The organism is Pseudoalteromonas sp. ND6B, from assembly GCF_000764215.1.
Taxonomy (GTDB): Bacteria; Pseudomonadota; Gammaproteobacteria; order Enterobacterales; family Alteromonadaceae; genus Pseudoalteromonas; species Pseudoalteromonas tetraodonis.
In genome coordinates this window covers 1-57,671 of the sequence record NZ_JQFL01000040.1, presented here as the reverse complement: position 1 = coordinate 57,671, position 57,671 = coordinate 1, and the positions used below count along the sequence as shown (strand labels likewise).

42 protein-coding genes and 3 pseudogenes (1 of these 45 running past the window's edge) are annotated in these 57,671 nt (G+C 40.7%); 26 read left to right on the top strand and 19 right to left on the bottom strand.

Annotated elements, in window-relative coordinates:
- From recR to adk, 12 genes and pseudogenes are all read left to right on the top strand, one after another.
- Window positions 1-5 carry the 3' portion of a recombination mediator RecR gene (gene recR / locus ND6B_RS08430; RefSeq protein ID WP_028835061.1) on the top strand. It extends 604 nt beyond the left edge of the window, so 5 of the gene's 609 nt are visible here — the last part of the coding sequence; the start codon falls outside the window, past its left edge; its stop codon occupies window positions 3-5.
- Between the two features lie 290 nt (window positions 6-295).
- Window positions 296-430, top strand: coding sequence for a hypothetical protein (locus tag ND6B_RS20490; protein WP_268746942.1), 135 nt, complete (start codon window positions 296-298; stop codon window positions 428-430).
- 355 nt (window positions 431-785) lie between these two features.
- Window positions 786-1,724, top strand: a complete 939-nt coding sequence (gene hflK, locus ND6B_RS08435) for an FtsH protease activity modulator HflK (protein ID WP_442960095.1) — start codon at window positions 786-788, stop codon at window positions 1,722-1,724.
- Window positions 1,721-2,704 (top strand): annotated as a pseudogene (gene hflC, locus ND6B_RS19640) (protease modulator HflC). Before hflK ends, hflC begins: the two are co-directional and overlap by 4 nt.
- 109 nt (window positions 2,705-2,813) lie before the next feature.
- Window positions 2,814-5,462: a cation-translocating P-type ATPase gene (locus ND6B_RS08440; protein WP_081844681.1), complete on the top strand. Its 2,649-nt coding sequence runs from the start codon at window positions 2,814-2,816 to the stop codon at window positions 5,460-5,462.
- A 102-nt stretch (window positions 5,463-5,564) separates the two neighbouring features.
- Window positions 5,565-5,768, top strand: coding sequence for a YgaP family membrane protein (locus ND6B_RS08445; protein ID WP_028835065.1), 204 nt, complete (start codon window positions 5,565-5,567; stop codon window positions 5,766-5,768).
- A 183-nt stretch (window positions 5,769-5,951) separates the two neighbouring features.
- Entirely contained in the window at window positions 5,952-8,390 is a 2,439-nt protein-coding gene (gene ppsA / locus ND6B_RS08450; protein ID WP_033103625.1) for a phosphoenolpyruvate synthase, read from the top strand.
- Window positions 8,391-8,784: 394 nt separating this feature from the next.
- On the top strand, window positions 8,785-10,005 hold the full coding sequence (gene corA, locus ND6B_RS08455) for a magnesium/cobalt transporter CorA (protein ID WP_231485819.1): 1,221 nt from the start codon (window positions 8,785-8,787) through the stop codon (window positions 10,003-10,005).
- Window positions 10,006-10,096: 91 nt separating this feature from the next.
- The gene (locus ND6B_RS08460; protein WP_033103624.1) at window positions 10,097-10,531 is read left to right on the top strand and encodes a hypothetical protein; all 435 of its coding nucleotides are present in this window, start codon (window positions 10,097-10,099) and stop codon (window positions 10,529-10,531) included.
- A gap of 180 nt (window positions 10,532-10,711) precedes the next feature.
- Window positions 10,712-11,433 (top strand): annotated as a pseudogene (locus ND6B_RS19635) (RluA family pseudouridine synthase).
- A 130-nt stretch (window positions 11,434-11,563) separates the two neighbouring features.
- The gene (htpG, locus tag ND6B_RS08465; RefSeq protein ID WP_033103623.1) at window positions 11,564-13,477 is read left to right on the top strand and encodes a molecular chaperone HtpG; all 1,914 of its coding nucleotides are present in this window, start codon (window positions 11,564-11,566) and stop codon (window positions 13,475-13,477) included.
- A gap of 362 nt (window positions 13,478-13,839) precedes the next feature.
- The gene (gene adk / locus ND6B_RS08470; RefSeq protein WP_013465187.1) at window positions 13,840-14,484 is read left to right on the top strand and encodes an adenylate kinase; all 645 of its coding nucleotides are present in this window, start codon (window positions 13,840-13,842) and stop codon (window positions 14,482-14,484) included.
- A gap of 73 nt (window positions 14,485-14,557) precedes the next feature.
- On the opposite strand, the gene tpx is transcribed toward adk, so the two are convergent.
- The gene (gene tpx / locus ND6B_RS08475) at window positions 14,558-15,139 is read right to left on the bottom strand and encodes a thiol peroxidase (RefSeq protein WP_013465186.1); all 582 of its coding nucleotides are present in this window, start codon (window positions 15,137-15,139) and stop codon (window positions 14,558-14,560) included.
- A 220-nt stretch (window positions 15,140-15,359) separates the two neighbouring features.
- Between tpx and ND6B_RS08480 the strand changes: the two genes are divergently transcribed.
- Together ND6B_RS08480 and ND6B_RS08485 are read left to right on the top strand one after the other, a co-directional pair.
- Entirely contained in the window at window positions 15,360-16,364 is a 1,005-nt protein-coding gene (locus ND6B_RS08480) for a response regulator (RefSeq protein ID WP_033103622.1), read from the top strand.
- Window positions 16,365-16,370: 6 nt separating this feature from the next.
- The gene (locus ND6B_RS08485) at window positions 16,371-17,342 is read left to right on the top strand and encodes a sensor domain-containing diguanylate cyclase (protein WP_033103621.1); all 972 of its coding nucleotides are present in this window, start codon (window positions 16,371-16,373) and stop codon (window positions 17,340-17,342) included.
- Window positions 17,343-17,352: 10 nt separating this feature from the next.
- Here the strand turns inward: ND6B_RS08485 and ND6B_RS08490 are convergent, their stop codons facing one another.
- The 5 genes from ND6B_RS08490 to ND6B_RS08510 all read right to left on the bottom strand — a co-directional run bounded on the left by ND6B_RS08490 (window position 17,353) and on the right by ND6B_RS08510 (window position 23,800).
- A complete protein-coding gene (locus tag ND6B_RS08490) occupies window positions 17,353-18,234 on the bottom strand; it encodes a universal stress protein (RefSeq protein WP_033103620.1) in 882 nt (293 codons plus the stop codon).
- A gap of 5 nt (window positions 18,235-18,239) precedes the next feature.
- Entirely contained in the window at window positions 18,240-19,754 is a 1,515-nt protein-coding gene (locus tag ND6B_RS08495) for a SpoVR family protein (RefSeq protein WP_033103619.1), read from the bottom strand.
- A gap of 18 nt (window positions 19,755-19,772) precedes the next feature.
- Window positions 19,773-21,056 (bottom strand): YeaH/YhbH family protein, encoded by a 1,284-nt coding sequence (locus ND6B_RS08500; protein WP_033103618.1) that lies wholly within the window; start codon window positions 21,054-21,056, stop codon window positions 19,773-19,775.
- Window positions 21,057-21,087: 31 nt separating this feature from the next.
- Window positions 21,088-23,010 (bottom strand): PrkA family serine protein kinase, encoded by a 1,923-nt coding sequence (locus tag ND6B_RS08505; protein WP_033103617.1) that lies wholly within the window; start codon window positions 23,008-23,010, stop codon window positions 21,088-21,090.
- 208 nt (window positions 23,011-23,218) lie between these two features.
- Window positions 23,219-23,800 (bottom strand): superoxide dismutase, encoded by a 582-nt coding sequence (locus tag ND6B_RS08510; protein WP_010388603.1) that lies wholly within the window; start codon window positions 23,798-23,800, stop codon window positions 23,219-23,221.
- A gap of 264 nt (window positions 23,801-24,064) precedes the next feature.
- Here ND6B_RS08510 and ND6B_RS08515 point away from each other — a divergent pair, with 264 nt between their 5' ends.
- The 3 genes from ND6B_RS08515 (at window position 24,065) to ND6B_RS08525 (ending at window position 31,520) form a co-directional block, all read left to right on the top strand.
- Window positions 24,065-24,403: a Grx4 family monothiol glutaredoxin gene (locus ND6B_RS08515; protein ID WP_008113155.1), complete on the top strand. Its 339-nt coding sequence runs from the start codon at window positions 24,065-24,067 to the stop codon at window positions 24,401-24,403.
- A gap of 1,234 nt (window positions 24,404-25,637) precedes the next feature.
- Window positions 25,638-30,095: a glutamate synthase large subunit gene (gene gltB / locus ND6B_RS08520; protein ID WP_033103615.1), complete on the top strand. Its 4,458-nt coding sequence runs from the start codon at window positions 25,638-25,640 to the stop codon at window positions 30,093-30,095.
- 9 nt (window positions 30,096-30,104) lie between these two features.
- The gene (locus ND6B_RS08525) at window positions 30,105-31,520 is read left to right on the top strand and encodes an FAD-dependent oxidoreductase (protein WP_033103614.1); all 1,416 of its coding nucleotides are present in this window, start codon (window positions 30,105-30,107) and stop codon (window positions 31,518-31,520) included.
- Window positions 31,521-31,742: 222 nt separating this feature from the next.
- On the opposite strand, the gene ND6B_RS08530 is transcribed toward ND6B_RS08525, so the two are convergent.
- From ND6B_RS08530 to nadK, 4 genes are all read right to left on the bottom strand, one after another.
- On the bottom strand, window positions 31,743-32,060 hold the full coding sequence (locus ND6B_RS08530; protein ID WP_033103613.1) for a hypothetical protein: 318 nt from the start codon (window positions 32,058-32,060) through the stop codon (window positions 31,743-31,745).
- Between the two features lie 48 nt (window positions 32,061-32,108).
- A complete protein-coding gene (recN, locus tag ND6B_RS08535; protein ID WP_033103631.1) occupies window positions 32,109-33,782 on the bottom strand; it encodes a DNA repair protein RecN in 1,674 nt (557 codons plus the stop codon).
- 75 nt (window positions 33,783-33,857) lie between these two features.
- A complete protein-coding gene (locus ND6B_RS08540) occupies window positions 33,858-34,415 on the bottom strand; it encodes a hypothetical protein (RefSeq protein ID WP_013465168.1) in 558 nt (185 codons plus the stop codon).
- Between the two features lie 275 nt (window positions 34,416-34,690).
- Entirely contained in the window at window positions 34,691-35,575 is an 885-nt protein-coding gene (gene nadK / locus ND6B_RS08545) for an NAD(+) kinase (RefSeq protein WP_024602951.1), read from the bottom strand.
- Between the two features lie 339 nt (window positions 35,576-35,914).
- On the opposite strand from nadK, the gene ND6B_RS08550 reads away from it, so the two are divergent.
- Window positions 35,915-36,880, top strand: coding sequence for an HrcA family transcriptional regulator (locus tag ND6B_RS08550; protein ID WP_016900402.1), 966 nt, complete (start codon window positions 35,915-35,917; stop codon window positions 36,878-36,880).
- Window positions 36,881-36,938: 58 nt separating this feature from the next.
- The gene (gene grpE / locus ND6B_RS08555) at window positions 36,939-37,550 is read left to right on the top strand and encodes a nucleotide exchange factor GrpE (protein ID WP_033103612.1); all 612 of its coding nucleotides are present in this window, start codon (window positions 36,939-36,941) and stop codon (window positions 37,548-37,550) included.
- A gap of 27 nt (window positions 37,551-37,577) precedes the next feature.
- Here grpE and ND6B_RS08560 read toward each other — a convergent pair whose 3' ends face one another.
- The gene (locus ND6B_RS08560; protein WP_033103611.1) at window positions 37,578-38,777 is read right to left on the bottom strand and encodes a Bcr/CflA family efflux MFS transporter; all 1,200 of its coding nucleotides are present in this window, start codon (window positions 38,775-38,777) and stop codon (window positions 37,578-37,580) included.
- Between the two features lie 170 nt (window positions 38,778-38,947).
- Here ND6B_RS08560 and ND6B_RS08565 point away from each other — a divergent pair, with 170 nt between their 5' ends.
- Window positions 38,948-39,745: a M48 family metallopeptidase gene (locus ND6B_RS08565; protein ID WP_033103610.1), complete on the top strand. Its 798-nt coding sequence runs from the start codon at window positions 38,948-38,950 to the stop codon at window positions 39,743-39,745.
- Between the two features lie 65 nt (window positions 39,746-39,810).
- Here ND6B_RS08565 and ND6B_RS08570 read toward each other — a convergent pair whose 3' ends face one another.
- Together ND6B_RS08570 and ND6B_RS08575 are read right to left on the bottom strand one after the other, a co-directional pair.
- On the bottom strand, window positions 39,811-40,599 hold the full coding sequence (locus ND6B_RS08570; RefSeq protein WP_024602952.1) for a nucleoside-binding outer membrane protein: 789 nt from the start codon (window positions 40,597-40,599) through the stop codon (window positions 39,811-39,813).
- A gap of 118 nt (window positions 40,600-40,717) precedes the next feature.
- The gene (locus ND6B_RS08575; RefSeq protein WP_033103609.1) at window positions 40,718-42,031 is read right to left on the bottom strand and encodes a Na+/H+ antiporter NhaC family protein; all 1,314 of its coding nucleotides are present in this window, start codon (window positions 42,029-42,031) and stop codon (window positions 40,718-40,720) included.
- Between the two features lie 617 nt (window positions 42,032-42,648).
- Between ND6B_RS08575 and dapB the strand changes: the two genes are divergently transcribed.
- The 5 genes from dapB to ND6B_RS08600 all read left to right on the top strand — a co-directional run bounded on the left by dapB (window position 42,649) and on the right by ND6B_RS08600 (window position 49,936).
- Window positions 42,649-43,446 carry a 4-hydroxy-tetrahydrodipicolinate reductase gene (dapB, locus tag ND6B_RS08580; protein WP_033103608.1) on the top strand — a complete coding sequence of 266 codons (798 nt, stop codon included), beginning with the start codon at window positions 42,649-42,651 and terminating at the stop codon, window positions 43,444-43,446.
- Window positions 43,447-43,808: 362 nt separating this feature from the next.
- Entirely contained in the window at window positions 43,809-44,945 is a 1,137-nt protein-coding gene (gene carA, locus ND6B_RS08585; RefSeq protein ID WP_016900401.1) for a glutamine-hydrolyzing carbamoyl-phosphate synthase small subunit, read from the top strand.
- A 16-nt stretch (window positions 44,946-44,961) separates the two neighbouring features.
- Window positions 44,962-48,180: a carbamoyl-phosphate synthase large subunit gene (carB, locus tag ND6B_RS08590; RefSeq protein ID WP_016900400.1), complete on the top strand. Its 3,219-nt coding sequence runs from the start codon at window positions 44,962-44,964 to the stop codon at window positions 48,178-48,180.
- Window positions 48,181-48,230: 50 nt separating this feature from the next.
- Complete coding sequence (gene greA, locus ND6B_RS08595) at window positions 48,231-48,707, top strand: transcription elongation factor GreA (protein WP_010388635.1); 477 nt, start codon at window positions 48,231-48,233, stop codon at window positions 48,705-48,707.
- Window positions 48,708-48,877: 170 nt separating this feature from the next.
- Window positions 48,878-49,936, top strand: a complete 1,059-nt coding sequence (locus tag ND6B_RS08600) for a S66 family peptidase (RefSeq protein ID WP_013465157.1) — start codon at window positions 48,878-48,880, stop codon at window positions 49,934-49,936.
- Between the two features lie 44 nt (window positions 49,937-49,980).
- Here the strand turns inward: ND6B_RS08600 and ND6B_RS08605 are convergent, their stop codons facing one another.
- Complete coding sequence (locus tag ND6B_RS08605; protein ID WP_033103607.1) at window positions 49,981-50,637, bottom strand: nitroreductase family protein; 657 nt, start codon at window positions 50,635-50,637, stop codon at window positions 49,981-49,983.
- 127 nt (window positions 50,638-50,764) lie between these two features.
- Between ND6B_RS08605 and ND6B_RS08610 the strand changes: the two genes are divergently transcribed.
- Window positions 50,765-51,706, top strand: coding sequence for a LysR family transcriptional regulator (locus ND6B_RS08610; protein ID WP_033103630.1), 942 nt, complete (start codon window positions 50,765-50,767; stop codon window positions 51,704-51,706).
- Between the two features lie 20 nt (window positions 51,707-51,726).
- On the opposite strand, the gene ND6B_RS08615 is transcribed toward ND6B_RS08610, so the two are convergent.
- The 5 genes and pseudogenes from ND6B_RS08615 to ND6B_RS08630 all read right to left on the bottom strand — a co-directional run.
- Window positions 51,727-52,617 (bottom strand): dienelactone hydrolase family protein, encoded by an 891-nt coding sequence (locus tag ND6B_RS08615; RefSeq protein WP_033103606.1) that lies wholly within the window; start codon window positions 52,615-52,617, stop codon window positions 51,727-51,729.
- 94 nt (window positions 52,618-52,711) lie between these two features.
- Entirely contained in the window at window positions 52,712-53,665 is a 954-nt protein-coding gene (locus ND6B_RS08620; protein WP_013465153.1) for a hypothetical protein, read from the bottom strand.
- Between the two features lie 129 nt (window positions 53,666-53,794).
- A complete protein-coding gene (locus tag ND6B_RS20295) occupies window positions 53,795-53,971 on the bottom strand; it encodes a hypothetical protein (protein ID WP_200882083.1) in 177 nt (58 codons plus the stop codon).
- Between the two features lie 141 nt (window positions 53,972-54,112).
- Window positions 54,113-56,827: pseudogene (locus ND6B_RS08625) on the bottom strand (efflux RND transporter permease subunit); the annotation flags it as partial.
- Between the two features lie 34 nt (window positions 56,828-56,861).
- Window positions 56,862-57,671 (bottom strand): IS3 family transposase (locus ND6B_RS08630; protein WP_033103605.1); only part of this gene is annotated, 810 nt, incomplete at its 5' end.

Genomic DNA, 57,671 nt, shown 5'->3' with positions numbered 1-57,671 from the left:
AATAAAGCTATTTGTTAGTTATTAAATAAACCTGCATTTACTTATGTTGTGCAGGTTTTTTTGTAGCTTAAAAAGCGCAAAATTCCCGTTTTAAGCTGTTGAATATAAAATCAATACTCACTAAATTAGATATAAATACCACGCTACGCCTTCCTGATTTAAATTAAATAACCGCTTTTTAAACTAAAAAAGTAGCCTTAAGTGCTGTAACGAACAGAGCCTATGCTTTTTTTACAGTAAGTTATAAGTCTCGGCTTTTTACATGCACGTAATTGGCGAGAATTCAGAGGTTATTATGCAAAATCCAACTCATGATAAAAACGCGGGCGATAAAAAGTCTGCTGAAACACTCAAAAAAGAAGCGGCAAATAAGCACCCGGCTCAAAAGTCTGATAAGCAAAAATCGACGATCAAACCAGAGAAAAAGTAATTGAGTCTGAACAATTTAATATTGAGCTAACACTGTCTTATTTTTCTTTGTGTGTTAAAAACGACAGTCATTATTGTCGCAAATTAAAGGAGTATAAGGTTTAAACAAGGACGTCGGCGACAATAATACCTCATACTAATAGGGCCTGATGATGTTTTGTTAGACCCTATTTCTCAATCATTATGAGAACGCTATGCCTCCTATCAGCGAAAATAACGACAAGCATCATGCCATCAAGCGCGGCCCCAGCGACTTTGCTAACGTAATAAATCGTTTTATAAATCAGTATCAACAGCTATTCGCTAACGCAAAATATAAAGCCATACTCAGCGTATTGTTTATATTATTTTTAATTATGAGTATATATACCGCTTTATTTACTGTGCCGAGTGACTCGGTTGCCGTGATACTCAGATTTGGTAAATTTTCTACTGTTTTACCATCAGGTTTACACTTCAAATTGCCCCTAGGGATTGACAGGGTAACTATCGTGCCCACTAAACGGCAGCTCAAACAGGAGTTTGGCTTTTCTACCCCAGGCGCCACCGATCCAAATCAAAATATGGCGATTGGTAACCAGAGTGGTTTTTTCCGTCAGCGTCAATCGGTAATACTACGAAACCAAATTGGGGAAACCCAAATGGTAACCGGTGACTTAAATACGGCGCTAGTTGAGTGGGTTATTCAGTACCGGATAGCCGATCCTAATAAATATTTATTTGAAGTGCGCGATCCGGCGGGCACGTTACGTTATGTGTCGGAATCCGTAATGCGAGAAGTGGTGGGCGATCGCACTGTGGATGAAGTCATTACTATTGGTCGCCAAGAAATCGAAGTTGAAGCGCTTCGCAAAATGCAAGCACTGGCAAGTAAGTACGTTATGGGCATTAGTATTGACCAAGTACAATTAAAAAATATTAATCCGCCTAAAGCCGTTCAAGCGTCATTTAACGAAGTAAATCAGGCGCAACAAGAAAAAGAAAAACTGATCAACGAAGCGCGTCGTGACTATAACCGCATTATTCCTTTGGCTGAAGGAGAGCGAGATCAGCGAATACGCGAAGCCGATGGTTATCGAATTAAACGAATTAACGAGGCAAAAGGCGACACACTGCGTTTTAATGCATTATTTGCAGAGTTTATGCAGGCTCCCGAAGTGACTCGTCGGCGAATTTATCTAGAGACTATGCAACACGTTCTGCCAACAGTTAATAATAAAATTATTATTGATAGTAATGCTATCTACGTATTACCGCTGTTAAACCTGACGCCATTAAAAGGTGAACAACCATGAGACATTTTTTATTGTTTATTCTTGGTATTGTAATCGCTTTTTTATTAGCGGCGTTAAATAATGCGTTATATACGGTGAATGAGGTTGAGCAAGTGATCATCACTCAGTTTGGTCGCCCTGTTGGCGAGCCGGTAACTGATGCGGGAATTAAAATTAAACTGCCTTTTATTCAGCAAGTTAATATTATTGATAAACGGGTATTAGAGTGGGAGGGAACACCCTCTGATATGCCTACCAAAGACAAGCTCTATATTTCAGTTAGCTTGTTTGCTCGTTGGCAGGTAACAGATGCACTGCAATATTTTTTGCGTTTGGGGGATGAGCGCAGTGCGCAATAGAGACTTGATGATATTTTTGGCAGTGAAACGCGTAATGCAGTTGCTAAGCATGAATTAATTGAGATTATTCGTACGACTAAAAATCGCCAACCGCTGCGAGATAAATTGCTTACAGAGGCTGAAAAAGCACAAAACATTGGCAGCTTAGTGCCTATAAAAATAGGCCGCTTACTCATCGAAGAAGATATATTTAATGCAGCGGCTAAAAAGGTCAAAGTATTTGGCATTGCGCTTTTAGATATTCGTTTTAAACGAATTAATTACAATGAAAGTGTGAGGCCTAAAATTTATGAGCGGATGATCAGCGAACGTCGCCAAATAGCCGAACGCTTTTTGTCAGAAGGAAAAGGAGAAGCCGCGCGAATACGCGGCAACCGTGAGCGCGATTTAAATAAAATTCAATCAGAAGCATACCGTCAAGTTGAAGAAATTCGCGGGTTAGCTGATGCCAAAGCAGCTGCTATTTACGCATCGGCTTATAATCAAAGTGATCAAGCGGTGGCATTTTATGCATTTACTCGTTCCTTGCAGGCCTATGAGCTTGCTCTTAGCAAAAATACGACACTGGTTTTATCAAGCCAAAGCGAATTATTTAGGTATTTACAAAACACACAAGTAAGTGAAGCACCCGTAAAAAAGTAAGGTTATTAAGCACTTTTAAGCTAATTTATATACTTAACCAGCGTTTTTGTTATTTACAATAAATAAAGTTGCAGTGAATGTATCGTCACTAGCAACAAGGCGACGGGCCATGAAGCAAGCAAAGCAAATACATTCAGCAACTAAAAATAAAGCATATGTCAGCACGCCACAAAATGACAAAACGTCACAGCAAGGTTTAACAGCGAAGCAAGCGGCTGAGCGTCTCGCAGCCAATGGCCCTAATGTATTACCTGGCAGTGAACCTGAATCTAGTTTGGCTATGATTGTTAAAATACTCATAGAGCCAATGTTTTTAATGCTGTTAATTGCAGGGGGCATTTACCTTACCCTTGGAGATAGAACCGAAGCTTTGTTATTACTGGGGTTTGTGTTTGTCATTATTGCCATCACATTAATAGAACAGCGTAAGACTCAGCGTGCACTTGAATCTTTAAAAGATTTATCAGCTCCGCGAGCACTGGTTATTCGTGATGGTCAACAGCAACGAATTGCTGCAAATGAGTTAGTGTGTGGCGATCTGATCATACTCAAAGAGGGTGATAGGATAGGGGCCGATGTCATGCTGGTTGAAGGGCGTTTAGCGGTTAATGAATCATTGCTCACTGGCGAAGCGGTACCAGTACAAAAAACGCCGCAAGCAAAAAGTAAGCACAGTGATGTGTGTCTCGAACCCAACAAAGACCACCCCAGCGCGCTATTTGCCAGTACCATAGTAACCAGCGGCATTGGGCAGGCTGAAGTAATAGCCACCGGTGCAAAAACTGCGGTGGGGCGCATTGGTAACGATTTAGCCGCAACCAAAGAGTCACCTTCTGCATTGCAACAAGCATCAAGTAAACTGGTGCGATGGTTAGGGGCTTTGGCCTTATTAATTGCATGTGGGCAAATATTTTTGCTTTGGTGGTGGAATAATCAACCTATTCTAACAAGTTTGTTATCTGGTGTGGCCTTGGCTATGGCAACCTTGCCAGAAGAAATACCGGTGATCTTAACGGTATTTTTGGCTATGGGCGCTTGGCGTATTGCACAGCAAAAAGTACTTACCCGAAAAGTGTCCGCCGTTGAATCCTTAGGGGCTATTACCGTTTTAGCCGTAGATAAAACAGGCACATTAACACTTAACCGTATGCAAGTTGTTGAGCTGGCGACCTCGTCTTTAAATGGTGATGGGGATGTTTTCAATCCCGAGGGAGCCGAGCAGCTTCCCGAGACTTTTCATCAGTTGAGTGAATTTGCCATGTTAGCAACACCAGGCGACCCCTTTGATCCAATGGAAGAAGCGATAAAAGAGTTTAGTCAACGCTGGTTAGCTGGCACTGAACATGAACGAGATGGACGCCAACCTGAATTTGAATACCCGCTCACCGCTGATATTTTAGCGATGACTAAAGTGTTTCAAAGTACACAAAAGCATTCGCATATATTAGCCACCAAGGGGGCGCCCGAAGCCATAGCTGATTTATGCCACTTAAACTCAGCGCAACGAGCCATAATTTCACAGCAAATAAAAACCATGGCGAAACGTGGCTTACGGGTATTAGGAGTCGCGCGAGGAAATTGGCATTCAACCAATGATAATGAACCGAATTGGCCAAGCACGCAGCATGATTTTAATTTTACTTTTTTAGGACTGGTTGCATTGGCGGATCCGCCGCGCCTCGAAGTTCCAGATGCAATTGCACAGTGTCGACGTGCAGGTATTCGAGTCATGATGATGACTGGCGATCACTCAGATACGGCCAAAGCGATTGCTAAACAAGTTGGCCTATCAGCGCGGGCAGAGGTTATTAGTGGCAATGAAATTAATAGCTTAGATGATGCCGCTTTGCTGAAGCGATTAAACAACGTGGATATATGCGCGCGGTTACAGCCACAGCATAAATTGCGTTTAGTGAATATACTCAAAGCCCATGGTGATGTTGTGGCAATGACCGGCGATGGGGTCAATGATGGGCCTGCACTTAAAGCCGCCGATATTGGTATTGCCATGGGTGAGCGTGGAACTGATGTGGCACGTGAAGCGGCTGCTTTAGTGTTACTTGATGACAGTTTTACTCGCATTGTGAGTGCGATAGGCCAAGGTCGTCGTATTTATGAAAATATTCGTAAAGCGATTCGGTTTACTTTTGCAGTGCATGTGCCGATTATAGCTTTAGCGTTGTTACCAGGGGTAATGCATTGGCCTGCACTTTTATTGCCCGTACATATTGTTTTACTTGAACTGATTATTAACCCTGCCTGCTCCATCATATTTGAGGCCGAGCCACAATCAAGTCGATTAATGGATTGCCCACCACGTAAAACGACAGACTCGCCTTTTGGTTTTAAACACCTACTAACCGCAATTGTGCAAGGGCTTGGTATCGCGGCTTTGTTACTAAGCGCGTATGTTTGGATGAATGCACAGAGCTGGGATACCAACCGTAGCGCCAGTCTTATTGTGATCATGCTGATCTTAAGTGTGTATTTATTGATTCTCGCTAACCGTGATTTAACTCGACCCGCCATTATGGGGCTGTTTAGTGCGAACCCTTGGGTTTTAAAAACAGCGGGCGCTATTATATTGTTGCTGTTAGCATTTTTGTTTATCCCCTGGTTACGCTCGTTAATGGGCTTAGTTTACCCCATTGCTGAAGACTATGTAGTAGCAGTGAGTGTATTGCTTTTAATGGCCTTATGGCTTGAAGCTGCTCGTCGTATTAGCCTGCGCTGGAATAAGGCACACATCATCGATTAACCTTATGTTAGTTAGCGCACGGAAGCTAATTGATAACTCTCCTACACTCATAGGGTATTGCATACTGGATAATGAAATTAGCTTATTAAGGAGATATTACTGATGAATATTGATCGCTGGGTACTGCGAATTGCCGGATTTGTCGTGTTACTAAGTTTATTGTTATCACTACTCAGTAGTGTTTATTGGTTATGGTTAACTGCATTTGTTGGCTTTAACCTGCTGCAGTCATCATTTACTGGTTTTTGCCCTTTGGCTATTGCCTTGAAAAAAATGGGGGGTCACGCCAAGCCCGCCTTTGAGTAATTATCTTACCATTCGTTTGTCATTTTTCTGGTTTAAACCCTTTTTATTGTTGCAATTTATAGCCGCCTATTTTTGCTCTGTTACCTCTTATTTAGCTATTAAAAAGAGAGTTTCGTATCGTTGAAAAAACAATAGCTGTAGTTGCAAAAACGATGAAGTTAATTTTTTAATAGGGAATTCGTTATGAGTAATATCACATCAAACAAATACATTCGCTGGTTTGAAGAAATTGCTATGGGCGATGTTGCTCATGTGGGAGGTAAAAATGCGTCTCTTGGCGAAATGTATCAACAATTGACCGCTCAAGGGGTGAGAGTGCCTAACGGTTTTGCTGTAACTGCAGAGGCTTATCGTTATGTGCTTGACGATAACAACGCGTGGCAAGCTTTGCATAGCGCACTAGATGACCTTAAACCAGACGACGTTCAAGACCTGCAACAGCGCGGCGCAAAAGCTCGCGCCATCATTGCTGCGTGTACATTACCCAATGATCTTAAATTAGAAATACTTGGTCACTATAAAAAACTTAAACAACAATATGGGGATGACCTATCACTTGCTGTGCGCTCATCGGCGACTGCAGAAGATTCTCCTGAGGCATCATTTGCAGGGCAAAATGATAGTTATTTAAATATCAGTGGTGAGCAGACCCTACTAGATGCTTATTTACGCTGCTTAGTCTCAAATTTTACAGATCGCTCAATTCACTATAAATATGATAATCAATTTGACTACTTTAAAGTCGACTTGTGTGTCGTAATAATGAAAATGGTGCGCAGTGATATGAGTGCCAGTGGGGTGATGTTTTCTCTTGATACAGAGACAGGCTTTAAGGATGTTGTATTTATTAATGCGGCACTCGGTTTAGGCGAAAATATAGTACAAGGCACCATTGATCCAGATAGTTTTTATGTCCACAAACCGACCTATAATAAAGGCTATAGGGCTGTTTTAAAGCGCCGATTAGGTAAAAAAGAGCAAAAAATGATTTTTACCGATACGCTCAATAAGGACAATATTGCCGTTGAATATACCCGCAACATTAATACCAATGAGAGTGAGCAACGCCATTTTTGTATAACGGATGACGATGTCATGATCCTTGCTGACTACGCTATTAAGGTAGAAAACCATTATTCCAAACAACAAGGGCAGTACAAGCCTATGGATATGGAGTGGGCAAAAGATGGACTCGATGGTCATATTTATATGGTACAGGCAAGGCCTGAAACTGTTGAATCCCGCAAAACCGATCATGTTTTAAAAATATATCACCTTAAAAATCAATCCTCTATTATTACTAAAGGGCAGGCAGTGGGCACCCGCATTGGCGCAGGGACTGTGCGTATTATTAATGATGTCAAAAACTTAAGTGAATTTAAACCAGGAGAAATACTGGTTACCGAAACCACCACTCCCGACTGGGAGCCGGTAATGAAAACCGCTGCCGCTATTGTGACTAACCATGGCGGACGTACTTGTCATGCAGCTATTGTTTCTCGTGAACTGGGGATCCCTGCAATTGTGGGTACAGATAACGGTGCAGATGTACTCACCAATGGCCAAGCAATCACAGTAAGCTGTGCACAAGGTGAAATTGGCTACGTATATGAGGGCATTTTACAGTTTAACGTAGAGGAAACCGATCTAAGTCATTTAGCCTCACCTAAAACCAAAATAATGATGAACTTAGGTAATCCAGATCAGGCTTTTGCGCTCGCCTCTTTACCTGTCGCAGGGATAGGGTTAGCGCGGATGGAATTTATTATTACTGAATTTATAAAAGCGCACCCCATGGCGCTTATTCACCCACAAAAAGTAGATGAGCAGGCTCGTCAAGCCATCAATACACTCAGTGGTGCCTTTAAAACCCCCGTTGATTTTTTCATTAAAACGCTTTCAGAGGGGGTTGCTACCCTTGCTGCATCGGTGTATCCAAAGCCATGTGTGGTAAGAATGAGTGATTTTAAAACCAATGAGTACGCCACATTGTTAGGCGGCAAACCTTTCGAACCGGTCGAATCAAATCCGATGATAGGTTTTCGAGGAGCGTCTCGTTATAGTCATCCGGATTATGCAGAAGGTTTCGCTTTAGAATGCGCCGCAATGAAACGAGTGCGTGACGAAATGGGGTTCACTAATGTGATTTTAATGATCCCATTTTGTCGACGAATAGCAGAAGGGGAGAAGGTCTTAGCGACAATGGCAAAACAAGGTCTTGTTCGTGGGGAAAATGATCTGGCCATTTATGTAATGTGCGAAATACCTAATAACGTCATTTTAATTGACGAGTTTGCCAAGTTATTTGACGGTTTCTCGATTGGCTCAAATGACTTAACGCAGCTTACTTTAGGGGTCGACAGAGATTCAGAAGTGGTTGCTTTTGATTTTGATGAACGCGACGCAGGTGTAAAGCAAATGATTAAGTTAGCCGTTGAAGGAGCAAAGCGTAATGGCAAACATTCAGGAATTTGTGGCCAAGCGCCATCTGACTTCCCTGAAATTACCGAGTTTTTAGTAACGTTAGGCATAGACTCAATTAGCCTTACTCCAGATAGTGTTCTTAGTACGATTGAGCGCGTTCTAAAAATAGAGCAACAGATGAATAAAAGTAAAGCATAAGGCTTTTATTGCTGAGCTTTTGCGGGCGCAATTGCTTGCTGTTCTCAGCTTATAAACATGGCTCAGCTAAAAACGATAAATACAGTTAGCCAATATTCAAAATTAAAAATAAATAATACCTCGTGAGCGTGTTAGCGCACCGACCAAGTAAATGAACGGCTGTAAGTTAAAGCATTGCCTTTTGAATATAACGTAATAACTAAGCGACTTATTTTAACTGATGAGCTTTAATCGACAGGGATTTTATCATGAACAGTGATATACCGTATTTAGCTTTATACACCGTAAACGTGTTGAAGGCACTAAGATTTCGCAGATAAACCGCTAAATTAAGTGCTTAATAACTTAATTAAGGTGCGTATCGGCATCTAACAATGTAAAAACTGAGCTGATTATGAAAGTACTTAACGATGTTATGCAAGCCATAAAGCGTGTCAGGGTACTCAATGGTTCGGTATCAAAGCAAAGCGCTAAACACCAAAGAGCAACCACGGGTATATCTCATGTTACTGCATCAAAAAAGCATAAGCGCAAGGTTGTTCCCGGGCAATTAGCAGGCATTGAGCATATTGGCGATATTATGACACCGCCAGCAATAGGCAGTGTTGATATTACCTATACTGACTACAGTGAAGCCCAAATAAAAACCGGCGACATTAGTGATATCGAAGCATTTTTAAAAGTGCCTCAGCCTGACTGGGTTAAAGTAAGGTGGCTGAATGTAAGTAACACACATCCTTATGTTGTAAGGCTATTTCAGCAACACTTTGGTTTTCATACCCTAACAGCCGAAGACGTATTGCACGTTCCTCAGCGTCCCCGCATTGAGTTTTTTGATGATCATTTATTTGTAGTGTTGCGGATGTTAACACTGGGAAATGACACAAAAGAAGATGATCTAATTAACCCTACTCTTAACATTGAGCAGGTGAGTTTGTTTTTATACGACGGCGTAGTGCTTACCTTTCAAGAAGAGCCAGGGGATGTATGGCAACCGATTCGAGAGCGTTTAAAAACACAAAGTCGGCGTATCCGAAAAAATAATACGGGGTACCTACTGTATGCGTTGCTTGATGCTGTTGTTGATCACTGCTTTCCGGTGTTGGAACAATATGGTGAGCGACTTGAAGACTTAGAGCTTGTCACGCTTGAAAAGCCCACACCGCAAGTGTTGCACCAAATTCATCGGATCAAACGTGAACTTGCCTTGTTACGACGTATTGTATGGCCGATGCGAGAAGTTATCGATCAATTATATCGTGAAGAGGGAGGCAGAATTGATGATGCTACACGTCCTTATTTAAGGGATGTGTATGAACATAATATTCAGATAGTTGAAATTATCGAGTCATATCGTGAAATGGCCAGTGGTTTAACAGACTTATACATGTCTGCAATGTCTAACCGAATGAATGAAATTATGAAGCTACTTACCATTATGTCATCGGTTTTTATTCCATTAACTTTTATTGCGGGTATTTACGGTATGAACTTTAAATATATGCCGGAGTTAACGTGGTATTGGGCTTATCCCGCTATTTGGGGGATTTTTGTTTTGTTAACTATCGTCATGGTGTTTTATTTTTGGCGAAAAGGATGGTTAAGCAAGGCGTAACTTAATAAATAACCTGAACAAATACACAGCGTTGGTAGAGCTAAAAATTACCAATAGCGCTACACCTTAAATATGTAAAGAGGAAATAATCATGAAAACGTATTTTGCACTAATACTTATAATTACCTTGAGTTCTTTTACGGTTATGGCACATGAAAATGAAAACCGAGAAAGTAATCGTCAGATGATGATGGGTGAGATGATGAAACACCGTGGCCACGTTAATATGGAGCCTAGAATGCAAGAAATGATGTTAGTGATGAAACAAATTGGCAGTGAAAATAATCAGCAATCACGTGATTTACTGATGCAAAAGCACATGAAATTAATGCGTGAAAATATGCAACTGATTAACGATACCAGCCAATACAGTGACGATATTGAAGATATGTCATCAGCCCAGATAAGTGAGCGAATGCAAATGATGGAAGAACGTACTAAGGTGATGCAGTTGATGATGGAGCAAATGCTACACCATAGTAATTACAGCAATGTGCGAGCTCAAACAACAGACAACCCGAAATGAACAGGTGCCTAGATAAGGTTATATTGCTGTGCTGAGCAACGTTGCCTTATATGGGCTAGAGAATTACCATGACGTATTCTTAAAAAATGATTAAAATGATCATCAGGCAAGGCTAGAAAGTTTTTCCTAGTAAAAAAATGGTTAATTTAATCATTTTGAGTGTTTATCAAGGAATAGTGTATGTCTGATTTTAGCCCATCGGCTAATGCCATTATTGATGATTTTGTTGCGCCTGCTTGTCAGGGCGAAGTGGAAATAATCTATCAAGATGAGGCGCTTTTAGTGATCAATAAACCTAGCGGTTTATTGAGTTTGTCGGGTAAAAACCCACTAAATTGGGATTCCGTTCATTATAGGCTTGTTAATGGTCAACAGGGTAAAACAGCCGCCTTTGCAGAAGCAAAGTTACCTCATCGATTAGATTTTGGAACCTCAGGGATCATGCTGGTGGCACTCAATAGTGAGTCGGCAAAAAACCTCAATCAACAATTTCAAAGTCACACCATAAGCAAACGCTATGTCGCTATGTCGCTATGTTGCAAGGAAAAGTGTGTGATAACCACGGACAAATAAATTACCCGATTGCTAAAGACAAACTCCATTTTCCTCGTGTTAAATTATGTAACACCACAGGCAAAGCGGCCTTAACACACTACACAGTACTTAAGCGTTTTATACAACCAATCAAGACGTTAGTGCAATTTACCCCCGTTACTGGTCGAACGCATCAATTACGTATTCATAGTCATGCAATTGGGCATCCTATTTTAGGCTGCGATTTGTATAAAAGTGAACAGAGTGAGCAGATGGCGTCGCGTTTGCAGTTACATGCCAGCGATATATACTTTCATCATCCAAGCACTCAAAAGCCGATGCATTTACACTGTGCTAGCCCATTTTGAACAGATATTGTTTTTTATAATATTGTTGTTTTTTGCGGGCAGCTTTTTTTACTTTTTTCCCTTGAAGTTCTCACACCTCCCCCCATATTAAGTGCATAACGCAGACACTTTGCAAATTGGAGATACATAAATGACTGCAGCACAAAAAGAAACATTAGGCTTTCAAACAGAAGTAAAACAATTACTAAACTTAATGATTCACTCGCTTTATTCTAATAAAGAAATATTTTTACGTGAGCTTGTATCAAACGCATCTGATGCAGCCGATAAATTACGCTTTTTAGCGTTATCAAACGGCGACCTATATCAAGGTGATGCTGATTTACGTGTACGTATTAGTGCTGATAAAGAAGCCAATACGATAACCATTTCTGATAATGGTATTGGTATGACACGTGATGAAGTGATCAGCTCTTTAGGTACAATTGCAAAGTCTGGTACTGCAGAGTTTTTCAAAAACTTAACGGGCGACCAAAGCAAAGATTCACAACTTATTGGTCAATTTGGTGTGGGCTTTTATTCAGCGTTTATTGTTGCTGATGAAGTGACAGTGCGTACCCGTAAAGCAGGCGAGACAACAGCTGTAGAGTGGCAATCAAAAGGTGAAGGTGAATACACGCTGCAAGAAATTGAAAAAGAAGGCCGCGGTACAGACATTATTCTACACCTACGTGAAGAAGAAAAAGAGTACGCAGACGAATGGCGCCTTCGTAGTATCGTGACTAAATACTCTGATCATATTTCTACACCAGTACAAATGTACAAAGCAGAAGTACCAGAGTCTGAAGGCGAAGACGGTGAGAAAATTCCAGCAGTTCCTGGTGAGTGGGAAAGCATTAACCGTGCTACGGCATTGTGGACGCGTGATAAGTCTGAAATCTCTGAAGATGAATACAAAGAATTTTACAAGCATGTAAGCCATGACTGGGAAGATCCACTTAGTTGGGGACATAACAAAGTTGAAGGTAAAACTGAATACACCAGTTTGTTATACATTCCGAAAAAAGCGCCGTTTGATTTATGGAACCGCGAGCGCCAAAGTGGCTTAAAATTATACGTGCAACGTGTATTCATTATGGATGATGCTGAGCAGTTTATGCCAAGCTACCTGCGTTTCGTTAAAGGTCTATTAGATTCAAATGATTTACCACTAAACGTATCGCGTGAAATACTTCAAGATAACAAAGTGACCCAAGCTATCCGTAAGGGGTGTACGTCGCGTATTATTAAAATGCTTGAGCGTATGGCGAAAAACAAAGCCGATGATTACCAAACGTTTTGGAATGAATTTGGTCAAGTAATGAAAGAAGGCCCAGCTGAAGATGCGGCTAACAAAGAGAGCATTGCTAAGCTATTACGTTTTGCTTCAACGCATACCGATTCAGACACTCAAGATGTCTCGCTTGAACAATACATTGAGCGTATGAAAGACAGCCAAGATAAAATTTACTATGTTGTTGCTGACTCATTTATTGCAGCTAAAAACTCACCGCATTTAGAAATTTTCCGCAAAAAAGGCATTGAAGTTTTACTACTAAGTGACCGTGTTGATGAGTGGATGATGAGCCACTTAACTGAATTTGCAGACAAGCAATTTCAATCAATTACTCGCGGTGATTTAGATTTAGGCGACTTAGACGACGAAGAAACTAAAAAAGCACAAGAAAAGTCTGAAAAAGAAGTTGCAGGCCTTATTGAGCGTATTAAGACCGCATTAGGTGATGATGTTAAAGAAGTACGCTTTACACATCGTTTAACCGATTCGCCAGCCTGTGTGGTGAGCGACGACAACGACATGAGCTCGCAAATGCAAAAGCTGATGGAGTCAGTAGGTCAAGCAGTGCCAGAAGCTAAACCTGTGTTTGAGCTAAACCCTGAGCATCAGATTGTTAAGCATTTAAATGATGAGCAAGACGAAGATAAATTTTCGCAGTGGTCACATGTATTGCTAGATCAAGCATTACTAGCTGAGCGCGGTACGCTTAAAGATCCAACTGGATTTGTCACTCGCTTAAATAAACTTATGCTTGATTTAAGCAAATAAGTATTAAAAATCAATGATTGAGTAAAAAGGGAACGTTTGTTCCCTTTTTTTATGCGCTGGAGCATAGAGTTTATTGATTTTTAAAGGTTAAATTTGCTGCATAGACGCTGCCCGAAAGGGTCTGTCTGCCTACATGGATGGTGGCAAATGGCGTGAGCAGGACGCAGAAGCTTTGCTCGATTTTTACTCAGCCTACTAGGTTGCAAACCTTGCGCCGCTATTAAAGTGCCCCTAGTTTGTACAAATATTAATCCGCAAAGGCCAACAGACTCTAGACAATTAGTATAAGTTACTTGAGTATCTGCGGCGCTTGTGGAAGAATTCAGACTTTAAAATAAACTCTCATATTAGGGGACAATGATATGCGCATTATTCTTTTGGGCGCGCCGGGTGCAGGTAAAGGTACTCAAGCTCAGTTTTTAATGGATAGATACGGTATTCCACAAATTTCTACCGGTGATATGCTACGAGCTGCAATTAAAGAGGGCACACCACTTGGCCTTGAAGCAAAAAAAGTAATGGACGCAGGTCAGTTAATTTCTGATGACATCATCATTGGCCTTGTTAAAGAGCGCATTGCAAAACCTGATTGTGAGAAAGGCTTTCTACTTGATGGCTTCCCACGTACCATTCCACAAGCTGATGCAATGAAAGATAATGGCGTTGTCGTTGATCACGTTATTGAATTTGATGTTGCTGATGAAGTGATTGTTGAGCGTATGGGTGGCCGTCGTGTTCATCCTGGTTCTGGTCGTGTTTATCATGTTGTTTACAATCCACCAAAAGAGGAAGGTAAAGACAACGAAACAGGCGAAGAGCTTATTATCCGTGCGGATGACACAGAAGAGACAGTTCGTAAACGCTTAGGCATTTACCATGAGCAAACAATGCCATTGGTTGACTACTACCAAGCAGAAGCACAAGCTGGTAATACGCAGTACCATAAATTAGACGGTACTCAAGCGGTTGAAGCAGTAAGCAAGCAACTAGCTGAGCTTTTAGGTTAATTTTTATCTAAAATTAAGAGCATAATCAAAAAAACCGCTTCATAGCGGTTTTTTATTATCTGAAATTCGACCTTTAAAGCGTTTTAAGCTTTTCAATAACGCTATCGTATTCAGGCTCGGTTGATAAGCTACTAACTAATTGTTTATATATAACTTTATGGCTTTTATCGAGAATAAAAACAGCGCGAGTAAGTAACCCCATATCTTTAATTATTAACCCATACTTTTGGCCAAAATCACGCCATACAGAATCAGACAGTGTCGTAACTTTATCGATATTCTCTGCTTTGCAAAAACGTTTTTGTGCAAAAGGTAGGTCGGCACTAATCGTCAACATGGCCACGCCAGGAAACTGTTGCGCTACTTTTTCATTAAAATGCTTTGTTTGTAGGCTACAAATGCCAGTATCTAAGCTTGGTACCACGCTTATCAATACGGCTTGCCCTTGGTAATTTTCTAATGTAATGGCAGTAAAGCTGTCGTCGACCACTTTAAAATTTGGCGCATCAGCACCGACTTTAAGGCCTTGGCCTAGTAACGTAACAGGTTTACCTTGCGCTGTTACTTTTCCTGCATCTAAGGTGTTTTCAGGTAACTCTGATGCAAAACTAGTGCAACAAAACAGGCTCAATGCAAAGGCTAATGAACGACGCATGGATTTTTTCCTTTTAAGAATTAACGTAATAGTGGTGAGTGTATTATACTGTGATGGAGTTACCAAGCAGAATAATTGACGCGTTTATTTTCCCTAAAATTGTAAATAAGCAATACTTTGATTACTATGTATATATAAGAGATAGGTATTAATTAATAATATCCGTGCCTTTATTTTTTGCGGTGTCAGCGTACAACAAGTTTTAAAATAGAGAGATAATATGTCAACATCGGTTTTAATTTGTGATTATTCAAAACTAGCTAGACGTCAATTAGCTCGGTCTTTACCCGATGATTGGGATATTAAAGTTGAATTTGCATGTGACGGTGTAGACTGCATAAAACAAATAACTAAAGCCCAGCCTGAAATTCTTTTCCTTGATTTAAATATGCCAGAAATGGACGGTTATGGCGTGCTTGCTGCAATGAAAGAGCAAGGACTCGACGTTCTCACTGTTGTGGTATCAGGCGATATTCAACCGAGTGCGCATCAACGTGTGCTTGAGCTTGGCGCCATAGATTTTATTCAAAAACCGTGTTCCCCAGAAAAGCTTGCTGCCATTATTGAACATCATGGTATTAGAGATAGAGCACTGCGTGAACGCATGTCTCACTCGTTAGGTGAACAAGTTGACCCTGATGTTCGTGATATATATCAAGAGCTTACTAATGTTGCCATGGGTCAAGCTGGAGATTTACTGGCAAGACTGCTTAATGTATTTGTTAAGTTACCCATTCCTAATGTTAATGTTTTAGAAGTCAGTGAGCTCAACATGGCGTTAAGCTCTGTTGATACCAATGATACTACATCGGGTATTTGCCAAGGCTTTATAGGTGGCGGGGTATCTGGCGAGGCATTATTACTTTTAAATGACTCTAGTTTTAAAGAAATAGCCTCACTGATGAATTACGAAGGTGAACTAAACGACAAGGTTGAGTTAGAGTTGCTAATGGATGTAAGTAACATTTTAATTGGCGCTATTTTAACCGGCTTGTCAAAACAACTCGACATGACCTTTAGCCAAGGGCATCCAATAGTTTTGGGGCAGCATCGGGACGTTTCTGAACTTGTTCAGTCGAATAAGTCGCGCTGGCAACGGACTCTAGCCATAGAAATAAGTTACGGTATTGAAAATCATGATATTAGTTGTGATTTAATGTTGCTCTTTACTGAAGATTCACTAAAAACTTTGAAATACAAAGTTGCTCATCTACTAGAAGATTAAATATTTATGCCAGCTGATTTAGATTTGAATGAAATCCATTGGTTAATGGATATGTTTAATACGGTTGATGTCGGTCTTGTTGTACTCGATCGAGAATACAAAGTGCATGTATGGAATGGTTTTATGGAAAATCATTCTGGTTTGTTACCGAGCGCTGTGAAAGAAAAAGACTTATTTGATTTATTTCCGGCCATTGATGAAAAATGGTTTAGAAGTAAATCTGAGTCAGTGTTTGTATTAAAGAATCGTTCATTTACTATTTGGGAGCAGCAGCCGTATATTTTTCGTTTTAAAAACTACCGACCAATTACCGGTAAAGCGGACTATATGTATCAAAATGCCACGTTTATTCCACTTACCAATGTGCGAGGCGAAGTCGAGCATATTTGTATTATTATTTACGATGTGACAGATATTGCGGTTAACAAAAAAGAACTAGAAGAGTTAAATAAAAAACTAGAACAAGTAAGCCAAACAGATAGTTTAACCCAGCTTGCCAATAGAGGGCATTGGGAGCACTTACTGCACCAAGAATTTTTACGAACGAAGCGAAACGAAGGTTGTTGCTCGTTATTAATTTTTGATATTGACCACTTTAAAAAGATAAATGATAATTTTGGACACAGTGCTGGAGATGAAGCACTTCGTCATATAGCGAGTTTACTGAAAACTGCATTGCGTGAAACAGACATTGCTGGGCGATACGGCGGTGAAGAGTTTGTTGTTACTTTATTAGATACCGATAAACAAGGAGCTATTGTATTTGCTGAACGCTTACGCCAGCTAATTGAAACCTCTCCGGCGAAATACAATGAGCACACGGTGCATATGGCCATTAGTGTGGGTATTGCGTGTTTTGATGATCAATTTAAAGATCACGAACGCTGGATTGAAGCTGCCGATAAAGCGCTTTATCATTCAAAAGAAACAGGTCGAAATAAGGTGTCGGTATACGCTGATATAAAAAATGATGCTTAGACATCATTTTTTAATTGGGGGGTAAAATAAGCAAGTCAGTTTTAAGTAAGCGCATTATTTTTTCTGCAGTATTACCAATGAGTTTTGCTTTAATTCCTACATTCCCAACAGATCCTATAATCACTAAATCAGCATTGAGCTTGGCCGCTAAGCTTGGGATCACCTGCTCAGGCAAACCCGCTTTAATATAAAGTTTGTCGCGTAAGTTATTATCAATAATGAGTTGTTGCTGTGATTGAGGTAATTTCTCAAAGGCATTGACTAGTTGCTCTTCTGAAAATACTAAGCCTAGATCTCTTAAGATTGGAGAAATATACACTGTGTAGCCGGCATAAAATTCACAGTCTGTTCGCTGTGCGTATGCTAGGCCATATTTAATAATTGACTGATTAAGCTTATGTTTTGCGTTTTTTTCGCTGGCTAAATCAAGTGCGGCGAGTATGTTGGTATGCTTGCGCCACTTGTTATCTGCCGCTAAATACAAAGCGATGGGTGTAAAGCGGATAAGTTGCCAATCAAGTTCACTAAATTTGCTGTCGCTGTCGATATGGCGTGTTTTTATCACCATTTCGTAGTCATCAGTATTAATATCTTCGTTAAGCCACTGCTCGGGGGCTTCATGCCATGCGGTTTGAAAGGTATAACTGCAACCCTCCAGTTCAGCGCTAATCAGTGGCTCCAACTGTGCCCTTAATGATGCAAGGCATTTATCTTGCAGCGCAAGTAGTTGTTCTGGCGACAGAGAAAATAAAATATTGCCGGTTTCTTCAAAGCTAAATGCAACAATATCAATATGTTTATTCCCTTGCAGCGCTTTTTGTTTAGCATGCTGCAATGACGTTTTTGCAAATTCAACCGAATCAATCAGTACAAGAAGCTTTTTTTTGTCCATTATTTTTACTCTGTTGTATGGCGTGAATCATCAATTGGACATTGACCAATGGTTGAAATCTCACCAGAATTTGACTCCTGTTCCAGTTTTACCTTAAAGCCCCATAGTCTGTAAAGGTGTTTTAATACCTCCCCATGGGAGTTAGCCAGTGGAACGGCATTATGGGGTACATATCGTAGGATTAAAGAGCGGTCGCCGCGTAAGTCAACATCGTAAACTTGTATGTTAGGCTCATGATTACTAAGGTTATATTGTGCAGAAAGTGCTTCTCTAACCGCTTTGTAGCCATTATCGTCGTGAATAGCGCCTATTTCTAAATGTGGGTTACTAGCATGGTCGACTATGGTGAATAATTTAAAATCCCGAATCAGCTTAGGGGATAAAAATTGGCTAATAAAACTCTCATCTTTGAAATTTTGCATTGCAAAGTGCAGTGTCTCGAGCCAGTCACTGCCCGCATGCTCAGGAAACCAGCGTTTATCTTCTTCTGTTGGGTTTTCACAAATACGACGTATATCAACCATCATATTAAAGCCCAGTGCATAGGGGTTGATACCTGAGTAATAATCGCTATTGTATGGAGGTTGGTACACAACATTAGTATGGCTTTGTAAAAACTCCAACATAAATGAGTCGGTTAGTTTTCCCTCATCATATAAATGGTTCAAAATAGTGTAGTGCCAAAAAGTGGCCCAACCTTCATTCATTACTTGGGTTTGTTTTTGCGGGTAAAAGTATTGTGATATTTTTCGCACTATCCTGACGATTTCTCGTTGCCATGACTCGAGTAAAGGAGCATTTTTTTCAATAAAGTACAGAATATTTTCTTGTGGCTCTTGCGGGAAGTGGCGTTCGTGTTTTTTTGACTCTTGCTGTTGAGAAGGAATGGTACGCCATAATTCGTTAACTTGTGATTGCAAATACTCAGCCCGTTCTTGCTGACGCTTTTGCTCTTCAAATAACGAAATTCGTTGTGGACGTTTGTACCTATCAACACCGTAACTCATTAATGCATGACATGAGTCGAGTATGCTTTCTACTTCGGAAATACCGTACTTTTCTTCACAGCGGCTAATATAGTTTTTAGCAAACAATAAATAATCAATAATTGAGCCTGCATCAGTCCATGTTTTAAATAAATAATTCCCTTTAAAAAATGAGTTATGCCCATAGCAAGCATGTGCCATAACCAGTGCCTGCATTGGAAGGGTGTTTTCTTCCATTAGGTAAGCAATACAGGGGTTCGAATTAATCACAATTTCATACGCAAGTCCCATTTGACCGCGTTTATAATTTTGCTCCGTTTGAATAAATTTTTTACCATACGACCAGTGAGTGTAGCCAATGGGCATGCCTACACTTGAGTAGGCATCCATCATTTGTTCTGCGGTGATCACTTCAATTTGGTTAGGGTAGGTGTCTAGCTTATAGTGCTCAGCCACACGCGCTATTTCGTCTTGGTATTGTTGCAATAGTTCAAAGGTCCAATCGGGCCCATCACTTATTCGATTATCTTTCATAATGCTACCTCGCTTTGGCTATGCAGCCCCTTGCTGTTGACGACCTTTTTTAAATAGCTCCCTAAATATAGGGTAAATATCTTCAACACCTTGAATATGTTGGATGGCAAAATTACTGTTCGTTTGGCTAATGCTTTGATACTCGCGCCATAAACTTTGATGAGCACGTGTGGTAATTTCTATATAGGCAAAATAGCGAACAGCTTTAAGTATTTTATTACGTAAAATGTGCCCACATTGGGGCGTATCATCGGCCCAATTATCGCCATCAGAAGCTTGTGCCGCGTATATATTCCACTCATCAGCGTTATAGCGCTCAGCTATTATTTCATTCATCAGTTTTAGTGCACTTGAAACAACGGTACCGCCTGTTTCTTGTGAATAAAAAAATTCTTGCTCATCAACTTCTTTGGCCTGGGTATGATGGCGAATATATACAACGTCGATGTCTTTGTAGCTGCGAGTTAAAAACTGATAAAGCAAAATGTAAAAGCGTTTTGCCATGTCTTTTGTTGCTTGATCCATTGAACCTGACACATCCATAATACAAAACATCACCGCTTTACTGGTTGGGTGTGGTTGTTTGTCGTAGTTACGAAAACGTAAGTCGTAATTATCGATAAAGGGCACGGTTTTTATTTGCTGTTTGAGTGTGTCGATTTCTTTTTGTAATAAGGCCACAGCGGCTTTATCACAGTGTGGTTGTTCAAGCAGCAGTGCTAGTTGCCCCTCAAGCTCGCTAAGGCGGCGTTTTTTACCTGCGGCCATCGCAATACGACGAGCTAGAGAACCTTGTAATGAGCGCACTACATCAATATTACTGGGCATACCATCGATGCAAAACCCAGCGCGATGGGTTTTCATTTGTACGAGCTTATCAAGCTGGTTTTCTTGCAAATTAGGGAGTTCTAAATCCTCAAATAACAAATCAAGGTATTCATCTTTAGAGATAGAAAAAACAAATTCATCTTGGCCTTCGCCAGAGTCACTTGCTTCACCTTCGCCTGCGCCACCGCCTTTGCCTCCTTTAGGGCGTTCTATTTTGTCGCCAGTAGAGAACTGATCGTTCCCAGGGTGTATTTGCTCTCTATTACCGCCTCTACCTTGATGAAAAGTAGGTTCGCTAATATCACGCTGCGGAATAGAAATACTCTCTCCAGAGCTAGAGTCGGTGACACTGCGTTTATTGATCGCATCAGACACCGCTTCTTTGATCTGCTTTTTATAACGCCTAATAAAACGCTGGCGGTTAACTGTGCTTTTGTTTTTGCCATTTAAACGCCTGTCGATAAAATGCGCCATAATGACCTCCTAACAACTGCAATTATGAAGGTTATTGCGATTTTCTAACCCGTAAATACCACTCAGATAGCAAGCGCACTTGTTTTTGCGTGTAGCCTTTTTCAACCATACGGTTAACAAAGTCCTCATGCTTTTGCTGATCCTCAGCCGATGTTTTAGCATTGAATGAAATGACAGGGAGTAAGTCTTCCGTGTTTGAGAACATTTTTTTCTCAATAACCGTGCGTAGTTTTTCATAACTTGTCCACAGCGGATTTTTGCCATTGTTATGAGCACGAGCACGCAGTACAAAGTTAACAATTTCATTCCTAAAATCTTTAGGGTTTGAAATACCTGCAGGTTTTTCTATTTTTTCAAGCTCAGCGTTGAGTGCATCACGGTCAAATAATTGCCCTGTATCAGGGTCGCGGTACTCTTGGTCTTGAATCCAAAAATCAGCATAAATAACGTAGCGGTCAAAAATATTTTGGCCATATTCTGAATATGACTCTAAGTACGCGGTTTGTAACTCTTTACCTATAAACTCAACATATTGTGGAATTAAATAGCCTTTTAAAAAGCTTAAATAACGTTCTTCAACTTCAGCGCTGAATTGTTCTCGCTCAATTTGTTGCTCAAGCACATAAAACAAATGCACAGGGTTGGCGGCCACTTCGGTGGTGTCAAAGTTGAATACTCGCGATAAAATCTTAAACGCAAAACGGGTTGAAAGACCGGTCATGCCCTCATCAACACCAGCGTAATCACGATACTCTTGATACGACTTCGCTTTTGGATCGGTGTCTTTAAGGGTTTCACCATCGTAAACTCGCATCTTAGAGTAAATGCTTGAGTTTTCCGGTTCTTTTAAGCGCGAAAGAGTGGTAAATTGGGCTAAAATTTTAAGTGTACCTGGCGCACAGGGGGCGTTGTAAAGCTCACTGTGTTCAATAAGCTTATCGTAAATTTTAATTTCTTCGGTCACTCGTAAGCAATAAGGGACCTTAACAATATAAACACGGTCTAAAAAGGCTTCGTTGTTTTTATTGTTTTTAAAGGTTTGCCATTCTGATTCATTAGAGTGGGCGAGTATCATGCCGTTAAATGGCAGGGCGCTTATACCTTCTGTGCCGTTATAGTTACCTTCCTGGGTAGCTGTTAAAAGCGGATGTAACACTTTTATGGGGGCTTTAAACATTTCCACAAATTCCATTAAGCCTTGGTTGGCTAAACATAATGCGCCTGAATAGGCATAAGCATCAGGATCATTTTGTGCAAAGTGTTCAAGTTGGCGAATATCGACCTTACCGACAAGAGCTGAAATATCTTGATTGTTTTCATCTCCGGGCTCTGTTTTAGCAATCGCAACTTGATTTAAAATTGATGGGAAGCGTTTAACCACTCTAAATTGACTAATATCACAATTAAATTCTTGTAAACGTTTTGCGGCCCATGGAGACATTACCGTTTTGAGGTAACGAGACTTAATTCCATATTCTTTTTCGAGTAGGCTAGCATCTTCAACGGGATCAAATAATGACAGCGGATGGTCATTAACCGGGGAGCCCTTAATTGCATAAATAGGCACTTGTTGCATTAAATACTTTAGCTTTTCAGCAATCGATGACTTACCGCCACCCACCGGACCAAGCAAGTAAAGCACTTGTTTACACTCTTCTAATCCTTGCGCGGCGTGTTTTAGATAAGAAACAATTTGCTCAATGGCGTCTTCCATACCATAAAAATCGGCAAATGCAGGGTAACGTGCAACAACACGGTTCGAAAATAAGCGACTTAAACGAGTATCGGTAGCGGTATCTAACATTTTAGGCTCGCCAATGGCCATCAGTAATCTTTCAGGAGCACTGGCATAAGCAGACTTATCGGTTTTACAAATTTCTAGAAACTCAGCAACACTGTACTCTTCTTCTTGTGTTGATTCATAACGTGCTTGGTAGTGATCAAAAATAGTCATAATGACCTCCGAAACCTACTTTGAAGATGTATTCACTATCTAAAGTCTAGTCACGAATTTCATTTTTTGTGCAATAAAATTATAAATTTATATGAAAAATGATCAAGATGCGCTTTTATAAAACAACCTACGTATAAACGCAATTAATGCAAATTGTAGGCATAAAAAAAGACGCCTAAGCGTCTTTTTAAAACTAGTATTAAACTAATTATGCGAAGTTAGCGTTCGCGAATTCCCAGTTAACTAGTGACCAGAAACCTTTAAGGTAATCTGGACGCACGTTACGGTAATCAATGTAGTATGCGTGTTCCCATAAATCCACTGTTAGGATTGGAGTAACACCTGCATCAGTTAGTGGTGTAGCAGCGTTAGATGTATTAACGATGTCTAGTGAACCATCAGCCAGTTTAACTAACCAAGTCCAGCTTGAACCAAAGTTATTTACTGCTTTGTCGTTTAACGCGTCTTTAAATGCGTCAAATGAGCCCCATTTAGCGTTAATTGCATCAGCAATTGCACCTGTTGGAGCGCCACCGCCATTTGGAGATAGGCTGTTCCAGTAGAAAGTGTGGTTCCAGATTTGAGCAGCGTTATTAAATACACCGCCTTCTGAAGAACATACGATTTCTTCAAGTGACTTACCTTCAAACTCAGTGCCTGGGATTAAACCGTTAAGTTTAGTCACATAAGTGTTGTGGTGTTTACCATGGTGAAACTCTAGCGTTTCTTGTGAAATATGTGGCTCAAGTGCATCAATTGCATACGGTAGTGACGGTAGTTCAAATGCCATTTTTTATCTCCATCTTCTTTTGGTTGATAGTCTATTTAGTAATACGTAATGCCTGCGCAAACAGGGCACTTATCTATACCAAACAGGAATATAGTGTTACTATAATTGTTGAGTATTTTACTCAAGTTTTAGCAAACAGCAATGCTCTTGCTAAAGCTATTTAAGATTGAGGCTTTAATTGCCTATGTTAATCTATATATCTGAGGCCACAGTGAAACTTTTTCAAGGCCTAATGTGTTCGCTATCGTCATTTTGAGGTTGTAAATGGAAACCATCGATAAAATTAAACAGCAAATTGCTGAAAACCCAATCATCTTATACATGAAAGGATCACCAAAACTGCCTAATTGTGGTTTTTCTTCACAAGCATCACAAGCATTAATGTCGTGCGGTGAACCGTTTGCATATGTGGATATTTTACTTAATCCAGACATTCGTGCAGAGCTTCCTGCTTACGCTAACTGGCCTACCTTCCCGCAACTTTGGGTTGAAGGCGAGTTAATTGGTGGCTGTGACATTATCATTGAAATGTTTCAACGTGGTGAATTACAACCACTGATCACTGAAACAGCTGCAAAGCATAAACCTGCAGACGCTGAATAAGCGTTTAGGTAAAAAAAGCTGCAATTTGCAGCTTTTTTTATGTCTAGCGTAAGCTTAAATAGCACTGAACCTGCCGATTTCACAATGGTATAGGCTGATTTTCCTATGATGGGGATTTAATTCTCAGCCGATCCAATAACCTGTCGATATAATACCCACCTCAAACAATTTGCTGCCATTAAAAGCTGTAAAAGTAATGAACAGTATTAGGGTCTGTTGACCTTTCAAGGTTAAATTTGCAGCAGTCTGTTTGGTATTTAGGCAAGGCAGAGCCTATGTGGTGTATTCCCCATAAATAGGCGATAACGCAGCATCAATGCCAAACAGACGCTGCCCTTCGGGTTCTGCCTAGGGACGATTTACTCTTTGTTGCTCGGTTTTTACTTAGTCCACTAGGTTACAAACCTCGCGCCGAGATTAAATCGTCCCTAGTTTGAACAAATTGTAATCCGCAAAGGTCAACAGACCCTAAGCTTTTCTTATCGTTTTTGCTTATTAACTTAATTATTTTGTGCACAGGCATCTTTTTTCATCACCGTTCCTTGGCGTTAATACTTATTCAAAGTAAGCCATATGCGCAGGCCATAGTTGATAAAATTAAAAATAATTCACTCGTAAACAGTGCTAGCTTACTCAAAAGTGAGCCTATTTTTACGCAGTCGAGTGAGATGTCAACTTTTAGTATGTTGATTTTAAAGTGCTTTATATTTAATGACTTTGTTCATAGCAGTCACTGTTTTTGCTTAGGTGGCCAAACAAAGTTTACCTATAGGTAAGGTAGATAAAACGTCAGTAGATGCATAATATGAAAGCAAATACTGGTAACTATTAAATAATATATGCATTAATTTAAACCACTGTAAAAAACTATTAATTAATTTGCTTGTAAAAGGTAAATATCAGCAAGTTAATAAAGAATAAAATACGGCCATGAATAATTATTCATTATTTGTATGGTTTACGTTTACGTAAACTGCCCATTGTGGGGGAGGTTTTATTTACAAGCTCTTAAAAGTAACACCGGTGTCATTAAAGTTTTCGATCCAATATCTACTCAAATGTTAATATTTAGCATTATTTTATGATTTTTAATGAAGTTGAAATATATTCAATATAATGAATATATATTCAGAAAAATATTGACTCAGGTTAGGAATAACGCTAATTTTGATCGTCTGTTAGCAAATCGTCGAGCCGTTCATCCACGTTAACAGTGCAGCAAGGGGAGGGGTCCATGTTATATGACTCAAAACTAGAAAAAGATAATTGTGGCTTTGGCTTAATAGCCCAAGTTAATAACCAAGCGAGTCACCGACTCATCCGTACGGCGATCACCGGTTTAGATCGCATGCAGCACCGCGGCGGTATATCTGCTGATGGTAAAACGGGTGATGGTTGTGGCTTGTTACTTCAAAAACCAGACAGCTTCTTTCGTGCTATTGCTGCTGAAAATAATTGGCATTTAGGTAAAAATTACGCCGTTGGGATGATTTTCCTCAATGCTGATCCGGTATTAGCACAAGCAGCTAAAGATGTTTTAAGCGAAGAACTAGAAAAAGAAACGCTTAATATTTTAGGTTGGCGTGTTGTCCCTACCGATCCATCAATGTTAGGACCTATAGCCCTAAAGCAATTGCCTGGGTTTGAACAAATTTTTATTAGTGCGCCAGAAGGTTGGCGTTCTAAAGATTTAGAGCGACGTTTATATGTTGCACGTCGTCGTGCAGAAAAGCGCTTGATGGATGATGAATCATTTTATATTGCGAGCTTATCTGGGCTAGTCACCATCTATAAAGGCTTAATGATGCCTGCTGACTTGCCAAATTTTTATCTCGATCTTGCTGATATTCGCATGACCAGTGCTATTTGTGTTTTTCATCAACGCTTCTCTACAAACACACAGCCTCGCTGGCCTTTAGCGCAACCATTTCGTTATTTAGCGCACAATGGTGAAATTAATACTATTGAAGGTAACCGTCAGTGGGCCCGTGCACGCTCTTATAAATTTGCTTCGCCGCTTATTCCTGATTTACAAAGCGCAGCGCCGTTTGTTAATGAAACAGGGTCTGACTCATCTAGCCTCGATAATATGCTAGAGCTGTTTTTAGCTGGTGGTATGGATTTATTCCGTGCGATGCGCATGCTAGTGCCGCCAGCATGGCAAAAAAACCGTGCTATGGATGACGACTTACGTGCATTCTATGATTTTAATTCGATGCATATGGAACCGTGGGACGGCCCTGCAGGGATTGTTATGTCGGATGGGCGTTTTGCTGCCTGTAACTTAGACCGTAATGGCCTGCGTCCAGCGCGTTATATCATTACTCAAGATGGCTTTATTACTTTAGCCTCTGAAGTGGGGATATGGGATTACACCGCTGATGAGGTGGTAGAAAAAGGACGTGTTGGCCCGGGCGAACTCCTCGTTATTGATACTAAATTGGGTAAAATTTGGCATTCAGATGAAATTGACCAAGATTTAAAATCACGCCACCCTTATAAGTCGTGGTTAGAAGAAAACGTTAAACGATTAACGCCTTTTGAAGCACTTACCGAGCAAGATGCGGGCAATCGCTCATTTGATGATGAAACCCTTGTCAAATACCAAAAGATGTTTGGCTATACTAACGAAGAGCTAGACAGCGTCATTCGTGTCATGGGTGAAAATGGGCAAGAAGCCACTGGCTCAATGGGTGACGATACGCCGTTTGCCGTACTGAGTGAAGGGCACCGTTCACTTTATGATTATTTCCGTCAAAAGTTTGCTCAGGTTACTAATCCGCCGATTGATCCGTTACGTGAAAACCATGTAATGTCGCTTGCAACGTGTATTGGCAGTGAGCAAAACGTATTTAATGAAACAACAGGGCACGCTAAACGCCTGCAATTTGATACGCCTATTTTAATGTATGCTGATATGCAGCAGCTACTTAACGCCGATGAAGCGCATTACAGCTATTGTAAGATTGATATTACTTACACCGTAGAAGAAGGCCTTGAGAATGCGGTTAAGCGCATCTGTGATGAAGCACAAGCAAAAGCCGCATCTGGCTGTATTATGCTGGTATTAACGGATCGTAACTTTGATGACAATCAATTACCTATTCCTGCTGCTATGGCGGTGGGTGCGGTACAAAAACGCTTGGTAGATAATAAATTACGCTGTGAGTCAAATATTATTATTGAAACTGGCAGCGTTCGCGATGCGCATCAATTTGCGGTACTACTTGGATTTGGTGCAACCGCAATTTACCCGTATTTAGCGTACGAGTCACTTGTGGCTATGAGCGATACCAAGGTAATTAATAAGTCATACTGTGAAGTTACACTGGCTTATCGTCAAGCAATTAATAAAGGCTTGTACAAAATCATGTCTAAAATGGGCATTAGTACCGTGGCTTCATATCGTTGTTCGATGTTGTTTGAAGCGGTTGGCTTATCGGACGCGATTGTTGAGATGTGTTTTAAGGGCGTTGCAAGTCGCATAAAAGGGGCGTGTTTTAGCGACTTTGATGACGATCAGCAAAGCTTGCATAAACTGGCGTTTAGTAAACGTAAATTATTAAGCCATGGTGGTTTATTTAAGTACGTACACGGCGGCGAGTACCATGCTTACAACCCTGATGTGATTCAAACGTTACAAAAAGCAGTACGTAGCGGCGAGTACAGTGATTACAGCGAATACGCAAAGCTAGTTAATCACCGTCCAGTCGCGACTCTGCGCGATATGTTGGCTTTAAAACTGCCAGAAAAGGGGATAAGCATTGATGAGGTAGAGCCTGCCACTGAGCTTTATAAACGGTTTGACTCAGCCGCCATGAGTATTGGTGCATTATCGCCAGAAGCCCATGAAGCACTCGCAATTGCCATGAATCGTTTAGGTGGTTGCTCAAATTCTGGTGAAGGTGGCGAAGATAAGCTGCGTTACGGTACAGAAAAAAATTCACGTATTAAACAAGTAGCTTCGGGTCGATTTGGTGTCACCCCACATTACTTACGTAGCGCTGATGTTATTCAAATAAAAGTGGCACAAGGCGCTAAACCTGGGGAAGGCGGACAATTACCGGGTGAAAAAGTAACGCCCTATATTGCCAAGCTTCGTTACTCGGTACCGGGTGTGACACTTATTTCACCTCCGCCGCATCACGATATTTATTCTATCGAAGATTTAGCCCAGCTTATTTTTGACTTAAAACAAGTAAACCCGAATGCATTGATTTCAGTAAAACTGGTATCTGAACCGGGTGTTGGCACAATTGCAACCGGTGTAGCAAAAGCTTATGCCGACTTAATTACCATTTCAGGCTATGACGGCGGAACGGGTGCAAGTCCATTAACCTCCGTTAAATACGCTGGCAGCCCATGGGAGTTGGGACTTGCTGAAACACAGCAAGCATTGGTAGAAAATGGCCTTCGCCATCGTATTCGCCTGCAAACAGATGGTGGTTTAAAAACCGGCCTTGATATCATCAAAGCGGCCATTTTAGGCGCCGAAAGTTTTGGCTTTGGCACAGGGCCTATGGTGGCATTAGGCTGTAAATACTTACGAATCTGTCACTTAAATAACTGTGCGACAGGTGTGGCAACACAAGACGAAACATTACGTCAAAAGCATTATCATGGTCTGCCAGAAATGGCGATGAACTACTTTAAGTTTATTGCTCAAGAAGCGCGTGAAATTATGGCAAGTTTAGGGGTTGCAAACCTAACCGATTTAATTGGTCGCTTAGACTTACTCGAAGCCATTGAAGGCAAAACAGCGAAGCAGCAAAAAATAGATTTATCAGCGGTTATCGCTCAGCCAAATAACCCAACAGGTGAAACTTTATTTTGCAGTGCACCAAATAGCTCGCATTATTTAGGTGAGTTAAATGAGAGCTTACTAGGCAAGGCACAAGAGGCAATAGATAACTCAAGCGGCATTTCATTAGTAAGTCGTATTTGTAATACCGACAGATCAGTAGGTGCCATGCTTTCTGGGTATATTGCTGATAAACACGGTAATCAAGGCATGGCCGCAGATCCGGTGGTTATTGAATTACATGGTACAGCTGGTCAGTCATTCGGTGTATGGAATGCTGGTGGCCTTGAAATGACTTTGGTTGGCGATGCTAACGATTACGTTGGTAAAGGCATGGCCGGCGGTAAGCTAGTTATTCGCCCACCATTGGGTTCGTCATTTGAAAGTCATAAAGCAACAATTATTGGTAATACCTGTTTATATGGTGCAACCGGCGGTAAATTGTTTGCAGCAGGGTGTGCAGGCGAGCGTTTTGCTGTACGTAACTCAGGCGTGCAAGCCGTTGTTGAGGGCGTAGGTGATAACGGTTGTGAATACATGACCGGTGGCGTTGTGTGTGTACTTGGTAATGTAGGAGTGAACTTTGGTGCAGGTATGACCGGTGGTTTCGCTTACATTTTAGATGAACGAGGTGATTTTGAGAAACGCATTAACCCAGAGTTGGTTGAAGTGGTTACTTTAGATGACTTAAGTTCACATCAAGAGCATTTACGCGGCTTAATTGCTGATCATTTAGAGCTAACAGGCTCATGCAGAGCAGAAACTATTTTAGCTAACTTTGAACTTTATCTACCGATGTTCAAATTAGTAAAACCTAAATCAAGTGACGTAAAAAGTTTACTCGGGCACCGCGCTCGCAGTAGTGCCGAACTACGTGTTCAGGCGCAATAAGGGGGCAGTATGAGCGAAAATGTATATCAATTTATAGACGTGCAGCGTGTAGACCCACGCAAGAAACCAATTTCGTCGCGTAAAAAATCGTTCGTAGAAATTTATGAACCCTTTTCAGAAAACCAAGTTAATTCACAGGCAGATCGCTGCCTTGATTGTGGTAACCCTTATTGTGAGTGGAAATGTCCAGTACATAATTATATTCCACAATGGTTAAAACTGATCCGTACAGGGCGTATTTTAGAGGCCGCTGAGCTATCGCACCGTACTAACAGTTTGCCAGAAGTGTGTGGACGAGTATGCCCGCAAGACCGCTTATGCGAAGGCTCATGTACATTAGATGAAGAGTTTGGTGCAGTAACAATCGGTAATATTGAAAAATACATCACCGACACCGCGTTTAAAATGGGCTGGAAACCAGACATGTCCTATGTGACATGGACTGATAAAAAAGTTGCCATTATTGGCGCAGGGCCTGCGGGCCTGGGCTGTGCAGATATCTTAGTGCGTAATGGCGTAAAGCCTGTGGTATTTGACCGTCACCCTGAAATTGGTGGGCTGTTAACCTTTGGTATTCCTTCTTTTAAATTAGAAAAAGAAGTCATGCAAAAACGTCGCGAAATATTTACCGAAATGGGTGTTGAATTCAAGCTTAATGTCGAAGTAGGTAAAGACATTAGCATGGATGAAATACTTAATGAGTATGACGCTGTATTTTTGGGCGTGGGGACTTATCAGAGTATGCGAGCGGGGCTTGAGAACGAAGATGCACCGGGAGTACATGATGCCCTGCCATTTTTAATTGGTAACACTAATCGTGTTATGGGTTACGATGAGTCTAAACAAGCTTGCATTGATATGGCAAACCAAAAAGTAGTGGTACTAGGTGGTGGTGATACAGCAATGGACTGTGTGCGTACCTCTATTCGTCATAACGCGTTAAAAGTAACGTGTGCTTATCGTCGTGATGAAGAGAACATGCCTGGTTCAAAACGCGAAGTAAAAAATGCCAAAGAAGAGGGCGTCATTTTTACTTATAACGTTCAGCCTAAAGGGATTGTGCTTGATGACAAAGGTGCTGTAGCCGGTGTTAAAATGGTAAAAACTCAGCTTGGCGAGGCAGATGAAAACGGCCGCCGTCGCGCTGAGGAAGTACCGGGTTCAGAGCATATTATTGAAGCCACACAAGTGATTATGGCATTTGGTTTTAAGCCACATAAAATGGATTGGCTAGAGCAGTACGACGTAGAAATTAACCACTGGGGTGGTATTAATGCACCCGAGCAAGGTGAATTTACACATCAAACCACTAATCCTAAAATATTTGCTGGTGGCGATATTGTTCGTGGTTCAGACTTAGTGGTCACCGCTATATTTGAGGGGCGTAACGCTGCAGAAGGCATTTTGGATTATTTAAAAGTGTAAATAATGCTTTTGTTAGAATGGAGTCAAAAGCAAACCTTCGGGTTTGCTTTTTTTATTTCCTCAGTTTTACAAACAAAGGTAAATATTTATGGTTCCATAGTCGGTGTTTAAGGTCTACAAAAAGGGACGTAGGTTTTGACCTAGCTATTTACAATTATAAGATTTTACAAATAAAAAAGCCCGCAATACATAGATTGTGGGCTTTTTTAAACGCGCTGTTAGTTAATCCATCGAGAAGTGATCTAGGCTCGGTTTCACTCTGGCTTGTCGGCGTTTCACACTTTTATAGCAAATAACGTTACAAACAAGCTGTAGGCCAATAACTAACCAACTTAGTGTTATTAAGCCACTAATAGATGTGCTGCTAAAAACTAACATAACAGCAATAACAATATGTACAATTAAGGCCACATTTAAAAAACGATATAAGCTCTGCTTAAATTGTGTGTGTTTAAACTTACTAAAAACAGCCAAAAGTATACTGACTATCAGTAGCAGCCAGTTAATTGCTAAGCCAAAATAAATGACCGTCGTTTGCATCAATGTATCCTCACCGTATCAAGGTAACGCACTATAAAGCGATTCACTTTATCCGTGCGCTTTTATAAGCTCTTTTGCATTTGCTTTAGCTGTTTTGCTAATGTTATCACCACCCAGTAATCGAGCAATCTCATTTACTCGACCATCTTTATTCAATGCCAGCATATGCGTAAATGTTTCACCGTCTGCAATTTCTTTGGCAACAAAAAACTGCTGATGAGCGCTACTGGCCACTTGCGGTAAATGGGTTACACAAATTACTTGCGTAGACTTACCTAGTTGGCGCAGTAGTTTACCAACAGCAGCAGCTGTTGGGCCAGAAATACCAACATCCACTTCATCAAATATAAGCGTAGGGGTCGTGACTTTTTGCGCAATAATAACCTGAATAGCCAAACTAATGCGTGATAGCTCACCACCCGAGGCTACTTTTGCTAAAGGTTGCAATGGTTGCCCTGGGTTTGTTGATACTAAAAACGAAACATTATCAAAGCCTAAGCTATTTGGAGCGCGATCGTTTTGTGCAGTCAATGCTATTTCAAATACGCCATTTTCCATAGATAGATTAGCCATGCTTTCGCTGATCAATCCATTTAATGTATTCGCATATTGGTGGCGACTTGCACTTAATTGTTCACTGGCGTTTTGATAATCCTCAAGGGCATGTTCAATTTCACCTTCAAGTTGCTCAAGACGTGAGCTGTTATTACTTATCGACTCAAGCTCTTGTGCAATAGTTTGATGAAATCCAACGAGCTCTTGGGGTTTTATATGGTGTTTTCTAGCTAAGTCCATTGCACCACTGAGTCTGTTTTCTACTTCAGTTAATCGCTGAGGATCCAAGTCGGCTTGTTCAGTGTAATTACGTACTTCTCGGCTTGCTTCTTCAACTTGAACAGCGGCTTCTGATAATAATGTTGCCACACTGGCTAAGCTTTCATCATACTGTGCAAGTTCAGAAAATTGTTGGGCACTGTGCTGTAAAATGGAACACGCATTTTGTTCATCATTTTCATATAAATGCTGCAACTCGCGCTGGCAGACTTGCAATATAGTTTGGCTATTGCTGAGTTTATAATGTTCGGCTTCTATTTGCTCAAATTCATCTGCCTGCAATGCAAATTCATCAAGCTCTGCGACTTGATACTCCAATAGTTGCTTTTGTGCGGCTTGTTGCTGCTGCTGTTGTTCTAGCTGTTTAAATTCTTTTTGTAAGTCAGCAAATTGTTTATAACGCTGGCTTACAGCATTAACAAGATTATGATGGCCTGCATATGCATCGAGTAATTGTAGCTGATGCTCTGCCTTTAATAGGTGCTGGTGCGCATGTTGACCATGAATAGAAATTAAATATTGGCCTAACTCTTTTAGTTGTGCGGCGGTAACAGGGCTACCATTAATATAGCTTTTACTACGGCCATTTTTGCAAACAACTCGACGAAGCAAACATTCGTTATCGTCATTATTAAGCATGTTCTCTTCTAAAAAAGCATGAGCGTATGGCAAGTTGGTTAAATCAAATTGCGCACTTACCTCGGCTTTATCAGTGCCTGGGCGCACAGCAGACGCTTCTGCTCGCTCTCCAAGACACAATGATAATGCATCAATGGCGATTGATTTACCTGCTCCCGTTTCACCGGTGATAGCGGTCATACCCGAATGCCATTCTGTGCTTAAATTACTTACGATTGCAAAATTTTTAATTTCTAAACCAATTAACATACTGTTCATCCATCCAGTGAATTAACTGTTAATTTATACAGTGTTTTGGTTTTTTGCAAATTAAATTTCTATATTTTAAGCAAGGCTGGACTCAATTAATGTTTTTTTTTCTTCATCAATAGGGAGGTTTTCATCGTTAAGGTCAATACTATCAACTGGTTGCGCTATGTCTTCAGTTTTTAACTTTAAAATTAGCGTAGGAAGGACTTCTTGATAAAAGTTTTTATTATATAAAATACCTTGAGCTGGTAACTCTGCTATGAAATATTGAGTGGTATCGGAAAAAGCTTGGCTGTTATTATTTTTATAGGTTTTTATTAGTTCTTCGTTAAGTATATTAATAAGTAAATCGCATAGCGATTCTAGCTTATTTAAATTTTCATCAGTGTGTGGCTGTACTACAAAAAAATTACTGACAACGGCTTGAATTCGAGGAAGGTGTTTAGCACTAATGACTTTTGCATCAAGTAACTCGTTAAGTTTTATTTTTAAACGTGATTGAGTACTTGCAACGCGCTCGTTAAACAGCTTTTTCTTTGCTTCAATAGTCTTTTTACGATTACTTTCAATGAGTAAGTAACTGCCAAGTAAAGTAATTAACAATAATAAAGCAAGAAATACTACATAAGTCATTGCTACAATTTCCTGATGGTGATGATTAATAATCTAGCCCGATATTTTGCTCTAAAGTTGCATGTTTGGCAATAACTGAGAGATTGTTTATCTTTTGGGGTGAAACATGCGCACTCAAAGAGACTCAGCCTTACCTACCTGTTTAGAGGCAAGGGATATGAGCATGCGCAGTAGTTTTAATCGCTTTTTACTTTGCCCACTCGATTAACTATCTCTTGCTGTGATTACATCGCCCCTCAATTAAACAACTCTCAGTCCTAAAAGCTCAACCGTTTTTAGTATAAACGGCTACCCCAGTTTAACTTCTTACGAAGCACATTATAATAAGAGTAATTTTTTGGGTGAATTAATCGTAATTTTCTATCTGCTTTGCGAATAACGACCTCATCACCGGGTAATACGGCAAGTACAACATGGCTGTCGCAACTTACCTGTAAGCTATCGGTATTTTCTAAACTAAGCTTTAAACGTACTTCGTTATCGGCATCTACCACTAAAGGGCGGCTTGATAAAGTATGCGGGAACATAGGAACCAATGACATGGCGTTGAGTTCTGGAGTTAAAATAGGGCCGCCGCCCGATAAAGAGTAGGCTGTTGAACCTGTTGGAGTCGATACAATTAATCCATCAGAGCGTTGTGAGAATACAAAATCATCGTTAATAAATGCTTCAAACTCAATCATGTGTGCTACTTTATCAGCATGAAGCACCGCTTCGTTTACTGCCGAATTAGCGCTTTTAAGTTCGTTATGACGGTACACTTCTACTTCTAATAAAAAACGTTTTTCTTCAATGTAATCACCACTGAGTACTTGTTCTAAACTGCCTTCAAATCCTTCTGGATTTAAATCGGTTAAAAAGCCTAAATTGCCTCTGTTTACACCGATTACCGCAATATCAAAACGAGCGAGTACTCTTGCAGCGCCAAGCATATTGCCATCACCACCAACCACAATGGCTAAGTCGGCGCGCGCTCCCAAGTCAACGAGTTTTACGAGCTTGTCCTCAGGTACATCACTAAGTTGACCTCCCGTGCGTTTTTCAACAATCACCTCAAAGCCTAAAGCTAATAAAAACGTATGTAATCGTTGTAACGTAGCGGCTGCATTAGGATGATTTGGCTTACCAATCAAGCCAATAGTGTTAAAGGGAGAGTCCATAATAAATACACTGAAAGTTTCGGTATTGGTAGAGTAACCTAAAACAGAAGTGTTTGAAAACACAGATCTTAGGGTCTGTTGTCCTTTCAATGCGAAACAGACACTGACTGAAGGGTTCTGCCTAAGGACGATTAACTTTTTGTTATTCGGTTTTCACTTAGGCCACTAGGTTATAAACCTCGTATCGCGATTAAATCGCCCCTAGTTTGAACAAATTTTAATCCGCAAAAATAACAGACCTTAATAATGACTAATTAATTTAATTAATTCACTGTAAAATTTAGATTTATAAAATTTCTTATACTTGAAATAATAATACCTAGCCCCGATATAACAGTCATGCGTAAAGATGTAGATAACATGAAACTAAATCCTCGAGACCAGCAAATTTTTGCCGCTGTTATGAGCCTGTACTGTAATGGTGATGGGTTACCTGTGCCTTCAACAAAAATTGCAAAACAAAAAGGTATGGCGGTATGTTCGGCCACTGTTCGCAACGCGATGGCACGCCTTGAAAAAATAGGCTTATTGTATTCACCACATACATCTGCAGGACGAGTCCCCACCAATGATGGCTTTGACTATTGGTTTGATGAGTTTTTTACTTTGGGTGCTATTGCTAATTACTGGCAGCCTGAGCAGGCTGAGTTAGTCGAATTGGCCCATGGTTTGAGTCAACGTTACCAAGTATGTTGTTGTGTGGGGCTACCTCAAGTTAGAACTCAACAGGTATTTAGAGTAGAAGTGCTAGACTTTGACGCTAATAACTGGCTTATCTTACTTTTAGACAGAGCAGGGCAAAGCCATAATATTTGCATTAACAAGCCTGATGATCCTAGTGACGGCCAACGCTACGAGTTTGCCACTTGGCTTAACACTGTATTTAGCCAGCAAACGCTCATTGAAGGGCTATACAGAATGCAGGCAATGGCAAATACGGCACCGCGTAATTGTCATGACTCTTTAACTCAATGGACGCGTGAGTTAAGCCAAAAATTAGGCTCAGATAACAGTATCGTGGTGGGCGAAAACTACCTTTATAAAAAAATAGATTGTGAGCAAAGTCTTAATATTGGTGTTTCATTTTTAAATTTTGTGGAAGATAAGCTCGCATTTAAAAATGGGGTCTCTATTCTTAGTGCTGAAAACTTACCTTTTAGCACCTGTGATGATCTCATTGTGATCACTGTGCCGTACTTTCAAAATCAGGAATATCAAAGTCGTTTTTGTGTTATTTGTCCGAAATCAGCGCAATTAGAGAAAATAATCCAAGAATTTAAATTATTAGAGCCATCGGGCTCTTGAATCTTTTTATTCAATCCCCATAATTACCGCAGTTGTAAAGAATTGGAGCGTATATTTTATGTCTGAGCAGACACAAAACCCAGAGCAAGAAGTAGAATTGAACGAAGAAGTGGCGCAAATGGAAGCCGACGTTGAGGCTGCAGTAGAAGCAGCTGAACAACACGCCGAGCAAGAGCAAAGGCCTGAAGCAGAAATTGCAATGTTATATGCTGAGTTAGAAGCGGCAAAACAAACTATTGCAGATCAGAAAGATAGCGTCGTTCGCGCTGCTGCTGACGTTGACAATATGCGTCGTCGTGCTGCACAAGATGTTGAGAAAGCGCACAAATTTGCACTTGAAAAATTTGCTAACGAATTACTTCCTGTTATAGACAACTTAGAGCGTGCTATTGAGTTCTCTGATAAAGAAAATGAAACGCTTAAGCCTTTGTTAGAAGGTATTGATATGACAGTAAAAAGCTTTAACGATGCAGTGGCTAAATTTGGCGTTGAAATTGTAAACCCACAAGGTGAGCAGTTTAACCCAGATTTTCATCAAGCAATGTCGATTCAGCCAAGTAATGATGTGACGCCTAATACTGTGTTAGCAGTAATGCAAAAAGGTTACACATTAAACGGTCGTTTATTACGTCCTGCAATGGTTATGGTATCTAAAGCAGCTGATGCTTAATTAAGTATACAATTAAAAAATGCCTCATTATGAGGCATTTTTTTTGTCTTTAAAATAATGAACTAACTGCACTAGGATAGTGAGTACAACTGCGCTGAACATTAAACTTGAAAATGGAACTGCACTTTGTGCATGCATTACCGCTAATATAGGGCCTACTAATGCGCCACTACCAAAACGTAGGGTGCCAATAACCGCCGTTGCAGTCCCTGTATTTTGCTCAAATTTCATCAAAATCAATGAATCTGCGTTACTTGCTATTATACCTAGGCTCATCATCAACGGAGCAATAGCCGCAACAATAAAGTAAAGTGACAAGTTTAATACGCTAAAGCTAAGTAATGCTGCGCCAGAGATAAAGCCACACATTAAGCCATAATAAAGCATTTTGCGTGAGCCAATACGTGGCACTACGCGAGTATTTAAAAAATTACCAAACATCAACGCCATTACATTAAAAGCGAATAACAGGCCAAACAATTGTTCTGATACTTTAAATAGGTCGAGGTAAATATAAGGGACGGACGTTAAAAAGCAAAAAAAGCCAAACGACACAAACATCGAGCTTAAAATATCGGCGCGGGCGTGCGTATTACTTAATACCACTTTATAACTTGAGAAGAATAATGCTAATCCTTTTCGATCATTTTTAAATATTGGAATATCGATTAAATAACGTTGCACAAAGAGTAAAATAACAAAGCTATAGGTCGCTAAAACAATAAAAATAGTCGACCATACCGAAAAGCCTAAAATAACCGAGCCGATAGAGGGGGCAAGTAAAGGCGCTATCATCATAATCATAGACACGTAAGACATACCTTTAGCAGTATTTTTTTGATATATATGCCTAATGATCCCAGGGACGACAACCGTAGCGGCCGCGCCTGTAAATGCCTGTACAGCTCTTAACAGCCAAAAAGTATGCACTTCAGTGGTAAATGCTAACGCCAGTGAACTTAAGCCAAATAAACTGAGACCTATCCGTGCCAGTTTACGCCTGCCAATTTGATCCGCTATAGGGCCAAAAAATAACATGCCCAATGCATAACCCGCTAAGTATATACTCAACGATATTTGAACATTTGGCATGCTGGTATTGAGATCATTGGCAATCACCAGCATCGCCGGTAAATACATATCAATGGCTAAAGGCGTGATCGCGACAATACTGGCTAATAAAGGCAATAAAATACGGGTATTAAAAGAAGAAGCCGAAGCACTCATTTAAAAACTCAAAACAACGAATATAGGCCCAGCATTATAGCAGGGCAATAGCCTTGGATAAACTTAGTTTGCCTGCTAACTTAATTGTTTCATTGCAAAAAGCAAAGATTTTAAACTAACACCGCGTTTGGTATTCTATACTTAGTAACAAACTTTTTTAGGGTAACACAATGAAAAAATTGGTTTTGGTAGTTCTAGCCAGTGCAGTATTAGCAGGTTGTAAAACATCACCAACTGGGCGCACGCAAATTGCGCTATACTCAGATCAACAAATGACTCAAATGGGCACTGCCAGTTTTGCAGAGATGAAAAAAACGCAGCCGGTAAATAAAGATCCAAAAGTAAACAGTTACGTCAATTGCATTGCTGAAAAAGTAGTGGCCGTGCTTCCTACAGAATATGCATCTCAAAATTGGGAAGTGGTGGTATTTGAAGATGAATCTGCAAACGCCTTTGCATTGCCTGGCGGTTATATTGGTGTACATACGGGGCTCTTAAAAATAGCCACAAATCAAGATCAGGTTGCCACTGTTTTAGGCCATGAAGTTGGACACGTGATTGCTGAGCATTCAAATGAACGGGTCTCACAAAGTTCTATTTTACAAACGGGTATGCAGCTGGGCAATGCGGCGCTTGAAATGGGTAACGTGCAATACCGTAATGAAATTATGCAAGGCCTTGGTTTAGGCGCTCAATATGGTGTGGTTTTACCCTTTAGTCGCTCACATGAGTCAGAGGCAGATACAATTGGTTTAGATCTTATGGCGCAAGCAGGGTTTAACCCTAAAGAGTCTGTAACGCTTTGGCAAAATATGAGCCAAGCGGGCAGTGGGGCTACGCCAGAGTTTTTATCAACTCACCCAGCACCAACGAGCCGTATTGCAAATTTACAATCGCAAATGAGTAAAGCGCTTAGCGAGCAAAAAACAGCTAAAGCACAAGGTAAAAATCCGCAGTGTAAGTTGTGATCAGCCATAAAAAACCTGTCTAATGACAGGTTTTATTTTTTATAATTAAAACATTCAATTATATATTAGAAAGTCCACTCTAAATGAACTTGCGGCACGGATTCGCTAACATCAGTACCAAATTTATTGTGCCAGTATTGCCATTCCATACCTAACAGTAAGGTATTTTCTTTCATTTCTAGCGCATGTCCCATATCCCATACAATAATAGGTTGGGCTAAAAACCAAGCACGCACATCGTTACCAAACTCATCTTTTCGTTCAGCAATGTACTCTGCATGTCCTTTTACGTTAAACTTTTGCGAGCCAATCATGAACGGGTAATCAAAGGCTACATCAAACATCCAGCTGTTAGTTTCAATGGGTGCACCGCCTTTTGCAACGCCTTCGCTATCATCAATGTATGCACTGATAAGGGTTGAAAAGAAATTAAAACCAGGCACATCCCAGCTTAATTTTACGCCTGGTAAATATTTAACTACTTTGGCATCGCCAGCAGCATTAATACCCATGGTTAGACCAACATCAACGAGCGCCCCTGACGCTACTTTTTCGTCCATTACCGCAGATAAGCTAAGGGTAGAGTAACCTTCAAAGTAAAAGTCTTGATCTTGAAAGCCATCATCGTTGCTGTCGGTACTGTAATCAATAAAGAAAAAGTTATCGCCATAATCATGCCCAGAAGCATGTTCAATTGAGTACACCGTGGTATTAGATTTTTGTTCAGTAAATGGGTTTTTGTGGTTGCCGTTGTTAATATGAAGCGCCGTATTGCTCCAATTAGCAGCGGTAGCTGTTGAACTTAAGGCACACGCACTTAGTGCAACGAGAGGAAGTAAGTTTTTAATTTTCATAACCATATTTTATGTGACACGCTGAATGTCACATTATAGCAAACACGGTTAATTTGTTAATTATTTATTGTGATAAACAGTGTATTAGCACGCAGCTAATACACTGTAAAAAAGGAGATTATGCTTTATTGCGGCGCAAACAAATAACAGCAATAGCAGTAAAGGCTAAAATAAAGCAGTAGTAAGATGAGGTTGAAACATCCCACGGGCTAATTTTAAATGTAGCACCGAGTAATAATGCTTGTGCGCCATAAGGCAAAGACCCTTGGGTTACACAAGCAAAAATATCTAATAAACTGGCAGAACGTTTACCACTAATTTCGCCATCATCAGCCAGTTTTTTAGCAATAGGACCTGTCACAATAATAGACACGGTATTATTGGCAATACACATATTACTGGTGACAACTAATGCCGCGATCCCTAACTGATCGGCTACTTTACGGTGCCATTTGGCAATGACTTTAGTAATAGCTTGAATTTTTTGAGCGATATAGTCGAGGCCGCCATTAATACGAATAAACTCAGAGAGGCCACCAATAAACATAGACAGTAAAAATATTTCCTGCATTTCACTAAAGCCTTTGTAAATATCTTTTACAAAGCTTGCACCTTCATAGCTGCCGGTAAAGCCCATTAATGCGGCAAACACAATACCGCTTAACAGCACGACAAACACATTAAAGCCCATTACCGCCAGGACTAAAATAAAGGCATAAGGAAGTACTAATAAAATATCGTAGTCTTTGGTATCAACTACTTGTGCTGCAGGCGTTAAAAATAATAGCAATGCAATAGTGAGTATGGCGGCCGGAACAGCAATTTTAAGGTTTTCTTTAAACTTATCTTGCATTTCACAGCCTTGCGTACGCGTAGCAGCAATTGTGGTGTCAGAAATTATTGATAAGTTATCACCAAACATAGCACCAGATACAATGGTACCGGCCATTAAAGCAGGATCAATTCCTGTTTTAATAGATACTGCATAGGCAATTGGGCCAATAGCACCAATCGTTCCCATTGATGTGCCCATAGCAGTAGAAATAACCGCCGCTATTAAAAACAAACCAGGTAGTAGTAACGAAGGGGGAATAAGTGAAAGTCCGGCATTAACAACGGCATCTACACCGCCGGTAGCACCAGCAACCGCCGAAAAAGCACCCGCTAGTAAGTAAATAAGACACATGGTAATAATATTGTTATTACCTACGCCCTTTATAAAGGTTTCTACGCTTTGGTTGATGCTGGTTTTATTTAAAATAAAGGCTAAAACAATCGCGGGTAAAATAGCGACTGGTGCTGGGAGTTGATAAAACGCGTAATCAACCCCTTGAGATTGTAAATATAAGCCTGAGCCTAAAAAAATAGCAACAAAGGTGAGTAGGGGAAGCAAAGAAAATCTTGCTTTATTTTTATCAAATAATGGCTGCATCATAATCCTCGTTAATTATTCATAGCAATCGAAGTCGATTGATATATTAAACAGCCAAAGCATCCCTCTTTTAGCTGAATTTAGTTGTTTGTTTTACTATCTAACCAGATAAGTAACCCAACAGCGCCCGCAAGCCAAAGACCAAATCGGCGCAAAAAAAGAAGTTTAAATGTATAGATGGCTAAATGCAAAGACTATCTGTTATTATTATGAGGGTCTGTTGATCTTTCAAGGTTAAATTTGCAGCAGTCTGTTTGGTATTTAGGCAAGGCAGAGCCTATGTGGTGTGGTATTCCCCATAAATAGGCGATAACGCAGCATCAATGCCAAACAGGCGCTGCCCGAAGGGTTCTGCCTAGGAGCGATTTACTCTTTGTTGCCTACATGGATGTAGGTAAGGGGCGTGAGCAGGACGCGGAAGCTTTGCTCGGTTTTTACTTAGCCCACTAGGTTACAAACCTCGCGCCACGATTAAACCGCTCCTAGTTTAAACAAATTTTAATCCGCAAAGGTCAACAGACCCTAAAATAATCGAAGCTTTTTTATAAGCTTTCCTGACTATTACATGAGTTTTAGATAAAATCTAGCTAACTAAAAAATACATAGGTTGTAAAAAGATGAATCGAGTAGGTGTGTTTGGTGCGAATGGCCGTATGGGACAGGCACTTGTAGAAGCAGCAACAATCAATAAAAATTCACAATTAGCGGCGGCCTATGTGCGCAGTCAGTCACCGTTATTAGACCTGCCCGTTAATCAGCTTAATAGCGCAGCGGCAAAAGAGATTAAGTTTAGCAGTGAACAGCAGGTTGAAAATGTAGATGTGCTTATAGACTTTACCCTTCCACAAGGCATGAGAAATCACTTAAAAACAGCTGTTGAGAAAAAAACACCTATGGTAATTGGCACCACTGGCTTAACTCATGATGATATGGCTCTATTAACAGATGCCGCTAAACATATCCCGATCGTATTTGCGCGTAATTATAGCGTGGGCGTAAATTTACTGCTTAACTTAGTGCAAACGGCAGCGACAAAACTAGGCGATGATTTAGATATAGAAATTTTTGAAGCACATCATCGTCATAAAATTGATGCGCCATCGGGCACTGCACTTGCCATTGGCGAGTCCATTGCTCAGGCAAAAGGGTGGGATCATGATGAGGTTGCCGTTTATGATCGCAACAATATAGAGCAGGCCAAATCACAAAATGAAATTGGTTATTCGGTGCTAAGAGGCGGTGATATAGTAGGTGAACACACGGCCTACTTCGCTACAATGGGCGAAAGACTTGAATTAACCCATAAAGCAAGTTCGCGAATGACCTTCGCGCTAGGTGCTATAAGAGCTGCGCAGTGGTTGAAAAATAAACCTGCAGGACTTTATGACATGCAAGATGTGCTAGATTTAAAGTAGTTAAGTTCCTTTTTTAACGCTTTGAGGTGGTTTTTTGCTATAACCACTTATTTATTGCAATTTACTAATTAGCGTTAGACCTAAAAGCCAACTTCATGTAGAATGCAGCCAATTTGCCAAAAATTACTAAATGCGTGTTTCCAATTATACTCATATGGTTAGCAAAACCGGGGTTTGTGTGGGAATGAAAAGAGTTTTAGGCAAGAAAAATGAATGAAGGTTTAGTGGTTTACATCGGCATCATTTAAGACTGCGTAAAACAATTTAAGCTCACAGAAATCAGGTTTTGACCAATTATCTGAGTATTGGCGGGGTGTTAAGCAATTTGCTTACTCCCGTTTTTTACTGTTAGGAGGTTTAACTTGACTAAATCCGCTCTGTTAGTCCTAGAAGACGGCACAGTGTTTCGCGGTACTGCAATCGGCGCTGACGGCATGTCAGTCGGTGAAGTAGTATTCAATACGTCTATGACTGGTTATCAAGAAATTTTGACTGATCCATCGTACGCGGAACAAATCGTAACTTTGACGTACCCACATATCGGTAATACGGGTACCAACAGCGAAGACGAAGAAGCGAGTCATATTTGGGCTAAAGGCCTAGTGATCCGTGATTTGCCACTGCTAGCGAGTAATTTTCGTAACGAGCAATCGTTAGATGATTACTTAAAAGAACGTAATATTTTAGGTATTGCGGACATCGACACCAGAAAACTAACCCGTATTTTGCGTGATAAAGGCGCACAAAATGGCTGTATCGTTGCCGGTGACGAACTAGACGAGAAAAAAGCGCTTGAAGCTGCGCAAGCCTTCCCAGGCTTAAAAGGCATGGATTTAGCAAAAGTTGTCTCAACCAAGGAAAATTTTGAGTGGCGCGAATCAAGCTGGACATTAGGCGAAGGGTTTAAAACCTTACACGCTGATGATGAAAAGTTTCATGTTGTTGCCTACGACTTCGGTGTTAAACGTAATATTTTACGTATGCTTGTAGATCGTGGTTGTAAACTAACGGTTGTACCCGCACAAACCTCTGCCGCTGACGTACTAGCCTTAAACCCTGATGGTATTTTCTTATCAAATGGCCCTGGCGATCCTGAGCCATGTACTTATGCCATTGATGCAATTAAAACCTTTTTAGAAACCGATACGCCAATTTTTGGTATTTGTTTAGGGCATCAACTATTAGCGCTTGCCTCAGGTGCTAAAACAGTAAAAATGAAGTTTGGCCACCATGGTGGTAACCACCCAGTTAAAGATCTTGAGCGCGATGTCGTAATGATCACCGCACAAAACCATGGTTTTGCTGCAGATGAAGCCACATTACCAGATAACCTACGTGCAACGCATAAATCGTTATTTGACGGCACATTGCAAGGTATTCACCGTACAGATAAACCAGCATTTAGCTTCCAAGGTCACCCTGAAGCGAGTCCTGGTCCGCACGATGCAGCCCCATTATTTGACCACTTCATCGATTTGATGCAAGCGCGTAACCACTAATTTAACCGGAGTAATAATGCCAAAACGTACCGACATAAAAAGCATTCTTATCTTAGGCGCAGGCCCAATTGTAATTGGTCAAGCTTGTGAATTTGACTACTCTGGTGCTCAAGCGTGTAAAGCACTAAGAGAAGAAGGCTATCGAGTTATATTAGTTAACTCAAACCCAGCAACTATCATGACTGACCCAGAAATGGCCGATGCAACATACATCGAACCAATTCACTGGGAAGTGGTAGAAAAAATCATTGAAAAAGAAAAGCCAGATGCTGTACTGCCTACAATGGGTGGCCAAACAGCATTAAACTGTGCGCTTGATTTAGACAAGCATGGTGTATTGGCTAAGCATGGCGTTGAGCTTATTGGCGCAACAGCCGATGCAATCGATAAAGCAGAAAACCGTGAGCGCTTTGATGTTGCTATGCGTAACATCGGCCTAGAATGTCCACGTGCTGAAATTGCCCATTCAATGGATGAAGCGCGCGATACCATGACCCGTATCGGCTTACCGTGTATTATTCGTCCTTCTTTCACAATGGGCGGCACCGGCGGCGGTGTGGCTTACAACATGGAAGAGTTTGAAGAAATCTGTGAGCGCGGTTTAGACCTTTCACCAACCAGCGAGTTATTAATAGATGAGTCGTTAATTGGTTGGAAAGAATACGAAATGGAAGTTGTTCGTGACAAAAAAGACAACTGTATTATCGTCTGTTCTATTGAAAACTTTGACCCAATGGGTGTGCACACAGGTGACTCAATCACTGTGGCTCCAGCACAAACATTAACCGACAAAGAATACCAAATCATGCGTAATGCCTCTATGGCCGTATTGCGTGAAATTGGTGTTGAAACCGGCGGTTCAAACGTACAATTTGGTGTAAACCCCGTTGATGGCCGTATGGTTATCATTGAAATGAACCCACGTGTATCACGTTCATCTGCATTGGCCTCTAAAGCAACCGGTTTCCCAATTGCTAAAATCGCCGCTAAGTTAGCGGTAGGCTACACGTTAGATGAGCTTCAAAACGATATCACTGGTGGTAAAACCCCAGCATCGTTTGAACCGTCAATCGATTACGTTGTAACAAAAATTCCTCGCTTTAATTTTGAAAAATTTGCCGGTGCAAACGACCGTTTAACGACGCAAATGAAATCAGTGGGCGAAGTAATGGCGATTGGTCGTAACCAACAAGAGTCATTACAAAAAGCATTACGTGGTTTAGAAGTAGGCGCAACAGGCTTTAACCCAATTGTGGCACTTGATGACCCTAAAGCAAAAGAAAAAATCATTCGTGAATTACGTGAGCCAGGTGCAGAGCGTATTTGGTACATTGCCGATGCAATGCGCCATGGTATGAGCGTTGAAGATGTATTTGAATTAACTAAGATTGACCCTTGGTACTTAGTACAAATTGAAGATATCTTAAAAGACGAAGCTAAAATTTCAGAAGTCGGTATGGCCGGCTTAAATGCAGACTTCTTGCGTAAACTTAAACGCAAAGGGTTTGCAGATCCGCGTATTGCAGAAATTGCCGGTGTGTCAGAAGCTGAAATCCGTAAAAAGCGTCATCAACTCAATATTGTGCCTGTGTACAAACGCGTTGATACGTGCGCTGCCGAATTTAGCTCAGATACAGCTTACATGTACTCATCTTACGATGAAGAATGTGAAGCGAACGCATCTGACCGTGATAAAATCATGGTGATTGGTGGCGGTCCTAACCGTATCGGCCAAGGTATTGAATTTGACTACTGTTGTGTTCATGCTGCGCTTGCGCTTCGTGAAGACGGTTACGAAACTATTATGGTTAACTGTAACCCTGAAACGGTATCTACCGATTACGATACGTCAGACCGTTTATACTTCGAACCAATTACCCTAGAAGACGTGCTTGAAATTGTACGTGTTGAAAAGCCAAAAGGCGTTATCGTACAGTACGGTGGTCAAACGCCACTTAAACTTGCGCGTGAGCTTGAAGCGAACGGCGTGCCAGTAATTGGTACTTCGCCAGATGCGATTGACCGTGCAGAAGACCGTGAACGCTTCCAACAACTTGTTGAGCGTTTGGATTTACTGCAGCCAGAAAATGCCACCGTAACCTCAACTGAAGAAGCTATTTTAAAATCAGTTGAAATTGGTTTCCCACTGGTAGTACGTCCTTCGTATGTATTAGGTGGTCGTGCGATGGAAATTGTATACGATGAGCAAGATTTACGTCGTTACATGACCGAGGCCGTATCTGCATCAAACGAAGCACCCGTGTTACTTGACCGTTTCTTAGATAACGCAATCGAAGTTGACGTTGATGCCATCTGTGATGGCGAGCAAGTCATCATCGGCGGCATCATGGAGCATATTGAACAAGCGGGTGTTCACTCTGGTGACTCAGCGTGTTCATTACCAGCTCACTCGCTAACGCAAGAAGTACAAGATGTAATGCGTAAGCAAGTAACTGATATGGCCCTTGAGCTTGGCGTAGTTGGTTTGATGAATACACAGTTTGCGGTTAAAGATGGCAAAGTGTATTTAATCGAAGTAAACCCACGTGCAGCACGTACAGTTCCATTTGTATCTAAAGCAACGGGTGTAGCACTTGCAAAAGTTGCGGCACGTTGTATGGCAGGTCAATCTTTAGCAAGCCAAGGCATTACTAAAGAAGTGATTCCACCTTACTACAGCGTAAAAGAAGTGGTATTGCCATTTGCTAAGTTCCAAGGTGTGGATCCTATCCGTGGCCCAGAAATGCGCTCTACGGGTGAAGTAATGGGTGTTGGTGATACTTTCGCCGAAGCGTTCGCAAAAGCACAATTAGGTGCAAGCAACACTTTACCACGTGGTGGTCGCGCGTTACTATCTGTACGTAATAGCGATAAGCCACGTATTGTAGAACTAGCTAAAACCATGACAGACCTTGGTTTTGAGCTAGATGCAACAGGTGGAACAGCTGCTGCACTTGAAGATGCTGGAATTACGGTTCGCCGTGTAAATAAAGTATATGAAGGTCGTCCGCACATTCTTGATAGAATCAAAAATGGCGAGTATAGCTATATCGTTAATACCACCGAAGGTCGCCAAGCGATTGAAGATTCGAAGGTGTTACGTCGTGGTGCATTGCAGCACAAAACCAATTATACTACGACATTGAATGCGGCATTTGCTAACTGTACTGCTAACCAAGCAGATGACCGCAGTAAAGTGACGTCTGTTCAAGAACTACACCTGCGATTGAACTAAGGAAATGTGCCAAGGCCGTAACCACGGCCTTGGGATTAAGTGAGAAAAGTATGCAATCAATTCCAATGACAGTTCGTGGCGCAAAATTATTGCGCGATGAACTTAACGAATTAAAAACTGTTACCCGTCCAAAAATTGTATCTGATATTGCTGATGCACGTGAACACGGTGACTTAAAAGAAAATGCTGAGTATCACGCTGCGCGTGAGCAACAGGGTTTTTGTGAAGGCCGTATTCAAGAAATTGAAGCAAAACTTTCAAACATGCAGATGATTGACGTAACAAAGATGCCTAATACAGGTAAAGTGATTTTTGGTACTACAGTAACCATCGTTAATGTTGAAACCGACGCTGAAGTTAAATATCAGATTGTTGGCGATGATGAAGCAGATATTAAAAGTAATTTAATCTCTGTCAATTCACCAATTGCTCGCGGCTTAATTGGTAAACAAGCGGATGACGCTGTGATTATCAAAACGCCAAAAGGTGATGTAGAGTACGAAATCATTGAGGTTGAGTATATTTAATTAGTTAACTCACTTTAACGTTTTATAAAAACCAGTGCTTAGCAATAAGCACTGGTTTTTTTATGCTTGGTTTTTATATTTGGTTTAGATACCGGTCAATTATTATTCATTGTTTGTAAATGTAGGCTATGTTGTTATGGTAGTAACCTATTCTTCAATAAGGAAATAATATGGCAAATATACTGTATCCAGCACCTTTAAAAGTGGGATCTAAAATCGCCGTGTGTTCTTTATCAGCGGGGATCAAATCAAAATATCACCCACGGTTAGACATCGTCATTAATGGCTTAAAACATCGAGGTTATGAGGTTGTTGAAGGGGAGTTTTTACGTCAAAACGAGCCGCGAACTCAACTTACTGCTAAGCAGCATGCCAAGCAATTAATGGACTTTTTATTAGATGATAAAATAGATGCGATTATGCCGCCAATGGGCGGAGAGCTGGCAATGGAAATATTGCCGTTACTTGATTTTGGCGCAATTAAAAATGCCAAACCTAAATGGTTGGTGGGTTATTCAGATGTCAGCACGATTGCTTGTGCACTGACAGCAAAATGTAATTGGGCAACACTGCATAGCGCCAATTTAATTCAGTTACACCCCGATGAAAAAGATCCGTATTGTTTACAAATTTTTGAAAGTCTAAGCTATGAGGCTAATAGTGAGTTTGAGCAAGCCCCCTCGACTTACCATCAACATAGCAAGCCTGATTATGCACAAAACCCAAACGTATTATTTGATCACAGCGCGCCAACCCAGTGGCAATGTTTAAATTACACTGATAAACGCAGTATCGAAATGTCAGGGCGATTGTTTGGTGGATGTCTTGATACGGTTGGGCTGTTGCTTGATTCGCCTTTTTTAGCACTGCATGAGTTTAAAAAGCATAATGCCTCGCAAGGTATTGTGCTTTATTTAGAAAGCGCAGAGCTCACGCCTGCCACGGTTGCACGGTTTTTATTGTCACTCAAATTAGCCGGTATGTTTGATGATATAAACGGGGTGATTATTGGCCGCCATGTAACCTTACAGGGGCAAGATCCGGGGTTTGATTATCGCCAAGGCTTAAATGCCGCTTTTGGCGGGTGTTTATTTCCGGTGATCATTGATGCCGATATTGGTCACATCCCTCCTAATTTAAATTTAATCAATGGAGCTTTATGCACTGTTACCGCAGATGTTGATCAAGGCAAAGTTATTAGTGCGTCTGTGGTCACAAAACTAGCCTAATAAAGTGAGCTGCTCACTAACAATTTAAAGTGAGCAGCTTTGACTTATAAAACCTGAATTACTTGTTCTTTGCTTAAACGTGACTTTGGTAAATTAGCATTGTAGTCTTCTTCTGCATCATGGTAACCCAGCGCAAGTGCCACATCACAGATGTAGCCGTCTAATTCGCTTGCAAACTCTTCACCAATCAGCTGTGCATCAACGCCTTCCATCGGCGTGGTATCAATCCCTAAGCGTGCTGCTGTATGCATAGTATTGCCTAAAGCAATGTAGGTTTGTGCTTTGGTCCACGCGGCATTATTACCTTGCTCATCGGTATTTAAATCAACAAACGCAAAAGCGCCAAAAGCTTGCTCGCGGTTTTCTTTTTGAGTTCGGCCATTCTTTATATCGGCATCAATTACGTGTCCGTAATCTTCACGAGTATATTGCGGATTATGAGCAAATAAAATAATGTGCGACGCCGCTTTAATGTGTGGCTGATTAAATTGAAACTTATTAGCAAAGGTAGTGTGCATACGCTCTTTTGCAGCGTCTGATTCAATCACTACAAATTTCCAAGGCTGCGAATTAATTGACGAAGGAGAAAGACGCATCGCGTCATACAATATCGCTAAATCGTCTTGAGAAATGCGCTTTGTCGCGTCGTAACGTTTAGCAGTATGGCGGCTTTCAAGGTCGCGAATAATAGGGTGAGTCATAGTCTCTCCATAATAAAAAAGGGCTAATAAACAGTGTTCACTGAGTGTATGAGCAGCATAATACAATTTGCTTTATTTAAAATAAACAGCATAATTATTGAATCATTATCAAATAAAAATAGATAATATGCAGATTGATGACTTAAAACTGATTTTAAAAGTAGCAGAGTGTCGAAGTATTACTTTAGCTGCTGCTAAGTTAGATATGCGCACAGCAACCGCCAGTGCGGCTATTAAGCGCGTAGAATCAGCCCTTGGCTGCGAATTATTTATTAGAACAACTCGCCATTTGCGTTTATCCAGTGCAGGGGAGCGGTACATACCCCAATGCGAACAAGCGCTGGCTGTACTTGAAACGGCAAGGCAAAACCTCAAAGGAGAACATGATGCTATTGAGGGAGAATTGCGGGTGGCTACTTCATCTGATTTAGGGCGCAACCTAGTGATCCCCTGGATTGATGACATTATGGATAGGTACCCAAGTGTGAGCTTGCGTACGCACATTAGCGATAGCAATATCGATTTTTTTCGTGATTCGGTTGATATTGCACTGCGTTATGGCTCCCCAAGTGATAGCAGTGTTTATGGATTTAAAATTTGCAACGTACCGCGACTACTCTGTACTACACCTACCTATTTAGCTAAATATGGTGAGCCAGAGCATCCTGACGATTTAGCGCAGCATCACGGATTATTTTATCAGCTGCAAGATATTATCAATAATGTATGGGAGTTTACCGATGGCCAAAAAAAATACAAAGTAAAAATGCAGGGCAGACGTGCCTCAAACGATGGCGATTTAGTCAGGCGTTGGTGTTTGGCAGGTAAAGGTTTAGCGGTTAAATCGGCGTTAGATATTGCTGATGACTTATTAAATAAACGCGTTGTTACTGTGATGCCTAACTATCAGCACACCCAAGGGGAGCTGTGGCTTATTTGCCCAAGCAGACAATCGATTACTCCCGCTGTACGACTACTACGCGATGTGTGCAGAGAAAAAACCGCTCACTTATTGAATCAGCTAGTAAAAGAGGGAATTGTTGATAAACGTGTAGTAATTAACGAGTAACAAATACACGCTTAGTAATGTTAACTTAAGTGGTTATTAAAAAACGCTAATGTACGCTGCCATGCAAGTTCGGCATTTTTTTCATCGTAGCGGCCAGTTGAATCGTTATGAAAACCATGATTCGCGCCTTCGTACATGTGCATAGTGTAATCAACATTGTTTGATTTTAAGCTCTGCTCATATTCAGGCCATGTGGCGTTAACGCGTTTATCAAGCTCAGCTAACTGAATCATTAATGGCGCTTTAATGTTTTTATGTAAGCTTTCACTTGCAGGTGTACCATAAAAGGGCACGCCCGCAGTCAATAAATTACTGTCTACGGCAGCTAAATAGTTAACAATATAGCCACCAAAACAAAAACCAACGGCACCTAATTTACCATTACTATTTGGATGCGCCTTCAAAAAATGCGCGGCGGCAACAAAATCATTTTGTATTTTAACGCGATCCATCGTGCGCTGCATGGCTCGACCTTCATCGTCGTTGCCTGGATAGCCACCCAGTGGGTATAACGCATCAGGTGCAAAAGCAATAAACCCGGCTTTAGCCAGTCGCCTTGCAACATCTTTTACATACGGATTTAAGCCGCGATTCTCGTGTACTACTAATACAACAGGTAGTTTGCCTTGTGTATTTGTTGGAACCACTAAATAGCCTTTGCCTGAACCATGGCCATCAGGCGAATCAAATACTTGGTAAGTGGCTTTTATGTCATCGTCGTTAAATGAGACTTGCTCGGCTTGTGCGTAATTAGGTAATAATGCACCTGTAAGCACCGTCATTGAAAAGCCCAATGCGGCTAAGCCACCAAGCTTTTTCATGAACGTGCGTCTATCAATTAAACCATGAGCGTATTCGTCATACCAATCAAATGCTTCTTGAGGAATGTGTTCAGACTGAGGGGAGGTCATAGTTGTGCCTTATTTATTATGATTATTAAATACCATAACGTAAAAGGCATAAAAAACGAGCAGTTTTCCTTTAATTATTGTAATTGTTATAAAACTACTCGTTAAGTAATAAAAGAATAGCCTCTCTTTGTTGCTTTGATATTAAAGCAACCATTTCAGGATGATTTAAACTTTTTACCTCGTTAATAGTTATATTTTTTTTATTAAGAGTGTATAAATCACTATATGGACTTACTTTGTCAGCGTTACTTGCAAAGATGTAAGTTTTTTTAGTGTAACTAGGTGCACTAAGTATATTGAATAGATTAAGCTTGTAAGACGGAACTCCACTTTCTTCAATTATTTTATTAGCCACTTCGTTCAAATAATCATCACCTAAAAACGTGCTATAAATAGGGTGGGTTAACCTAGCAATAGTATTTAATGCAGTTTTAAAATTAATCATAGGAGCAATAAGTATGTGTTTATTAATATTCAGCTTGCCTATTATGTGATTGCTCGCAACTGCACCCATTGAATAACTAACAAGAGATATATTTTCATATTTTTGCGTCTTTATATATTCACTCACAATATTTGCATTTACTAAACCAAAGTCAAATGGTTCATTTTGGTTAGGCGAAGGGGCAACAACAACGTCGGCTCCCGTAAAATGAGCAAGCCAGCGTGATTGCACTCCATAGATTGTATAATCAATACCATAACCTGGAAGTAAAATGATTAAATGATTTTTTTTAACAGGGTGTTTATTTGTATGATTTAAGGTTTCCTCAAACGTTTTAATTGTTGTGCCATTTTTTAATTTAAAATTGAGTGTAACCGTTGAAATTATTTTGCCTTTATAAAGTATTGTTGGTGAGGTGTATAAAAAGTTTACACACTGTTTTTTACTTATACAGTATTGGGTTTTCTGGCCCGTTACATTGCTATTCAATACCGATTTATCAAAAATTACTGGTCTAACAGGCTTCGTTATTTGTTTGGCAATAAAGTTCTGGCATCCACTCAAAAGAACTATAAAAGACAGGATTAGTGTTATAAAGCGCATTAAAACTCCTTTTTCTATATATACAATTTTTGTAAAAAGCTAAAACCTTAATTGCCTAATATTTAAGAACCCATAGAATCTGAGTCAAAGTGAATTTGAATAATGTGAACTTATATAGCTTTGTAAGTTTTATTCATAATTAGTCCCTGATAATCCTTCATCAAACCCGAGTAAAAATTCTAACCCTACAAATGCAAAAGAAATGGTTATTGCACTCAATAGCATTAAATTACGGTTGTTCTTTTTGTAACCCAGAGTAGTCAATACGGCAAAGACGATAAATAAGATAAGCTGAAATGTGCCCATGGTTAATCCTTTAAGAGCAAAATTTAGAGTTAAATTACCAGTAGGGAGACAAACTGGCAAATAGTTGAATGCTATTTTATAACTATAAATAAAAAGCTCGGCATAATAATACCGAGCTTTTTGGTTGGGATTTTACTTAATTTAGTGATTCGTCGTTGCTGGTTGGCCATCGACTAGGGCATCTTTACCGCGCCATTTGCGGATCAGGCGTTTTGCATCTTCAAGCGCAACATACTGACACGGTATAAGAATAAGCGTTATTACCGTGGCAAACAGCACACCAAAAGCGAGCGATACCGCCATAGGTATTACAATTTTTGCTTGTAAGCTGGTTTCCATAATAATCGGCATGACCCCAATAAAGGTGGTGATTGAAGTTAGTAATATGGCTCTAAAGCGACGTGCACCGGCTTGCATTACCGCTTGTTTTATTGCCACGCCTTCAGCACGCGCTTTGTTTACAAAATCTACCATCACGAGTGAGTCATTAACCACCACACCGGCTACCGCAATAATGCCAAACATCGATAAGCTGCTCATGGTCATACCTAGTACCATGTGGCCAAACATGGCGCCAACCACACCAAATGGAATGACCGACATAATAATTAATGGTTGCGAGTAAGATCGCAGAGGAATAGCCAATAATGCAAAAATTATGATCATCGATAGCGCAAAGTCACGTAATTGCTCATCAGCGCTATCCATTTCCTCTTGAATACGACCAGCCACATTACTTTGTACCCCTGGGTAGTTTTTAAGTAATGAAGGTAAGTACTCATCACGAATTTGTTGTGCAATGGCAAAGGGTTCTACTTGGTCAGTATTTACCGCAGCCCACACGTTTACTGTACGTTTTGAATTTTCACGGCGAATACGATTAACCCCATCAACTAATGAAATATTAGCAACTTCACTTAATGGTACTTCAGCGCCTGTGGGGGTGATAATACGTACGCTGTCGATATCGCTGATTGAGTTACGCTCATCTTCTGGGTAGCGGATCATCACTTTAATTTCTTCACCTTCGCGAAGAATACGTTGTGCTTCTAAACCGTAATAACTAAAGCTTACTTGTGAGGCCACATCGGCAAGGGTTAGCCCCATGCTGTAAGCAAGTGGTTTTAAATCTAGCTGTACTTCATCGGTAGCGCTTTGCATTGAGTCATTAACATCGCCTACGCCTTCCATACTTTGTAACTTGGTTTTAAGTTTACCAGCGACTTCTTTAAGTACTTGTGCATTTTTACCTTCGAGTTTAAAGCTTACATCGCCATCGTCTCGACCCCCGTTCATAATACTGTCTTGAATGGTTAGGGTTTTAACACCCGGTAAGTTAGGCATTTGCTCGCGCCATAAGGCACTCAGTGCAAAGGTATCAATAGGGCGCAGGTCGGGTTCAACTAAAATAGCCATAATGTTTGCTTGCGTTCGCCCACGTAAGCTAACTGATAAATCGCGGATCATCGGTTTACCGTATTGCTCTTTGAGCTGGCTATCAACGCTCAGTATTAGCTGCTCTACTTTTTTAGCTGTCTCAAGCGTTGCTTGCTCAGAAGACGCTAAGTTCATTTCTATATCAATGCGTGGAAAATCGTGCGGTATTTTAGGATTAGGCACAAATTTAACTAAACCACCGGCAAACATTCCCGCACTGACAATCAGTAAACACATAAAACCGACAATTACGGTATAGCGATAATGAATGCAGCGACCAACAAACGGGGTGTAGTAGTTATCAACAAAACTTTTTAGGCCGTTATCCATTACTTTACGTGCACGGTGAAGCGGGTTTTTTGGATTTGGTTTACGGTCTTTCATTGCCGCAATATGTGCCGGCAAAATAAGTTTTGATTCAATCAGTGAGAAAATTAAACATAAAATAATCACCCCACCAATGGCTTTAGAAAAAGCCGCACCAGGGCCTGTGGCAAGAGTTTGCGGTAAAAATGCCGCAATAGTGGTAAGTACGCCAAATGTGGCTGGCATTGCCACGCGTTTTACGCCGCGTACTACGTTATCGAGTGTATGGCCGTGTTTTTCTATTTCAGCACTAGCAGATTCGCCCACAACAATGGCGTCATCAACCACTATCCCAAGCACCAGTATAAAGGCAAATAACGAGGCTAAGTTAATTGTGACATCTAAAAAGCCAATTGGCATAAACAAAAAGGCACCTAAAAATGACACAGGTAAACCCATCATTACCCAAAAAGCTAAACGTAATGGTAAAAACAGCGCTAATACCAACATAACTAGTAAGCCACCCCAAATCATATTGTCGACCATCATATCGAGGCGACCTTCGAGGTAGTAAGTTAAATCAACAATAGGAGAGAGCTTAACACCTGCAGGCAGTTGCGATTCTTTTTCAGCCATATAGGTTTTAAGTACTTTAGCAACATCGGTAATATCTTGATCTTTAGAGGCGTTTACTTCAAACGACAATGAGTTTTTACCATTGTATTTTGAGTATTGCAGGCCTTCTTCAAAGCCATCATTTATGGTGGCAACGTCACCTAAATAAACTTGCGCGCCATCGGCAAGGGTGATCAGTGGTAGTTTTGCAAACTCGCTACCACGGTAGGCTTGTTTCTCAACGCGCATTGAAATATAGCCATTTTCAGAGCGAATTTGCCCAGCTGACATATTGGCAGAAAAGCTTTGCACTGCACTGGCAATATCTCTAAACGTTAATCCATAAGCACGCAGTTTGTCTGGGCTTACTTCAATACCAATTTCGTAATTAAGGCCACCATTAAAGTTAACTAAATTAATATTAGGCAGTGCCTGAAGCTCGTCTTTTATATCGTTTCCGAGCTCTTTAAGTTGGTAGTTACTCATGTCACCGTCGGAGTTTTTCAAGTTAGTTGTCGCCTCAAGTTAAATTTTATGCCGCCCGCATTTCTTCTTTTTTCTCAGGGTTTAAATTTACTTCATTTATCATTGACCAGTCTCGTGACTTCCCTGACCAACGGCTTGGGTTATTCAATTTAGCTGCGTCGTTTACCTGCTGACGCTTAGCTAATATTTCTTTATCTAAACCTGAATGACGTTGGTTTGGCGTCACAAATTTTATACCACTGTGTAGATGCTCATTATTGTACCAATCAACGAACCCACTTACCCATTCTCTTGCTGCGCTTATATCTTCAAATGGCTTTTCTGGGTATTCTGGGCGATACTTTAACGTTTTAAATAACGACTCAGAGTATGGATTGTCATTACTTACTGACGGTCGACTAAATGATGGCACAATCCCTAACTCCTGTAATGTTGCCAGTAATGTCGCGCCTTTCATTGGGCTGCCATTATCTGAGTGTAACGTAACTTGCTCGCGCTTTATTTGCTCTCGACTGCAAATATCCTTCATTAAATCCGCGGCTAATTCACTTAACTGTGTGTCGTAAACCTGCCAGCCAACAACCTTTCGACTAAAAATGTCCATCACTAAATATAAGTATAAAAATTGCCCTTTTACGCTCGTTGGTAAATAGGTGATATCCCAAGTGTAGACTTCATTTGCACGCACTGCTTTCAGTGCTCTTGGCTTTTTCATCGGCTTAGCTGGCTTTACTTTTTCTCTATGCGTTAATAAGTTATGTGCCTTCATGACACGATAAAACGAACTTTCAGACGCTATCCATATGCCCTTATCAAGCAGCTTAGGGACTATTTTACTGGCCGGTAAATGCCCATA

Bases quoted from the DNA above. Each gene is read 5' to 3' on its own strand.
- ND6B_RS20490 (WP_268746942.1), top strand. From the start codon at position 296: ATGCAAAATCCAACTCATGATAAAAACGCGGGCGATAAAAAGTCTGCT.
- hflK (WP_442960095.1), top strand. From the start codon at position 786: ATGAGTATATATACCGCTTTATTTACTGTGCCGAGTGACTCGGTTGCC.
- ND6B_RS08440 (WP_081844681.1), top strand. From the start codon at position 2,814: ATGAAGCAAGCAAAGCAAATACATTCAGCAACTAAAAATAAAGCATAT.
- ND6B_RS08445 (WP_028835065.1), top strand. From the start codon at position 5,565: ATGAATATTGATCGCTGGGTACTGCGAATTGCCGGATTTGTCGTGTTA.
- ppsA (WP_033103625.1), top strand. From the start codon at position 5,952: ATGAGTAATATCACATCAAACAAATACATTCGCTGGTTTGAAGAAATT.
- corA (WP_231485819.1), top strand. From the start codon at position 8,785: ATGAAAGTACTTAACGATGTTATGCAAGCCATAAAGCGTGTCAGGGTA.
- ND6B_RS08460 (WP_033103624.1), top strand. From the start codon at position 10,097: ATGAAAACGTATTTTGCACTAATACTTATAATTACCTTGAGTTCTTTT.
- htpG (WP_033103623.1), top strand. From the start codon at position 11,564: ATGACTGCAGCACAAAAAGAAACATTAGGCTTTCAAACAGAAGTAAAA.
- adk (WP_013465187.1), top strand. From the start codon at position 13,840: ATGCGCATTATTCTTTTGGGCGCGCCGGGTGCAGGTAAAGGTACTCAA.
- tpx (WP_013465186.1), bottom strand. From the start codon at position 15,139: ATGCGTCGTTCATTAGCCTTTGCATTGAGCCTGTTTTGTTGCACTAGT.
- ND6B_RS08480 (WP_033103622.1), top strand. From the start codon at position 15,360: ATGTCAACATCGGTTTTAATTTGTGATTATTCAAAACTAGCTAGACGT.
- ND6B_RS08485 (WP_033103621.1), top strand. From the start codon at position 16,371: ATGCCAGCTGATTTAGATTTGAATGAAATCCATTGGTTAATGGATATG.
- ND6B_RS08490 (WP_033103620.1), bottom strand. From the start codon at position 18,234: ATGGACAAAAAAAAGCTTCTTGTACTGATTGATTCGGTTGAATTTGCA.
- ND6B_RS08495 (WP_033103619.1), bottom strand. From the start codon at position 19,754: ATGAAAGATAATCGAATAAGTGATGGGCCCGATTGGACCTTTGAACTA.
- ND6B_RS08500 (WP_033103618.1), bottom strand. From the start codon at position 21,056: ATGGCGCATTTTATCGACAGGCGTTTAAATGGCAAAAACAAAAGCACA.
- ND6B_RS08505 (WP_033103617.1), bottom strand. From the start codon at position 23,010: ATGACTATTTTTGATCACTACCAAGCACGTTATGAATCAACACAAGAA.
- ND6B_RS08510 (WP_010388603.1), bottom strand. From the start codon at position 23,800: ATGGCATTTGAACTACCGTCACTACCGTATGCAATTGATGCACTTGAG.
- ND6B_RS08515 (WP_008113155.1), top strand. From the start codon at position 24,065: ATGGAAACCATCGATAAAATTAAACAGCAAATTGCTGAAAACCCAATC.
- gltB (WP_033103615.1), top strand. From the start codon at position 25,638: ATGTTATATGACTCAAAACTAGAAAAAGATAATTGTGGCTTTGGCTTA.
- ND6B_RS08525 (WP_033103614.1), top strand. From the start codon at position 30,105: ATGAGCGAAAATGTATATCAATTTATAGACGTGCAGCGTGTAGACCCA.
- ND6B_RS08530 (WP_033103613.1), bottom strand. From the start codon at position 32,060: ATGCAAACGACGGTCATTTATTTTGGCTTAGCAATTAACTGGCTGCTA.
- recN (WP_033103631.1), bottom strand. From the start codon at position 33,782: ATGTTAATTGGTTTAGAAATTAAAAATTTTGCAATCGTAAGTAATTTA.
- ND6B_RS08540 (WP_013465168.1), bottom strand. From the start codon at position 34,415: ATGACTTATGTAGTATTTCTTGCTTTATTATTGTTAATTACTTTACTT.
- nadK (WP_024602951.1), bottom strand. From the start codon at position 35,575: ATGGACTCTCCCTTTAACACTATTGGCTTGATTGGTAAGCCAAATCAT.
- ND6B_RS08550 (WP_016900402.1), top strand. From the start codon at position 35,915: ATGCGTAAAGATGTAGATAACATGAAACTAAATCCTCGAGACCAGCAA.
- grpE (WP_033103612.1), top strand. From the start codon at position 36,939: ATGTCTGAGCAGACACAAAACCCAGAGCAAGAAGTAGAATTGAACGAA.
- ND6B_RS08560 (WP_033103611.1), bottom strand. From the start codon at position 38,777: ATGAGTGCTTCGGCTTCTTCTTTTAATACCCGTATTTTATTGCCTTTA.
- ND6B_RS08565 (WP_033103610.1), top strand. From the start codon at position 38,948: ATGAAAAAATTGGTTTTGGTAGTTCTAGCCAGTGCAGTATTAGCAGGT.
- ND6B_RS08570 (WP_024602952.1), bottom strand. From the start codon at position 40,599: ATGAAAATTAAAAACTTACTTCCTCTCGTTGCACTAAGTGCGTGTGCC.
- ND6B_RS08575 (WP_033103609.1), bottom strand. From the start codon at position 42,031: ATGCAGCCATTATTTGATAAAAATAAAGCAAGATTTTCTTTGCTTCCC.
- dapB (WP_033103608.1), top strand. From the start codon at position 42,649: ATGAATCGAGTAGGTGTGTTTGGTGCGAATGGCCGTATGGGACAGGCA.
- carB (WP_016900400.1), top strand. From the start codon at position 44,962: ATGCCAAAACGTACCGACATAAAAAGCATTCTTATCTTAGGCGCAGGC.
- greA (WP_010388635.1), top strand. From the start codon at position 48,231: ATGCAATCAATTCCAATGACAGTTCGTGGCGCAAAATTATTGCGCGAT.
- ND6B_RS08600 (WP_013465157.1), top strand. From the start codon at position 48,878: ATGGCAAATATACTGTATCCAGCACCTTTAAAAGTGGGATCTAAAATC.
- ND6B_RS08605 (WP_033103607.1), bottom strand. From the start codon at position 50,637: ATGACTCACCCTATTATTCGCGACCTTGAAAGCCGCCATACTGCTAAA.
- ND6B_RS08610 (WP_033103630.1), top strand. From the start codon at position 50,765: ATGCAGATTGATGACTTAAAACTGATTTTAAAAGTAGCAGAGTGTCGA.
- ND6B_RS08615 (WP_033103606.1), bottom strand. From the start codon at position 52,617: ATGACCTCCCCTCAGTCTGAACACATTCCTCAAGAAGCATTTGATTGG.
- ND6B_RS08620 (WP_013465153.1), bottom strand. From the start codon at position 53,665: ATGCGCTTTATAACACTAATCCTGTCTTTTATAGTTCTTTTGAGTGGA.
- ND6B_RS20295 (WP_200882083.1), bottom strand. From the start codon at position 53,971: ATGGGCACATTTCAGCTTATCTTATTTATCGTCTTTGCCGTATTGACT.